Source organism: Streptomyces sp. NPDC001781, assembly GCF_053596035.1.
On the sequence record NZ_JBSFFI010000041.1, the window covers coordinates 1 to 44,158 of the forward strand.

Consider the following 44,158-nt stretch of genomic DNA (forward strand, 5'->3'; position numbering starts at 1 on the left):
TGTTCTGTCGTGTTCTCTTGCGTTCCCGTACATCGTCACGATGTACGGCGCCCGCGGTTCTGCGCTGTCCGGCCGCCCGCTCAGCGGTCCAGCGGCGGCCGGGGCCCGTCGGTGGAGTCGTCGCGGCGCTCGCGGATCACCTCTCCCTGCACCACCTTGCCGTCCGGGCGGTGGATACGGGCCTGCTGGAAGGCGTCCCCGAAAGCGCCCGGCGTGGCCGCCCGCAGCTTGCGGCTCACCACGTGCTCGGTGCGCCGGCGTACCAGGTTCTGCACCGGGGGCAGCAGCAGGAGCAGTCCGGCCACGTCGGAGAGCATGCCGGGCAGCATCAGCAGGAGTCCGGCGAGCATCAGCAGACCGTTGCTGCCGCCGCCCGAGGAGGGCGCGGCACCGCGCCGCAGGGCCTCGTCCAGTTTGCGGAAGGCACGCCGGCCGGCCCGCTTCACCACGACCGCGCCCGCCACGAAGCTCGCCGCCAGGATCAGGAACACGGCGAGGCCGCCGGCCGCGTCCGCGACCAGGATGAGCAGCCAGATCTCCAGCACCAGCCACGCGGCCAGGGCGAGCGGCAGATACCTCCGCGGCGCCGAGCGCTTGGACCGCCCGGTCTGCCCGGCCTGCAAGGGGGTGGATGCGCCTGTCGTCATGCTTCCAGTGTGCCTGGGCCCGGCTCAGTGCCGCGTAAGGGGTGGATCATCCCTTGGCGGCCCGGCCACGTGGGGCGCCGCCCGCCTACCTGCCCTTGCTCTTGATCTTGCCGACGCGGTCGCCCACGCCCCACGCGGTGACCCGCCACAGGGCCTCCACGAGGATGTCCCGGCTCATCTTGGAGTCGCCGAACTCGCGCTCCACGAAGGTGATCGGGACCTCCACCACGTGGTACCCGGCCTTGACCGCCCGGCGGGCAAGGTCGACCTGGAAGCAGTAGCCCTGGGAGGCGACCTCCTCCAGACCGAGCCCCTGGAGCGTCTCCGCGCGAAAGGCGCGGTAGCCGCCGGTGATGTCGCGCAGCGGCAGGTCGAGGGCGATACGGGAGTACAGGCTGCCGCCGCGGGAGATGACCTCACGCGACCGGGGCCAGTTCACCACCCGGCCGCCGGGCACCCAGCGCGAGCCGAGGACCAGGTCGGCGCCCTTGAGGGCGGTCAGCAGACGGGGCAGTTCCTCGGGCTGGTGGGAGCCGTCGGCGTCCATCTCGACCAGGACGCCGTAGTCGTGCTCCAGTCCCCAGCGGAAGCCCGCGAGGTAGGCGGCGCCCAGGCCCTCCTTGCCCTTGCGGTGCAGCACCTGGACGTGGTCGTCCGCGGCGGCCAGCTCGTCGGCCAGCTTGCCGGTGCCGTCCGGGCTGTTGTCGTCCGCCACGAGGACGTGCGCCTCGGGGACGGCCTTGCGTACCCGGCCCACGATGGTCTTGATGTTCTCCGCCTCGTTGTAGGTCGGAATGATCACCAAGGCCGTGCCGAGCGGACCGAACTGCCGTCCTCCGGCCTTGGCCGAGAGGGTCCCGTCGCCGTCGTTCACTGCTGCCCCTTCATGTCGTGCGCAGGCGTCCACCATAGTGGTCACGGCCTGCGATGACGCGGCGGCACGGGGCTCGGGCGGTGTCGGAAGCCGGTGAGCGGGGCAGGAGCCCGCTTTCCGGCGCGTCTCGCGCGGCGGATGGGGCCCGCGCGGCCCTTCGGGCCGGCCTGGGACCCGCTGGCTGCGGATCGACCGAGAGCCGTTGTCTACTGAGCGCGCGGGCCCCGTCCGGGTCACACCTTGCCGACCGGCCGGAGCGCTCCCTCGTCGGCGCGAGCACTGCGCCTGGCTGCCGTCGACGGCGCCCCGGTACGGCACACCGTCCTGACCCAGTGGCGCCGCGACGAGTGTGCGAACACTCCCCGGTCGAACGTCCGTTGGTGGACTCGGCCGAACCTACCGGCCCCCCGCCGTCGGCTGTCAACAGCCCCCTGGCCAGCGGATACGCCGGCACGACCGGGAAATGGCGAGGACGCGCAGGCAGGGCGACCGGGCGGCGCCACCCGTTCGGCTCCCCCGCCGGGCCGGGAGATCACTCGCCTGGCCGTACGAACACCGCCCGCCCTGCGACCACCGTCCGCAGGCAGAGCGGAAGCCCGGCGCCGGGGCTGAGGTCGGGCAGGCCTGGGGTGCCGGAGCGGGGGTCGGTGGACCAGCGGGCCACCCGGTCGTCGGGGGCCTGCACGACGAGGTCGCCGGTGTGCCAGACCGCGTAGTCGGCGGGCGCGCCCGGCACCAGGACGCCCGCGTCGTCCCGGCCGATGGCGCGCCAGCCGCCGCGGGTGTGTGCGGTGAACGCGGCCCGCACCGAGACCCGGTGCTCCGCCGTGCGGTGGAAGGCCGCGGCGCGGACGGTGCCCCAGGGGTCGAGCGGGGTGACCGGGCTGTCGGAGCCGAAGGCGAGCGGCACCCCGGCGCGCAGCAGGGCGGCGTACGGGTTGAGGCTGCGGGCCCGCTCGGCGCCCAGACGACGTGCGTACATGCCGTCCTCGCCGCCCCAGACGGCGTCGAAGGCGGGCTGGACGGAGGCGGTCAGGCCCAGCTCGGCGAAGGCGGCGACGGTGTCGGGGGTGAGCATCTCGGCGTGCTCGACCCGGTGCCGGGCGGCCCGCACGCGCGCGAGGCCGACCTTCTCCGCGGCGGTGCGCAACCCCTCGACCACCGCGGTGACGGCGGCGTCGCCGATGGCGTGGAAACCCGCCTGGAGCCCGGCCTCGGTGCACGCGACGACGTGCTCGGCGACCGCGTCGGCGTCCAGGTAGGCGGTGCCGGTGTGCGGGGCGTCGGCGTACGGCTGGTGCAGGCAGGCGGTGTGGGAGCCCAGGGCGCCGTCCACGAAGAGGTCCCCGGCCGCGCCCAACGCGCCCAGTTCGCGGGCCTTGTCGACGTCCCGCTCGGCCCAGTAGCCGACGACGCGGGGGCCGGGCAGCTCACCGGCGAGCCGCAGCAGGCCGGTGAAGTCGTCCTCGGAGGAGATCTGCGGGCCACCGCACTCGTGCACCGAGCCGATGCCGAGGGATGCCGCGTGCGCGAGCGCGGTGCGCTGGGCCTCGGCGCGCTGGGCCGGGGCGAGCGCGCCGAGAGCGGCCTCGCGGACGCTGTGGTGGTCGTCGGCGGTGAGCGGGGCGTCGGCGCGGCTGACCGCGGCCGGGACGAGATCCAGCAGGGCGGTGCTGACGACGGCGGAGTGGACGTCGGCGCGGGAGAGATAGAGCGGGCGGCCTCCGGTGGCCGCGTCCAGCTCCGCACGCGTCGGCGGACGGCCGCCGGGCCAGCGGGCCGCGTCCCAGCCGTGGCCCAGCAGGACCCGGTCGGCGGGGCGGGCGGCGGCGAACTCCCGGACCAGGGCGAGGGCCGACTCCAGCGTGGGCGCGCCGGAGAGGTCGAGGCCGGTCAGGGCGAGCCCGGTGGCGGTGGTGTGCACATGGGCGTCAGTGAAGGCGGGGGTGACCAGGGCGCCGTCGAGGTCGATCACCTCGTCCACCCCGTCGGCGAAGGCGTCGGCGGCGCCCTCCGAGCCCACCCAGGCGACCTGGCCGCGCTCCACCACCATCGCGGTGGCGAAGGGGTCGGCCGGGCTGTGGACCTCGCCCCGGCGCAGGAGGACGGTCTGGGGGTCGGCGGGCTGCTCACTCATGCCCACCAGTCTCCCCCGTACCCCCGGCGCACCCGGACCGGGGCGCGCGGAAAGGTGCTCAGGAGATCTTCGGCGGGCGCGCCTCGTACGGGGTGGAGAGCACGACGGTGGTGCGGGTGGAGACGCCGGCCAGGGAGCGCAGCCGGGCGAGGAGTTCCTCCAGCTCGTGCGGGGTGGCCACCCGCACCTTGAGGATGTAGTTCTCGTCCCCGGCGACGCTGTGGCACGCCTCGATCTCGGGGACTCCCGCGAGCCGCTCGGCGATGTCGTCGGGAGCGCTGGGGTCGAACGGCTTGACGGAGATGAACGCGGTCATCGGCAGCCCGACGGCCTCGGGGTCGACGACCGCGGCGTAGCCGCGGATGACACCCCGCTGTTCGAGCCGGCGCACGCGCTGGTGCACGGCCGACGTGGACAGGCCCGTGGCCTTGCCCAGGTCCGTGTAGCTCATCCGCCCGTCCTCGACGAGCAACTGCACGATCTGACGGTCCAGCTCCTCCATGCGCCAGAACCTACCGTGCGGTCTCGCGCGCGTGCGCGCGGGGGAACTTCCGCGGGTTCCGATGGCGCGGCACGCGGCATCTGGGCGGATATCCACCGTTAGCCTGTGACGAACGCCACACCATGTGAGCGCGCTGCGTGAGGTTCTCACGGTTACCGCGGAGAACCTGCGGGAAGTGCTTGCTGTGGTCGAGGCCGCAGCGCCTTCTCGACCCAGCCTTAGGGGGAGAATCCCATGCAGAGTGTCAAGCGCCCCGTTCGTTCCGCCGCCAAGCGGCAGCAACTCGTCGTCGAGCCCGAGCCGGAGGGTGTCGAACCGTACTCCGGTGACGCCTACGGTCTCGATGCCGACTACGACACCTTCGAGATGTACCGGGTGATCTGCCCGGACTGCGCGCAGGCCATCGCGCTGCTGGCGGACGAGGAGTCCCTGCCGGAGCACGCGCTGTGCGCCTCGCCGTGGAACCCCTTCGGCCTGACGGCCTGTGCCGGTACGGGCCGCGCGGCGGCGGACGCCCGCCCCGCCGACGAGTCCTTCGAGCCGCAGGAGCAGGACACCGCGCTGCTGCTGACGCTCCCCCAGGGCCTGGACTGGCGCACGCAGCCGTTCTCCCACGTGGGCGGTCCGGGCTCGCGCCCGATGCGGATGCCGGTCATGCGCGGCACGGCCGCCGCCTGACCGTGCGGACGACGCTGAACTGACGCTCGATTCCGCCCCCCGGTGACCTGCCCGGCCGCGCTCGCGTTGGCCGGGCATGACTCCCACCCAGACGGCCACCGGGCGTCAGCGCCGCGTCTACGTGCCCCGGTCGGCGGACGCGACCGCCTCGCCGCACCCGGACCCGCCCATCTACACCGAGCTGATGCGGGTCTGGGCGGACCGGGGCCGCACACTGCCGGGGCGCCACGACCCGGAGTGGGCCGAGCTGGCGGCCCCGACGGTGCGCAGGGGGCAGTTCAGCGACTCTCCGGCCCCGCCAGATGACGAGCGATGACCATCCGCTGGATCTGGTTGGTGCCCTCGACGATCTGCAGCACCTTGGCCTCGCGCATGTAGCGCTCGGCCGGGAAGTCGGCGGTGTAGCCGTACCCGCCGAGGACCTGAACGGCGTCGACGGTGACCCGCATCGCGGTGTCGGTGCAGTGCAGCTTGGCCATCGCGGCCTGCTTGGCGAACGGCCTGCCCGCGTCCTTCAGCCGGGCCGCGGCCAGGTACAGCGCCCGGCCCGCCTCGATCTGGGTGGCCATGTCGGCCAGCAGGAAGCGCAGTCCCTGGAAGTCCGCGATGGGGTGCCCGAACTGCCGGCGCTCGGTCGCGTACGCCACGGCCTGGTCCAGGGCGGCCTGGGCGACGCCGATGGCGCAGGCCGCTATGCCGAGCCGGCCCGAGTCGAGCGCCGAGAGGGCGATGCCGAAGCCCTGGCCCTCGTCACCGATGCGCCGCTCGTCCGCAACCCGTACGCCGTCCAGGTGAACCTGGGCGGTGGGGCTGCCCTTGAGGCCCATCTTCTTCTCCGGCACGGCCGCGCTCAGACCCTCGGCGTCGCCGGGCACCAGGAACGCGGTGATGCCGCGCGGGCCGTCGTCGCCGGTGCGGGCCATCACGGTGTAGAAATCGGCGATGCCGCCGTGGGTGATCCACGCCTTGGTGCCGCTCAGCACCCAGCCGTCACCGTCCCGGACGGCCCTGGTGCGCAGGGAGGCCGCGTCGGAGCCCGAGGACGGCTCGGAGAGGCAGTAGGCGCCGAGCAGGCCGCCGCCGAGCATGGCGGGCAGGTGCTCGACCTGCTGCTGCTTGGTGCCGTGGGTGGCGAGCGCGTACGAGGCGAGGGTGTGGACGCTGACGCCGAGGCCGACGGTGAGCCGGGCCGCGGCGAGTTCCTCCAGCACCTGGAGGTAGACCTCGTAGGGCTGCTCGCCGCCGCCGTGCTCGGGGTCGTAGGGCAGGCCCAGCAGGCCGGCTTCCGACAGGAGGGTGAAGACCTCGCGGGGGAAGCGTCCGGCGTCCTCCTCCTCGGCCGCCTTCGGCGCGATCTCGCGCTGTGAGATGTCCCGGACCAGGGCGAGCAGATCCCTCGCCTCGTCCGTGGGCAGTTGACGCTCCACCGGCTGCGTTTCGCGGTCGGACATGGCGTCGGACTCCTCCCTGTGCGGGCACATCGGCGGATGTGCGCCTTGGGTGGGGCGGCTCCGCGCGATCGCTCCGGTTGCGCCGAGGGCCCGCTTCCGGGTCTCGGAAGCGGCTGACCAGCGGCTTGTGCCGTGAGTATGCCCGATCGGGGACCTCCCGTCACCAGTTAACGACCGCTTACTTGAAGAATCCAGCCGGGGCCGTTACGCGGGGTCGTCCCGGCCGTCCCGGCCGTCCCGGCGGGCCGGGGGCGGAGCCGGGCAGGAGGGGTCCGGCTCCCCCGATGGTGCGCGGGGGCGCCTTCAGCGGCTTGACCAGCAGCTCGCCCGGGGCGGCGGCGGGTCGGCGGCGGGCGGCCGAGCCGGTCGGCCGTGGCGCCTTCGACACCGCGCACCGTCGACGGTGCGCTGGAGGCGGTCCGCTGCGGGGGGGGGGCTGTGGACGCGGCGGTGGATCAGTCCCTTGGCGAGGGCCGAGGGAGAGGAGTTCCGCCGCGGTGGGCCGCGGGGCGGCCGGTGCCGTGCGCTCCGAAGGAGACGGCCGCCCGCTGCTGACACGGACTCAGGCCCTGCCCTGTTGCCGACGCCCGGCGGGACCCGCGCGGTACGGCAGAGGGGGGCCGCCGGGCCGGAGCCCGGCCGCCCCCCTACGGGATCAGCGCACGCCCACCGCCGCGAGCGCGCGGAGCTGGCGCGGGGTCGGGCGGGCCGGGAAGTACAGATAGCAGACGCCGCCCGTACCGCTCCTGACCTTGCCGTTCGCGTCGTAGCGCTTGGTGCGCAGCCAGATGTTCTCCCATTCCCGCCTGGCGTAGACCCGGCGCACCTCGGGGTCGCCGGGCGAGGCGGGGTCGTTGGCGATGACGTCTCCGGAAGCGGTGAAGCCGATGACCGTCATCAGGTGACCGGAGGTGCCGTAACCGGCGCCGGTCAGCTCGGTCTTGAGGAAGGACTGGGAGGTGATGGCCGGGATGCCCGCCGCGATCAGGGTCTCCAGGTCGGTGAGCGAGGTCAGCCGGGTCACCACGCCCTGGATGCCGGGGAAGGTGGCCGCGTAGGCGGCGTTGAACGGCCAGTTGCCGCAGCCGGTGTACTGGTGGTCGTAGGTGTACCGGGCGGCGTGGTCGACCTGCGGGTCGGCGTAGGAGGGGTCGACCCAGGCGAGCTGCTCGGGGGTGAGCCTGCCGCCCCAGTACTCGATGATCATCTGCGAGGAGGTCGGGCTGCACCACGCCTCGCCGCCGTTGTCGTACTCGGGGTACTGGCCCTTGTGGATCTCCTGGGAGTAGCGCGGTACGGCCAGTTCGCGGGCGAGCCCGGGGGTGGAGGCCGGGACGGTGAAGCGGTCGGGGACGTCGGAGCCCATCGCGCCGACCCGCCACACGGTCGGGGTCCGGCGGGTGCCCGGCGTCCGGTACAGGGTGAGGCGCAGCCGGTAGGCGACCGCGCGCAGGCCGGTGCTCGCGTCGTCGATGGCGAAGGTGTCGGTCCACACCGAGCTCTTGCCGTCGCTCTGGTCGTCCACCGAGGTCCGTTTGATGTCCTCGTCGCCCGCGGCCCAGCGGCCCATCACGTACCAGGGGGCGGTCGTGCCGTCGGAGTAGGCGGCCTGGAGTTCGATCTGGAGCCAGGTACCGGCCGGGGTGTCGGCGTTCCAGGACGCGATCAGCTCGCTGGCGGGCACCCGCAGCCGGTGCAGCGGGGAGGTCCAGGTCGCGTACTCCCAGGCGGCGGTGGTCCCGGTGTGCGGGTCGGTGTAGTCGGTGCGGCCCTCCGGCACGGCGATGGCGATGCCGGGGCGCCGGCCGGGCACGGTCCGGACGCCGCGTCCCGTGCCGCCGCGCCAGTCGGGGTGCGTGGTCCAGGCGCGGTTGTCGACGGGACGGGCGGGCGCGCGGCCCGAGTCGTCGGCGGCCGCGGGTGCGGTGGCGGCGGCCGCGGGCGCCGTCCCGGCAGCTACCGCGACGGCGACGGCTGCGGCGAGAACGGTGCGGCGGGACGGCTGCTGGGCTCTGCTCATGGGCGCGACTACCCCCAGGTCCGGGTCGGGACGGTTCAGGTGGACTGCTGTGCGCCGACTCGGGTGCACGGTCGTGCGCCAACTATGGAGCAGCCGACATGCCCCCGCCAGCACTTCGGCGCATGCCGCGCCCATGATTATTGGTCTCGGCCAATGGCGGGAACCGGCTCTCCGGCATGACACGGCCCCGGTGCGGGCGGAGTGCCGTGCACCGGGGCCCTGTCATGGCAGGCTCATGCCACCGTGGCGGATCAGACCAGGTCCATCGCCGCGACCTCGTCGGGACGGCCGTAGCTGACCGGGCCCTGGAAGCGGCGGCGAGCGGTGGCGAACCACCAGAGTGTGGCGACGAGCAGCACGGCCGCGAGCGCGATCGGCGCGTAGTTGAAGGAGTCCACCGTGATCGGGGACGCCTGCGGGAGCATGAACAGCAGGCTGCTGAGCAGGATCCAGACCACCGCGACCCAGCCGATCGGCCGGCCCCAGCGGCCCAGGTGCCAGGGGCCGGGCTGGAAGTCGTCGCCGAGCCGCAGCCGCAGGAAGATCGGCACCGCGTAGGCGAGGAACAGTCCGACCACGTTGACGCTGACGATCGCCGTGAACGCCGTGTGGGACCACCAGCCGGGCACCACCAGGGCGAGCGAGCAGCCCACGGCGAGCCAGACCGCCTTGACGGGCGTCCGGGTGCGCTGCGAGACGGAGTGCCACCAGCGGGAGCCGGGCATCGCGCCGTCGCGCGAGAAGGCGAAGATCTGCCGGGTGTTGCTGGTGAGGTTGGCCAGGCCGCAGAAGAGCATGGCGCCGATGACGATCAGCAGCATGACCTTGGCCGTGCCGATGCCGAGCCCGTCGATGAGGATCTGGACGGGAGGCGCGTCCGAGCCGGCCACCTCGGTGTAGTCGCTCATGCTGTAGACCAGCGCGAGCATCAGGATCAGGCCGGTGATCGCCGAATAGCCGATGGCGCGGGTGATGCCCTTGGGGGCGTTGACGGTCGCCTGGACGGTTTCCTCCGACATGTGGAAGCTGCCGTCGAAGCCGGTGAAGGTCCAGCTCGTGACCAGCAGGCCCAGCATGCCGCCGTAAAGCCCGTTGGTGAAGCCGGTGTTGTTCTCGAAATGCGTGACGAAGGACGCCGACTGGTGGTGATCGGGAATCACGATGAGTGCGCCCACGATCACCACGAGTCCGATCAGCAGCCACCACACGGAAATGCGGTTCAGCACCGCGACGAGCTGGACGGTGTAGGTGTTGGCGAGACCCTGGAGCACGATGATCAGCGCGGTGATCAGCACCGTCTGGTGGGCGGTGGGCTCGTACGAGGACCACTGCAGGGCGATGAACGCCTGGATGAAGGTGGCGGCCGCGTACCCCGTCGCGGCGGTGCCGCCGATCTGCCCGACGAAGTTCAGCCAGCCGGTGAACCAGGACCAGGCACCCTTGTGCCGTTTGGCGAGTTTACCGGCGGAGAAGTACAGCGCGCCGCTGGTCGGATAGGCGGAGGCGACCTCCGCCATGGCGGCGCCGATGAAGAGAACCATCACGGATACGCCGATCCAGCCGAACACGAGAATACGGGGGCCGCCCGCACCCAGGCCGAATCCGAAGGACGAGAAAATACCCGAGAGGACATTGATGATGGTGAAGGAGATCGCGAAATTGTCGAACGCTTTGAAACGGCGCGTGAGTTTGCGCGGATAACCCATCGCGTGCAGGGTCGCGTCGTCGTCGAGCACGACCGGTTCCACGGCCGCCGGAGCCTCGGCCCCTGGCGGCGATATCCGTTCCGACACTGATCTGCCTTTCTGTTGGGGGGTGGACGCGTGAGGTGCGGTCTCAGGCGGGTCCGGGCACGGGCAGTCCGCAGGCGCGCCGGGCGCGGGAGAGCTGTTCGGCGGGGTCACCGAAGGCGCTCCACGGCATGCGCGAGGCGTAGGGGCCCATCGCCGCGAAGACCGCCCGTGCCTCGAACTCGCTCTGGCCCATGACCAGCGCGTGCGCGAGGTAGGCCAGGTCGAGCACCGGGGTGAAGCGGGAACGGGCCACCGTGGGGAGCCAGTTGTGGTAGGCGGCCAGCGCGGTGGAGCGCCACTGCGGCTGCTCCCAGACCCGGTCGGCGAGCAGCTGCGTCGGGTTGTAGCTCTCCACCAGCGCGACCAGCGGCAGCAGCCGGAGGGCTGAGTGGGCGGGGGCGCGCTGGCTGAGGAAGGCGGCCACGTCCCAGGCGGCGTTGACCGTGCCGCCGTGCCGGGTGAAGAAGAACGAGAGGAAGCGGTGGTGGGCCTCGCGGTGCCAGGGATCCAGGGACAGGATGTGGGCGAACAGCCGCCAGGGACCGGGCGGCGCGGTGAGCAGGCCCTGCGGCGCGGGTTCGCGCAAGTGGTGCAGCCGGGCCATGGTCAGCTTGGCGACCCAGGGAGTGGGATCGTCCGGGGCGAGGGCGGAGGCGCGTTCACAGGCGGCCAGCGCTATCCGCTCCAGCGCCTCGGCGCGTCCGTCGCGCGTGTCGGCGGCCCGCATCGCCCGCTGCACGGCCACTCGCGCCCACATCAGCGCGGCCTCGGGCGACGGTTCCTCGGCGAGCCAGCGCTCCACCAGGTCGGTGCCGGCCGCCTCCGAGGCCAGCACCAGCGAACGGTGGGCGCGCAGGGCGAAGTCGGACCGGGTCTCGGCGAGGGCCTCACAGGCGTAACGGTGGCGCCCCGCCCGTACGTCGACGCACACGCTCGCCAGGACGCGGTCGTCGGCCGCCGGGTGCCAGACGTACTGCCCCTCGAATAACTCCGCGGCCATGCTCCCCTGTCCGTCCCGATACGACGCGTCGCAGTTGTGCAGGACGCACCTTACTCACCACGCGACACACCTGGAACGCCGAATTTCACATATCGGTCGGCGGATTCCGGGGGGAAATCTGCACCGATTGACCGCAGGTCGGCGAACGCCTCGGGAAGCAGCGTTTTCCGGCCCGCCCGGCACGTCTCCCGCCCCCCGCTAAGGGCTGTCTTCCAAGGGCTGTCCCGTAATCCCCGGCGGGCGCGCTACGACGGCCACGGCACCTCGCCGCGTTGCCGGATCGTCCGCATACGCCCAGTGTGCTGACGGCCCTCCGCCTTGCGACGCACCGCATCCGACGCCGCGCCCTGATCCACCGGGGATTACGGGGACAGCCCCTAGACTGCTTCCGGCAGTACTCCCCCCGCACCGCACCGCACCTCAGGAATCGCCATTCACGACCTCGCCCGCCGGCTGAGCGCCCTCCCCCCGTCCCTGGGGCCGGTCCGGCTGATCGGTGTCGACGGGCACGCGGGCTCCGGGAAGTCCACTTTCGCCGGACACCTGGCCGCCGCGCTCGGCGGGGCGCCGGTGCTGCACCTGGACGACATCGCCACGCACGACGAGCTGTTCTCCTGGACCGCCCGCCTGACCGCCCAGGTGATCGAGCCGCTGGGCCGGGGACGAAGTGCGCGGTACGCCCCCTACGACTGGACCCGGCGCGCCTTCGGCCCACCCCGCGTCCTGCCGCCCGCTCCCGTCGTCCTCGTCGAGGGCGTCGGCGCCGGGCGCCGGGCGCTGCGCCCGCACCTGGCGGCCCTGCTGTGGATGGAGCTGGACGCGCGGGAGTCCTGGGCGCGCGGCCGCCGCCGGGACGGCGAGGCCCAGCGGGAGTTCTGGGACGGCTGGACCCAGGCGGAGCGGGCACACTTCGCCGGCGACCCCTCACGCCCCCACGCGGACCTGGTGGTGCGCGCGACACCTAGGGGGTACGAGGTGGCGGCAGGGCCCGCGAGCCCCCTCCGGGCGGAATCACCCGCCCCGCACCCTCACTCGGAGTGACGAGCGGGCCGCTGTGTGCTGAACTTGTGAAGACGGTCGGCCCGGAAGTTCGTTCAGGGCTCCAACCAGGCTTGACCTGCCGCCCTTACAGGTCTTACGTTCTCCACACACGGCCCCTGGCGGGCCGTCCCGAGGACACGAAGCCCCCGATTGTTCCCCCGTGATCGGGGGCTTCGTTCTGCCTCCAGCCGGATTCCGGGGCGCCGAATGCGCCGATTTGATCACGCTCGGTGACCGCGCCCCGTGCGCCCCGCATGCTCCCACCTCGCCAAACGCCCCCTGCGGCACCCTTCGGCAGCCGGTGCCCCCGCGGGTACGATGCCCTCGGTGCGGCCTTCGAGCAGCAGCCTCGCGCACCGGCAACTCCGGTCCGCGGTGCAGTGGTTCGACCGCGGCGACCGCCGAGCGCCTGCCCGGCGGGCAACCAACGGGGGGCACGGTTCGTGGGGGACGTGATGGACTTCGGCACGCAGGGTCCCGAGGCCCCGGCCGATCTCGCCTGGGTGCGGGGCGTGGACGCCTACACGATGGGCGCCTACCCGCAGGCCGAGGAGGAGTTCCGCGCCGCGTCGCGGATGGACCCGGGGATGGCCGACGCCTGGCTCGGGCTGCACGCGCTCAGGGTCGACACGACCACGGCGCTGCTTCGGATGTTCAAGCACCGCGACCGCTTCGGCGAGCAGCGCGCCCGGCACCGACGCTCCCTCAACTCCTGGTACTGGCTCGGCTGGTGGGTGCAGCCGGTGCTGGAGAGCCCCCGCGATCTGCTGCTTGCGCACGCCTCGCACTGGCTGGACGGCCGCCATGTGCCGGAGCTGGACCGGGCGCTTGCCGGGCTGCCGCCCGTGGACACCGATCCGCAGGTGCGGTTCCTGCACGCCTGCCGCGCCTATCTGGTCAAGGACTGGGACCAGTTGGTCCGGCACACCGACCCGCTGCTGGACGATCCGCTGCTCGGCATAGAGGCGGGCCTGTTCGGCGGCATGGCCCGCGTCCGGCTGGAGACGTACGGGCAGGCCGAGCCGCTGCTCGCGGCCGCGCTGATGCGCTGCCGCAGCGAGCAGCCGCAGCGCAAGGAGCTGCGCTACTGGCTGGCGCGCGCCCACGAGGGCACCGGCCGCAGCGCCGCCGCTCTCCCGCTGTACCGGGCGGTGCACCGGGTCGACCCGGCGTTCATGGACACCTCCGCCCGGCTCGCCGCCATCGCCGAGGGCGACGGGTACGACGACCCCGCCGACTTCGCGGCGGTCACCCTGTCCGGCGCCGGCCAGGACACCATGGACGGCCCCGACACCCTCGACCCGCTGTTCGGCGCGGAGGGCCGGGACCTCAGGTTCGCCGAGCCCGACCCGGTGGCCGGCCCGCTGCCCTCGGCCGGGGACCGCGCGGTCCGTCTCAGGAGCGGGCTCTCCCCCTCCAACCTGCCGGCCGGGCCGACCGATCCGGGCCTGCTGGAGGAGGCGCTGGCCGAGCTGGAGCGCATGGTGGGTCTGGAACCCGTCAAGCGCCAGGTGAAGGCGCTCTCGGCGCAGCTGAACATGGCCCGGCTGCGCGCCGGGCAGGGGCTCCCGGTCCAGCCGCCGAAACGGCACTTCGTCTTCTCCGGCCCCTCCGGCACCGGCAAGACCACGGTGGCCCGCATCCTCGGCCGGGTCTTCTACGCACTCGGCCTGCTCGGCGGCGACCACCTGGTGGAGGCCCAGCGGGCCGACCTGGTCGGCGAGTACCTCGGCCAGACCGCGGTGAAGGCCAACGAACTGATCGACTCGGCCATCGGCGGGGTCCTCTTCGTGGACGAGGCGTACGCGCTGTCCAACTCCGGCTACGGCAAGGGCGACGCCTACGGCGACGAGGCGCTCCAGGTGCTGCTGAAGCGGGCCGAGGACAACCGGGACCATCTGGTGGTGATCCTCGCCGGGTATCCCGAGGGCATGGACCGGCTGCTGGCGGCCAACCCGGGTCTGTCGTCCCGCTTCACCACCCGCGTGGACTTCCCCTCCTACCGCCCGCTGGAACTGACCGAGATCGGGCGGGTGCTCGCGGCCGAGAACGGGGACGCGTGGGACGAGGAGGCGGTGGAGGAGCTGCGCTCCATCGCCGGGCACGTGGTCGACCAGGGCTGGATCGACGAACTGGGCAACGGCCGCTTCCTGCGCACGCTGTACGAGAAGAGCTGCGCGTACCGGGATCTGCGGCTGTCCACCTGTCCGGGCCTCCTCTCCCGCGAGGACCTGGCCACCCTGCGCCTGCCGGATCTGATGCAGGCGTACGGCGAGGTGCTGTCGGGGCGGGCGCCGCAGGACCCGTCGGCGATGTGACGGGCCCCGCGGCCCGGCCGGTCTGAGCCGGCCCGGCGGCCTCTCGTCCGAACCACGCCGGGCTCGCGCGGTCCGGCACGGCACCTCGCCGCGTTGTCGCATCGCCCGAGTACATCCAGTACGCGGGCGATGCTCCGCCTTGCGACGCACCGCACCGGACGCCGCGAGCTTTCCGGCAGACCTTTCCGGTCACAGCACTAGGTGGCCAGGGCCTGCTCCGGGTCCTCGCTCTTGCGCGGCCGGGCCGGGGTCGGGCGCAACGGCGCCGGTTCCGTCCTCGGCGCGGCCTGCGGGGTCTCCGGGTGGGCCGGGTCGTGGACCTCGCCCACCAGCAGCTCCAGCGCGTCCTCCAGCGCGACCAGGCCCAGCACCCGGCCGGAGGCGTCCGCCACCTGGGCCAGGTGCGTGGCGGCCCGGCGCATGACGGTCAGCGCGTCGTCCAGCGGGAGCTCGGCCCGCATCGTGGCCATCGGACGCCACACGTGCTGCGGCACGGCGCGGTCGGAGTCCTCGAGGTCGAGGACGTCCTTCACGTGCACGTACCCCATGAAGGCGCCCGCGCCGGCGGCCACCGGGAAGCGGGAGTAGCCGGTGCGCGCGGTCAGCTCGACGATCTCCCCCGGGGTCACCGAGGGCGGCACGGTCACGAGGGTCTCCCGTCTGAGGAGGACATCGGTGACCGGGCGGGAGCCCAGTTCCAGCGCGTCCTCCAGCCTCTCCTGCGCCTCCGGGTCGAGCAGCCCGGCCTGGCTCGAGTCCTCCAGCAGGCGGTTGAGCTGTTCGCTGGTGACGACGGCCTCGACCTCGTCCTTGGGCTCGACGCGGAACAGCCGCAGGATGCCCTGCGCGCAGGCGCCGAGCGCCACCGTGACGGGCTTGCAGATCCGGGCGAAGTACACCAGGCCGGGGCCGAGCCACAGCGCGGCCTTCTCGGGTGCGGCCATGGCCAGGTTCTTCGGCACCATCTCCCCGATGACCAGGTGGAAGAAGACCACCGCGGCCAGCGCGATCACGTAGCCCAGCGGGTGGATCATGCCCTCGGGCAGATGGACGGCCTCGAACAGCGGCTCCAGCAGATGGGCAACGGTCGGCTCGGCCACCGCGCCCAGGGTCAGCGAGCAGACGGTGATGCCGAACTGGGCGGCCGCCATCATCTGCGGCAGCCGTTCCAGACCGTGCAGCACCTGGCGGGCGCGCGCGGTGCCGAGCGGCTCGATCTGGCTGCGCCGGACGGAGACGAGCGCGAACTCGGCGCCGACGAAGAATCCGTTGGCGAGCACGAGCAGCGCGGCGAAGAGAAGTTGGACGACGCTCATCGGGCGGCCTCCGTCTGCTGGGCGGCGGGCGCCGTCCGGACCAGGCGGACCCGCTCGGCGCGGTAGTGGCGGACCTGGCGCACGGACAGCCGCCAGCCGGGCAGCTCGGCCCGGTCACCTGGGGCAGGGATACGGCCGAGCAGGTCGGCCACGAGCCCGGCGACGGTCTCGTACGGGCCCTCGGGGGCGTCCAGGCCGATGCGGGTGAGGACGTCGACGCGGCAGCCGCCGTCCACGTCCCACGCGGGACGGCCGTCCTCGGGCGGAGCGGGGGCGACTTCCGGCACCACCTGGCGGTCGTGCTCGTCGCGGACCTCGCCGACCAGTTCCTCGACGATGTCCTCCAGCGTGACCACGCCCGCGGTGCCGCCGTACTCGTCGACGACGACCGCGATGGGCTGCTCGCTGCGCAGCCGGGTCAGCAGGGGGCGCACCGGCAGGGTCTCGGGCACCAGCAGGGCCTTGCCCGCGATCCGGGCGACCGGGGTGCGCAGGCGCTCGGCCGCCGGGACCGCGAGGGCGTCCTTGAGGTGGACCATGCCGACGACCTCGTCGATCCGCTCCCGGTAGACGGGGAAGCGGGACAGGCCGGTGGCACGGGTGAGGTTGACGACGTCCTCGGCGGTGGCCGAGTCCTGGAGCGCGCTGACCTTCACCCGCGGGGTCATGACGTGCTGGGCGGTCAGGTCGCCGAGGGACAGGGTGCGGACGAACAGATCGGCCGTGTCCTGTTCCATGGCGCCGGCCCGTGCTGAGTGCCGGGCCAGGGAGACCAGTTCGCCGGGGGTGCGGGCGGAGGCGAGTTCGTCGGCGGGTTCGACGCCGAGGGCGCGCACCAGCCGGTTGGCGACCGTGTTGAGCGCGGAGATCACCGGCCGGAACAGCCGCGAGAACAGGTGCTGGGGGCCCGCGACGAACCGCGCGACCTGGAGCGGCTTGGAGACCGCCCAGTTCTTGGGGACCAGCTCACCGACGACCATCTGGATCGCGGAGGCCAGCAGCATGCCGACCACGACCGCGACGCCGGAGGCCGCGCCCTCGGGAACGCCGAGCGCGCCGAGGGGGCCTCCGAGCAGGTCCGCGAGGGCCGGTTCGGCGAGCATGCCGACGACGAGCGAGGTGATGGTGATGCCGAGCTGGGTGCCGGAGAGCTGGAAGGAGAGTTCCTTCAGCGACTCCACGACCGTACGGGCGCGCTTGTCGCCCTCGGCCGCGGCCTGCTCGGCGTCCTGGCGCTCGACGGTGACGAGGCCGAACTCCGCGGCCACGAAGAACCCGTTGGCCAGGATCAGCAGGAAGGCCGCTCCGAGGAGCAGCAGGGAGATGCTCATGATGCCGCCGCCTCCGCGTGCCCGCGGGCCGGATGGTCCGCGGTATGTCGGCAGGGGGCGGCGCAGGTACTACAGGACGATCCGTCCATCGCCGGAGAGGGTCACTCCTCGGATAGCAGGGAAAACCTCCGCGCGCCGGGCGTGGCACGACGGAGGCGGAGGCGCGTGGAAAGGCCTCCGCCAACAGATTAGTCAAGACCGGGGCAGGTGCGGCAAGGGTGACCGCCCCCGAGTGGCCCCCGGTCCGGTACCCCGAGGGGCCCCGGAGGCCGCGCTCGGCCCGCCGGGACCTCAGCTTCGGGGGAACTCGGGATCAAGCGGCGCCTGCTGCTCCACCAGAGTGCGCAGGCTCCGCGCGTCGGCGATGGCGCGCTGCTTGGCGACGCCCGGCTGGATGCCGAGCGCGGCCAGGCTGGTGCCGTCGCTGAGGTCGAGGAACACCCACGGGTCGCCCGGACGCAGGTTGACACGGACGATCTCGGCCCAGGCCAGCTTGCGGCTGCCCGCGATGTTGACGACCGTGACACCGGACTCGTCGGCGACGACCTTCACCCGCGCCAGCCGGGCCAGCACCCAGGCCATCAGGGCGCCGGTGACGATGAAGCTGAGGCGCTCCCCCGGTCCCATGTCCAGCAGGAGGGCGACGGCGGCGACGACCACGAAGATCGCCAATCCGGCGGTGAGCAGGATCACCCGCGTGCGTTCGGGCCGGAAGGTGACGGGGAGGGCGGGCGGGGCGGGGGGCGGGGAGAGCTCGGACATCTGACTCGCGGTTCCTCAGAGACGGCAGGCGTGGATGGCCGTGGTCAGGATGGCACGGGCCCCGATGGCGTAGAGGTCGTCCATGATCCGCTGGGCGTCCTTGGTGGGGACCATCGCGCGCACGGCGACCCAGCCCTCGTTGTGCAGGGGCGAGACGGTCGGGGACTCCAGGCCCGGCGTGAGCGCCACGGCATTCTCGAGCTGCTCCACACGGCAGTCGTAGTCCATCATCACGTAGGTCCGCGCGACCAGGACGCCCTGGAGGCGGCGGAGGAACTGCTGGACCTTGGGCTCGTCGGTGCCGGCGCCGGTGCGGCGGATGACGACAGCCTCGGACTTCATGATGGGCTCGCCGAAGACCTCGAGGCCGGCGTTGCGCAGCGAGGTGCCGGTCTCCACCACGTCCGCGATGATCTCGGCCACACCCAGCTCGATGGCGGTCTCCACGGCGCCGTCGAGGTGGACCACGGGGGCGTCGATGGCGTTGTCCGCGAGGTGGCGGGCGACGATGCCCTCGTAGGAGGTGGCGACCGTGCGGCCCTTGAGGTCGGCCGTGCCGGCGAAGGTGCCGGGGCGGGCGGCGAAGTGGAAGGTGGAGCGGGCGAAGCCGAGCGGGAGGATCTCCTCGGCTCCGGCGCCGGAGTCGATCAGCAGGTCCCGGCCGGTGATGCCGATGTCGAGCTGGCCGGAGGAGACGTAGATCGCGATGTCCCGGGGGCGGAGGTAGAAGAACTCGACCTCGTTCACCGGGTCCACGGTGCGCAGTTCCTTGGACTCCCGCCGCTGCCGGTAGCCGGCCTCATGCAGCATGTCCCCCGCAGGTCCGGACAGGGAACCCTTGTTGGGGACGGCGATGCGCAGCATGAGGTCGGCTTCCTTCGTGTGACGGGGCGGTGCGGTGGGTTCGGCGTACGGGGGGACGGATCACAGGTGGGCGTAGACGTCGTCCAGCGAGATGCCGCGGGCGACCATCATCACCTGCACGTGGTACAGCAACTGCGAGATCTCCTCGGCGGCGGCTTCCTTGCCCTCGTACTCGGCGGCCATCCAGACCTCGGCGGCCTCCTCGACGACCTTCTTGCCGATGGCATGGACGCCCTTGCCCACCAGTTCGGCGGTGCGGGAGGTGGCGGGGTCGCCGTTGGCTGCCTTGTGCTGGAGCTCGGTGAAGAGCTCCTCGAACGTCTTATTGGACATGGTGGTCCTCAGCCTACGCGGTCCGGACGGGGTCTCAGTGCCAGGGTTCGGACACCGAACGGAGTGTGGCGGCCGTGGCCACGGCCGCGGTGACCGCCTCGTGGCCCTTGTCCTCGCTGGAGCCCTCGAGACCGGCGCGGTCCAGGGCCTGCTCCTCGGTGTCGCAGGTGAGGACGCCGAAGCCGACGGGGACGCCGGTCTGCACCGACACCTGGGTGAGGCCCTGGGTGACGCCCTGGCACACGTAGTCGAAGTGGGGGGTGCCGCCCCGGATGACGACACCGAGGGCGACGACGGCGTGGTAGCCGCGGTCGGCCAGGACCCTGGCGGCGACGGGGAGTTCGAAGCTTCCGGGGACCCTGATCAGGGTCGGCTCGTCGATCCCCAGGTCGTGCAGGGCGCGCAGGGCGCCGTTCACCAGGCCGTCCATCACCTTGTCGTGCCACTGCGCCGCGATGACGGCGACCCTGAGGTCGCTGACGTTGCGTACGGACAGTTCCGGTGCACCCTTGCCGCTCACGTTGCTCCTTAGCGCTGTTCGTTCGGTTCGTTCACTGGTTGCCGCAGGTGGACACCGCGGGGGTGTCCAGCCAGGGCAGGTCATGGCCCATCCGGTCGCGTTTGGTGCGCAGGTACCGGACGTTGTGCTCGTCGGCGTGGACCGGCATCGGCTCGCGGCCGGTGACCTTGATGCCGTGCCGGGTGAGCGCGTCGGTCTTGTCCGGGTTGTTGGTCATCAGCCGGACGTCGCGCACGCCGAGGTCGGCGAGGATCTGGGCGCCGGCCGCGTAGTCGCGGGCGTCGGCGGGCAGCCCGAGTTCCAGGTTGGCGTCCAGGGTGTCCCGGCCGCGCTCCTGGAGTTCGTAGGCGCGCAGCTTGGACAGCAGGCCGATGCCGCGGCCCTCGTGGCCGCGCAGGTAGACGACGACTCCCCGGCCCTCGGCGTGGACGCGGGCGAGGGCGGCGTCGAGCTGGGGGCCGCAGTCGCAGCGCAGGGAGGCGAAGACGTCGCCGGTGAGGCATTCGGAGTGGACGCGGGCGAGCACGCCGGTGCCGTCGCCGATGTCGCCGTGCACGAGGGCGACGTGCTCGACGCCGTCGGGGGCCCGGTAGCCGTAGGCGGTGAAGGTGCCGTGCCGGGTGGGCAGGCTGGTCTCGGCCTCGCGGCGGACGCCGGGCGCGAGGCCGAGGGGCGCTGTCGCGGTCTGCTCGGCCCCGGCCGCGCGGGCGCGGAGGTGAGCGACGAGGTCGGCGATGGAGATGATCGTCAGGCCGTGCTCGCGGGCGAACGGGATCAGCTCGGGCAGCCGCAGCATGCGGCCGTCCTCGCCGGCGATCTCCACGATGGCTCCGGCGGGGCGCAGTCCGGCGAGCCGGGCGAGGTCGACGGCGGCCTCGGTGTGGCCGTCGCGGACCAGGACGCCGCCCTCGCGGGCGCGCAGGGGGAAGATGTGGCCGGGGCGCACCAGGTCGGCGGGCTGGGCCGTACCGCCGGCCAGCAGCCTGAGGGTGGTGGCGCGGTCGGTGGCGGAGATGCCGGTGGTCACGCCGTGCGCGGGCGAGGCGTCCACGGAGACGGTGAAGGCGGTCTTCATCGACTCGGTGTTGTCCTCGACCATCTGCGGCAGCTTCAGCCGGTCGAGTTCGGCGCCCTCCATGGGCGCGCAGATCAGTCCCCGGCACTCGCTCATCATGAAGGCGACGATCTCGGGGGTGATCTTCTCGGCGGCGATGACGAGGTCGCCCTCGTTCTCCCGGTCCTCGTCGTCCACGACCACCACGGGCCGGCCCGCGGCGATGTCGGCGACGGCCTGCTCGACGGGATCGAGGCGGAGGTCTTCGATGCTGTCACGGGGGTGCAGCGGGGGTGCTGAGGTCATGCGGGCGTTCCTTCCAGGACGGGCCGCGCGGTCCCGCGGGAGCGCAGCCACCAGTCGCGCATGCCCCACAGGACGAGCGCACCGTAGATCACGTAGACGAAGCCGGAGAAGGCGTAGCCGCCCGCGAAGTTGAGCGGGACGCCGACGACGTCGACGAGCAGCCAGGCGATCCAGAACTCGACCATGCCCTTGGCCTGGGCGTACATCGCGACGAGGGTGCCGACGAAGATGTAGGCGTCCGGCCAGGGGTCCCAGGACAGGGACGGGTACGCGGTGAAGACCAGCGCGACGGCGACGGTGCCGGCGGCGGCCGCGGCGGCCATGGCGGCGCGTTCGCGCCAGGTGGCGAAGCGGGGGGCGATGTGGCCGTCCGCGGCCCTGCCGCGGCTGCGGCTCCACTGCCAGAAGCCGTAGAGGGCGACGGCCATGACGACGACCTGCTTGCCCGCGCTGCCGGCGAGGTGGCCGTAGAAGGCGGCGAAGAGGACCAGGCCGGAGACGAACTGGACCGGCCAGGTCACGAGGGAGCGGCGCCAGCCGAGCGCGAGGGCGGCCAGGCCGAAGAGGTTGCCGATCATGTCCGACCAGAGGATGTGCTGGCCGAACAGGGTGAACGCCTCGGTGTTGAGCGAGTTCACGCGCCTGCCTCCTGTCCGGCGGCGAGCAGCCGCTCGACGTACTTGGCGATGACGTCGACCTCGAGGTTGACCGGGTCGCCGGGCTGCTTGTGGCCGAGCGTGGTCAGGGCGAGCGTGGTCGGGATGAGGCTGACGGTGAAGAAGTCGGGGCCCGCCTCGACCACGGTGAGGCTGATGCCGTCGACCGTGATGGAGCCCTTCTCCACCACGTAGCGCGACAGGGCAAGCGGCAGCGAGATCTTCACGATCTCCCAGTGCTCGGACGGGGTACGGGCGAGAACCTCGCCGGAGCCGTCGACATGGCCCTGCACGATGTGGCCGCCGAGGCGGGCGCCGACGGCGGTGGGCCGTTCGAGATTGACGCGGGAGCCGACGGCGAGGGCGCCCAGGCTGGAGCGCTTGAGGGTCTCGGCCATCACGTCGGCGGTGAACTCGTCACCCTCGTGGTCGACCACGGTGAGACAGACGCCGTTGACGGCGATGGAGTCGCCGTGCCGCGCGCCTTCGGTGACGACGGGGCCTCGGAGCCGGAAACGGGAGGCGTCGCCGAGGTTCTCGACGGCGGTGACCTCGCCCAGCTCTTCCACGATTCCGGTGAACACGTCCCCGGTCCTCCTGCCTCTTCGGGCACGGACTCCGGGGGCCGGTCGATGACGACGGCATGGACGAGGGGAATGCACCGGATCACGACGCCGAGAGGGACCCGTCCCGAGGGACGAGACCTGGATACGACGGCGCGCATGGTGATGCCCGCCCGCCGCGCACTGCCTCCCATCCGGACTTTAACCGTCGGTCCAGGAATTTCACCTGGTCAACCGGCCGCTGGAGGCGACCGGGTCGCGGACTGTAACCGCCGGTTCGGACTTTCACCGACCCCGGAGTGCGCTGCTTCTGGTACACCGCAAGTCTGCCACGCCCACCCGCCGGTCATACAAGGGGTCGGTGTGGGCTGTCTCACAGGGCGGCCGTCCGGGTGGTGCCCGACACAACACTCCTACCCCTGATGGGAGTTGCGATTGGTCCGGACCTATTGACGAGGTGGTCTAGTCCTTTTATGGTGCGACCGGACCCGGCGGCGGTGACGACGGCCCTTGCCCTCCGCCGGGTCACCCCAGCGGCATGTCACATCCGCCGGGCCGGAGCCGTCCTGGTTCGTGGGGGCGTGCCGGACGGGCCGCCCCACACCTTCGGGAAGGCGAGCGGCATGACCACGATCCTGGTGACGGGCGGCACCGGCACACTCGGCCGGCCGGTGACGGAGAGGCTCCGGGCGGACGGCCGCGAGGTGCGGGTGCTCAGCCGGCACAGCGAGCCGTACGCGGCCGATCTCCGCCGGGGCGGCCCCGCGCTGGACGCGGCGCTGACCGGCGTGGACATCGTGGTGCACTGCGCCAGCTCCCCCGACGGCGGCGACGAGAGGGCGGCGGCCCAACTGATCGCGGCCGCGCGGCGGGCCGGGGTGGCGCACCTGGTGTACATCTCCATCGTCGGCGTGGACCGGGTGCCGCTGCCCTACTACCGCGCCAAGCTCGCGGTGGAGCGGCGGATCGAGGAGTCCGGGCTCGGCTGGACCGTGCTGCGCGCGACCCAGTTCCACGACCTGATCGCCGCCTTCCTGGGCAGACTCACCGCACCCCCGGTGGCCCTCCTCCCCGCCGCCCTGTCCGACCAGCCGGTGGAGGTCTCCGAAGTCGCCGACCGCCTGGCCGGGCTGGCCCTGTCCGCCCCCGCGGGCCGCGTCCCCGACATGGGCGGTCCCGAGATCCGCTCCGTCCCCTCCCTGGCCCGCGCCCACCTGGACGCCACGGGCAGACACCGCCGCCTGCTGGAGGTCCCGCTGTTCGGCCGGACGTACGGCGCCTTCCGCGCGGGCGGCCACCTGGCTCCGGAACAGGCGGTGGGCAAGGGGACGTTCGAGGAGTACCTGGCGCGCCGGTTCGGCTGAGCGGAGGCCGGGACCGCCGCGTACCGGGAGCGGGAGGGGTCGGGCGTGCCGGCGGGCCGAGGACCGCCGCGTCGTCCCGCATCACGACGCGGCCGGGGATCCCCCTGCTCACAGAGCACGACGGACGACGCGCGGGGCGTCGGGGGCCGGGCGGGACGCCGCGGGCACGCTCTACGGCGCGAACAGCTCGTCCTGGGCCCGGTCGCGGGCCGTCAGCAGGGCGCCGCGCAGGACCGCCGCGCCGCCGAGGGTGCCGGGGCGGACCTCGGCGGGCAGGGGGGACAGCCGCTTCAGGCGGGCGTCGACGCGCCGGGCGAGAGCCTCACCGCCCGCCTGGCCGACCTCGCCGCCGAGGACCACGCAGCCGGGATCGAGGATGGCGGTCACGGCGGCGGTGCCGATGGCGACGCGGTCGGCGAGGGTGTCGAGGAAGCGGATGGCGGGCGCGTCCTGGGCGGTCACCGCACGGGCGACCAGCCGTGCGGCTCCCGGTCCGTCCAGCGGGCCTTCGGCCAGAAGGCCCTGCTCGCGGGCGAGGGCCCCGATCGCGGCGGCGCCCGCCAGGGCGTGGAAGCCGCCGTCGCAGTCGGTCGCCGAAGGCAGCGAACCGGTGCCGGGGACGGGCAGGAAGCCGATCTCCCCGGTACCGCCGGAGGCGCCCCGGCGGAGGCGGCCGTCGAGGACGACTGCGGCGCCGACCCCGTGTCCCAGCCACAGCAGCACGAACGTGTCCCGGTCGCGCGCGGCACCCTCGCGCTGCTCGGCGACGGCCGCGAGGTTGGTCTCGTTCTCGACGGTGACCCGCGCCCCGGGCAGCCGCCGCTGGAGGGCCGCGACCAGACTGCGGTGCCAGCCGGGCAGTCCGCTGGAGTCGCGCAGGTCACCGGTGGCGGGGTCGACCAGGCCGGGCGCGCCGATCCCGACGGTGTGCAACCCCGTCCAGGCGCCCGGCCCCGCCTTCCGCGCCGCCTCCTCGACGGCCGCGACCGCCTGCTCGACGGCGGGGCCGGTACCGCCCCCGGCGTCGATGGGCGCCGCCACCTCCGCCAGCACCCGCCCGACCAGGTCGGAGACGAGCACCAGGACTCCCCCGGTGCGGACGTCCAGGGCGGCGAGGTGGGCACGGTCGGCGGCGATGCCGTAGAGCCGGGCGTTGGGGCCCCGGCGCTGCTCCCCCGACTCCCCGACCACCCTGATCAGACCGGAGACGGTGAGGCGCTCGACGAGGTCGCTCACGGTCGGCCGGGACAGTCCGGTGAGCTGCTTGAGCTGTCCCGCCGTCAGCGGGCCCTCCTGCTGCAGCAGCCGCAGGGCGAGCCGGTCGTTGATGGCCCGTGCGGTGCTCGGTGATGCGGGCATGACGGGCATCCTCCCAGACGCGGACCTCCGAACGCGCTCTGCCTATCAGGCAGGGTCCCTGATAGTTTGCGCGGGTGCCGGAGGGCGGCACAGCGGGCGATCCCCCCGGGAGGGACGTGAAGATGGGTGACGTGAGCCGGCCGGCCGGGGAGGTCAGGCGCGCCCGGTACGCCGTGGCCGCCGTGTTCGCCGTGCACGGAGCGGTGACGGGTTCCTTCGCCACCCGCGTGCCCTGGATCCAGGAGCACGCCGGGCTGAGCGCGGGCCGGCTCGGGTTCGCGCTCGCCTTCACGGCGCTCGGTGCGTCCGTGGCGATGCCGCTGGCGGGCCGGATCGGCCACCGCTTCGGCAGCCGTACGGCCCTGCGCGGGCTGCTCGCGCTGTGGACGCTCTCCCTGGTGCTGCCCTCGCTGGCGCCGAACCTGCTCACGCTGTGCCTGGGGATGTTCGCCTACGGCGCCGCCTCCGGCATGGCGGACGTGGTGATGAACGCGCTCGGGGTGGAGATCGAGCGGCTGCTCGGCAAGTCGATCATGTCGGGGCTGCACGGCATGTGGAGCACGGGCGCGCTGGTCGGCTCTGCGGCGGGCACGCTGGCCGCGCATCTCGGCTCGGACGCCCGGCTGCACCATCTGCTGGCCGCCGCGGTGCTCACGCTGCTGGGCCAGATGGCCTGCGTCTGGGTGCTGGACGTGCAGCCCGCCGAGGACGAGGAGCCGCCGCCGAGGTTCGCGCTGCCGCCCCGCTCGGCCCTGCTGATCGGCGCGATCGGCTTCTGCGCGGTGTTCGCGGAAGGGGCGAGCCTGGACTGGTCGGCGGTGTTCCTGCGGGACCGGCTGGACGGCTCGCCGGGCCTGGCCGCGGCGACCACCACCGGGTTCATGCTGACCATGGCCGTCGCCCGGATCGCCGGGGACGCGGTGGTGAACCGCTTCGGCGCGGTGCGCACGGTCCGGGCGGGCGGCCTGCTCGCCGGGGTGGGCGGGCTGCTCGTGGTCCTCGCGGACCGGCCCCCTCTGGCGATGACCGGCTTCGCGCTGATGGGCCTCGGCATCGCGGTGGTCGTCCCGCTCTGCTTCGCGGCGGCCGGGCACTCGGGGCCCAACCCGAGCCAGGCCATCGCGGGCGTGGCCACCATCACCTACACCTCGGGGCTGATCGCGCCGAGTCTGATCGGCGGGGTGGCGCAGGCGACCAGTCTGACCGTGTCGTTCGTCGTGGTGACCGTGCTGGCCTGTGCGCTGGCCGGGTTCGCGGGGGTGCTGCGCACCGCCGAGCGCGGTGGCGGCGAGGTCAGCCGGCAGGCCGCAGCAGTTCCCGGCCCGCCTGCCTGAACCCCTCGCTCCAGGGCGCGGGCCGCAGTGTGCCCGCGTCCAGCCGGACCAGGACCCGGGTGCCGCGCGCGTAGGTGGTGGCGCCGTCGGCAGAGCAGAGCCGGAAGCCGTAGGTGAGGCCGGTGGTGCCGAGCCGCTCCAGCCAGAGGTGGACGGCGTAGGTGCCGGGGCGGGTGACGGGCGCCTCATAGCCGATGACCAGTTCACGGACCGCGTTGCACGCGTCGCCGGCCGCCGCCCAGTCGCCGTCGAAGCGGACCCCGCGGGCGTTCCAGAGCTCGGTCCAGGCCCGCTCGACCAGCAGCGGGTAGCGGGCGTTGTGCAGCAGCCCGAGCGCGTCCAGGTCGTCGAAGTGCACGGCGACGGGGACGAGTTGGCCGTACGGGACGGTGGGGACGGGCGGGGCTTCGGCGGTCACGGGCACGGCTCCTGGGCACGGCGGGCGGGGCGGCGCGCACCCCCTGACCCGACCATACTAAGCGACCGCTCAGGACTGCCCGGGGGTAACTTGGCTGGTCAGGACGGACCCCCAGACACCCGTTCCCGGCGCGCGTGGGGCACCGCGGGCGCGAAGCGCACCTCGGCACCCCTGACAATGGTGCGGACCGTCTTCAGTACAGAGAAAGCGAAACCCCACCATGGACCTCGGCGTGCGCTGGAAGCTGCACGGTGACGGGAAGAGTCCCGCGCCCGGAGCGGTGGTACGCCCCGACGAACGGCTGACCTGGCCGCGCACGGTGGGTCTGGGTGCCCAGCACGTCGTGGCGATGTTCGGCGCGTCCTTCGTCGCCCCCGTGCTCATGGGCCTGGACCCCAACCTGGCGATCATGATGTCGGGTGTGGCGACGGTGATCTTCCTCCTCGCCACCCGCGGCCGGGTGCCCAGCTACCTCGGCTGCTCGCTGTCCTTCGTGGGCGTCGCCGCGGTGATCCGCGCGGACGGCGGCAGCAGCGCGACCGTGACCGGCGCGATCCTCGTCGTCGGCGTGGTGCTGTTCCTGGTGGGTCTCGCGGTGCAACGGTTCGGCGCGCGGATCATCCACGCGGCGATGCCGCCGATCGTCACGGGCGCCGTGGTCATGCTGATCGGCTTCAACCTGGCCCCGGTGACCGCGACGACGTACTGGCCGCAGGACCAGTGGACGGCGCTGCTGGTGATGCTGTTCACCGGGCTGGCCGTGGTGTGCCTGCGCGGTTTCTGGTCGCGCATCGCCATCTTCCTGGGCCTGGTCTTCGGCTACCTGATCTCCTGGATCTTCGATCTGACCCTCGGCAAGATCCACTCCGTTGACGCGAGCGGCAAGGTCACCGACCACTGGCGTCTGGACCTCTCCGGCGTCTCCAAGGCGGACTGGATCGGGCTGCCCTCCTTCCACGGGCCGACGTTCCAGTGGTCGGCGATCCTGGTCGCGCTGCCCGTGGTGATCGCGCTGGTCGCGGAGAACGCGGGCCACGTCAAGGCGGTCGGCGAGATGACCGGCGAGTCGCTGGACGACAAGCTGGGTACCGCGATCTCGGCGGACGGTCTCGCCTCGGTGCTCTCCACCGCGGTGGGCGGCCCGCCGAACACCACCTACTCCGAGAACATCGGCGTGATGGCCGCGACCCGCGTGTACTCCACGGCCGCCTACTGGGCCGCCGCCTGCTTCGCCCTGCTCTTCGGCGTCTGCCCCAAGTTCGGCGCGGTGGTGGCCGCGATCCCCGGCGGTGTCCTCGGCGGCATCACCGTCATCCTGTACGGCATGATCGGCCTGCTCGGCGCGCAGATCTGGCTGCACGGCAAGGTGGACCTGCGCAATCCGCTGAACCTGGTCCCGGCGGCGGCGGGCATCATCATCGGCGTCGGCAACGTCACCATGAAGTTCACCGACACCTTCTCGCTGAGCGGCATCGCGCTGGGCACCCTCGTCGTCATCACCGGCTACCACGCGCTGCGCGCCTTCGCCCCGGCGCACCTGAAGACGCAGGAACCGCTGCTGGACGAAGGCACCTCGGCGTACGACGAGCCCGAGGAGAACCAGGCCCGCCCCGAGCGGCCGTAGGAGTGCCCTCCGGCCCGGCGTTCGCTCGTTCCGGCGAAGCACCGGGCCGGTCGGCCCACCGGCCGGTGCGCGGCTGCCACCCTTCCTCCATGGTGCTGCCGCGATACTCCACCACCCCCGTCGACGCCGTCCTGGCGCGGATACGCGCGCTCGACGCGGCGCTGCCCGAGCAGGACGGCGTCGCCGTGTTCAACCGGGTCTACCTCACCGTCACCGAGGAGGTGGACCGGCGGCTGGACGCCGGGGAGTTCCCGGACGCGTGCGCGGCGGCGGCGCTGGACGTCCGGTTCGCGGAGCGCTACCTCGACGCCGTGGACGCCGCCGAGGACGACCGCCGTCCGCCGGCCTGCTGGCGCCCGCTGTTCCAGTTCCGCCGTCATCCCGGTGTGCGGCCGCTGCAGTTCGCGTTGGCCGGCATCAACGCGCACATCGGGCACGACCTGGCTCTCGCCGTGGTCGACACCTGCCAGGCGCTGGGCTGCGCGCCGGCCGAGCTGGAGGACGAGTTCGACCGGGTGGGCGAGTTGCTGGCGGAGCTGGAGGAACGCGTCCGCGAGGACCTGATGCCGGGTCCCGACCTGCTCCAGATCGCCGACCCGATCACACACCTGCTGGGCGCGTGGAGCCTGGAACGGGCCCGCGACGCCACCTGGTCGGCGGCGCGGGTGCTGTGGGCGCTGCGGCGCTGCGGCGACATGGCCGAGGAGTTCACCGCCCGGCTGGACGCCGCGGTCGGCTTCGCGGGGCGGATGCTGCTGACACCGCTCGGTGAGTTCGGGCACTGAGCCGTCCGGAAGCCACCCCGTCGGGTGAGGTACGGAACAGCCGGGTGGGGGCCGTGCGTTGAGGGGACATCCCGACGCGAAGGAGACCGGTATGACGACCAGGCTGGGCCTCGGCCTTCCCCAGATGCGCCAGTACGACCTCGGCAGGGACGTGCCCGACGTGGCGCGCGCCGCCGAGGAGACCGGTTACGACAGCCTGTGGGTCTTCGAGCGGGCCCTGGTCCCGGAGCCCGCCACCCAGGGGCTCTACGGCATACCGGGTGCGCCGTGGCCGGAGTACTACCGGGGTGTGGCCGACCCGCTGGTCACCCTCACGCTGGCCGCCACCGCCACCTCGCGGGCCGAGCTGGGCTCCAGCGTGCTGGTGGCTCCGCTGCACCTGCCGTTCCAGCTCGCCAAGTCGCTGGCCACGCTGGACGCGGTGAGCGGCGGGCGCGTCGTCGCGGGCTTCGGCACGGGCTGGTCCCTGGACGAGTACGCGGCCTCGGGCGTGCTGCCCTTCGATGAGCGCGGCACCGCGCTGGACGAGGTGATCGCGGTGTGCCGGGCCGTGTGGGGTCCCGATCCGGTCGTCCATCGCGGCAGGACCGCCGAGATCGCCTCCGCGGTCGTCGGCCCGAAGCCGGTGCGGCCGATCCCCGTCCTGCTGGCCGCGACCAACCGGCGGGCGATGCGGCGGCTGGTGGAGCGGGCCGACGGCTGGCTGCCGGGCGCCTACGGTCCGGAGCAGCTCGCCGCCCAGTGGCGTGCTCTGAGCGACCTGGCCGGGGAGACCGGCCGCACGGAGCCCCTCCGTACGGTCATCAGGGTCAACGCGCGCGTGGCCGCCAAGCCGGACACCGCCGCCGACCGCCCGCTGTTCCAGGGGGACACCGACCAGATCACGGCCGACATCGCGGCGCACACCGGCATCGTCCCGGACGCGGAGATACTCCTGGACGTCCAGAGCGAGGCACGGGACGCGGCCGAGCTGAAGGACACCGCCGCCGAGCTGTACGAGAAGGCGCGGGCGGCCGGGGTCTGAACCCGTCCGCCCGCGCCCGCCCGGCCCCGCGGCTCAGTCCTCGGACAGCTCGACGGGTGCGATCTCGTCGTACACGTCGCCGGGGCCCGGGTTGGTCGGGTCGGTCTCGCCGCCGAAGTGCCGCATCACGCCCCAGACCGCGTTCAGCGCGGTCTGGACCGCGCCCTCGGCCCAGCCGGCCGTCCAGGAGATGTCGTCACCGGCGAGGAAGACGCCCCGCTTGTCCTCGGGCAGCCGGTCCTGCATGAAGTGCGTGAACAGGCGCCGCTGGTAGCGGTAGTGGCCGGGGAGGTTGGCCTTGAACGCGCCCATGAAGTAGGGCTCGTTCTCCCAGGAGACGGTCACCGGGTTGCCGATGATGTGCTTCCGGATGTCGACCTTCGGGTAGATCTCGCCGAGCGACTTCAGCATGACCTCCATCCGCTCGTTCGCGGACAGCGGCAGCCACTTCAGGCTGTCGTCGCACCAGGTGTACGAGAGGCAGATGACGGCCGGCTTGTCCGGGCCCTCGTCCAGCAGGTAGGTGCCGCGCGTCATCCGGTCGGTGAGCGTCATCGACATGACGTCCCGGCCCGTCTCCTCGTCCTTGTCCAGCCAGAACGGCCGGTCCACCGGCACGAAGAGCTTGGAGGACTCCATGTAGTGGGTGCGCTCGATCGCGGTCCAGTGGTCGATCGGGAAGAGCGAGTCGTCGCAGGCGATCTTGGAGAGCAGCATCCAGGACTGGGCGGTGAAGACGGCCGCCCGGTAGGTGCGGATGTCGCCGCCCGCGTCGGTGACCGTGATCCGGTTGCCGGAGGTGCGGTTCAGCCGGGTCACGGCCGGGCGGGGCTCGCCGTTCACGTGCAGGGAGGCCAGCGAGGTGCCGTAGGGCCAGTGGACGATCTTCTCCGGCTCGCGCTCCCACATCCGCAGCGGCAGCTGCTGGGAGCCGCCGACGATGCCCCGGTGGTGGTCGTCGGCCTCGGTGTAGACGACGCGCAGGATCTCCAGGATGGAGTTGGGGAAGTCGGTGTCCCAGCCGCCGGTGCCGAAGCCGACCTGACCGAAGATCTCGCGGTGCCGGAAGGACCTGAACGCCTCGGAGTCGCAGAGGAAGCCGTAGAAGGTCTGGTTGTCCAGCTTCTCGACCAGCTGGGCCCAGATCTCCCGGATGCGGGGCACGTCACGCTCGCGCATGGCGCGGTTCATGTCGGAGAAGTCCGCGCCCTCCTCCAGGCACCTGCCCCACGCGGCGGCGACGTCCCGGTAGACCTGGGGCAGGTCGTCGACGGTCTCCGCGTAGTGCGACTCGCCCTTGAGGTCCACGACGGTCGAGGGGGTGCCCTCGGCCAGCGGGTTGGGGAAGGGCCGGGTGTGCAGGCCGACGAGGTCGATGTAGTGCTGGAGGGCCGTGGAGGACGGCGGGAAGCGCATCGCGCCCATCTCGGCGGTCAGCGACTCGTCGCAGCCCTCGAACCCGACGGTCCGCAGCCGGCCGCCGAGCTGGTCGGCCTCGTAGACGACGGGCTTGAGGCCCATCTTCATCAGCTCGTAGGCGGCGACGATGCCGGACAGGCCGCCGCCGATGACGGCGACCTCGGTGCCGTGCTGGGTCGCCGGTATCTGGCCGAGCCCCGCCGGGTGGGCGAGGAAGTCGTCGTAGGCGTAGGGGAAGTCCGGGCCGAACATGGTGATCGGCGGCTGCTGCTCGTCGGCGTGCTCGACGGCGTTGGGCACCGTGGACGTCATGGGGTACGGACTCCTTGCGCGGAAGTACTGCGACGAACTGTGGGGAAGGTTCAGACGGTGAGCGAGCCGTACAGACCGGGGCGGCGGTCCTTCAGGTACGGGTTGGCCTCGCGGGAGGCGGCCAGGAAGGCGGGGTCGGCGTCGGCGAACACCAGCTCGGCCGAGGCGCGCCCGGCGCGGACGCGGGCCACCCCGTCCGGCCCGGCCAGCGTGGTGAGTCCGACGAACTCGAACTCCCCTTCCTGGCCGACCCGGTTGACGTAGGCCACGTACATCTGGTTCTCGAAGGCCCGTACCGGGATCATCGACTCCGGCACGAACTGGTACGGGTGCATCTGCGCGGTCGGCACGATCAGCAGGTCGGTGCCGGCCAGCGCGTGGGCGCGGACGTTCTCCGGGAACTCGACGTCGTAGCAGATCAGCAGGCCCACGGTGAGGCCGTTGAGCTCGGTCTGGACGACCTGCCGCTCGCCCGGCGTGAAGTGGTCGCGCTCGAAGCAGCCGAAGAGGTGGGTCTTGCGGTAGTTCGCGAGCCGGACGCCCTCGGCCGAGATGATCTGGGCGGAGTTGTGGACCGTGTCGCCCTCGCGCTCGGGGTAGCCGTAGGCGACGGCCAGGCCGTGCCGGGTGGCGATGTCGGCGACGGCGTCGGCCGAGTCCCCGTCGGCGGGCTCGGCGAGGCGCGGGATCTCGCCGCCGATCGCGTACCCCGTCAGGAACATCTCCGGTGCGGCCAGCAGCCCGGCGCCCGCCTCGGCGGCCCGGCCCGCGGCCTCGTCGAGGACCTTGAGGTTCTCGGCGACGGAACCGGGGCGGCCGGAGCTCTGGAGCAGGGCGGTGCGCATGGGTGTTCCTCACCGGGGAAAAGGGGGATTCGGGGGGCATCGGGAAGCCAGTAAGACGGTACGGTCGGCGCGCTCACCCGGACAAGAAGCACGCGTTGCGCGCCGGTGCGCGGTTCGTTGCGTCGGCGGCTCCCCCGGCGGCGATTCGTTGCGCCGGCCGCGGATGCGCGCGTGGCGAACGGCTGCAGCGCGCGGTCCGCGCACGGTCTCCCGCGGCGGCTCGGGGTCGGCCGCGCCCGAGGCGGACCCCGAGCCGCCGCGGGGCGCGTCGACGCGGCCCCTGTCCGGCCAGCTCACCGGGGAGCACGGGGGCCACGGTGAGCGGCGCGTTCCGGCACCCGGTTCGGACCGCCGTCGCGGAACTCCTCGTGCAGGGCACGGGGGTCGGCGGCCAGGGCGTCCTCGCGGGAGCCGAACGGAACCGGGAGCGCCATGGTCCCCGCGGGTGGCCCGGCCGTCCCGCGGCGGGTCAGCCCGGCGCGCCCGAGGAGAAGCGGCGCAGCAGGGGGGAGAGCACCAGCACCGACTTGGTCCGCTCCACGAACGGCTCCCCGGCGATCCGCTCCAGGACCCGCTCGAAGTGCCGCATGTCGGAGGCGAAGACCTGGGCGATGGCGTCCGCGTCCCCGGTGACGGTGGACGCGGCCACCACCTCCTGGTAGCGCTCCAGACCGCGCAGGATGGTCTCCGGCGAGGTGTTGCTGCGGCAGTAGATCTCGATGTACCCCTCGGTCTCCCAGCCGAGGGCCACCGGGTCCACCCGGACGGTGAACCCGGTGATTGCTCCGGTGGCCCGGAGCCGGTCCACGCGCCGCTTCACGGCGGGCGCGGACAGGCCGACCAGTTGCCCGATGTCCGCGTAGGAGCGGCGGGCGTCCTCGGCGAGGGCGTGCACGATGCGTTCGTCGAGATCGTTCAGCACAGGGGGTGGTTCACTTCGTCGGTCCGGTCACTTCTCCTATGAAGTAGAACACGAACCGCGCCCACCCCCGAACCTGGGAAGCTCCCAGGTCAAAGGGTGCGAAGGGGTCAGCTCCAGCTCGCGTGGAGGGGCATGCCCTCGGCGTATCCGGCCGCGCTCTGGATGCCCACGACGGCCTTCCGGGCGAACTCCTCCAGCGAACCGGCACCGGCGTAGGTGCAGGAGGAGCGGACACCCGCGATGATCGAGTCGACCAGGTCCTCCACGCCCGGCCGGGCCGGGTCGAGGAACATGCGGGAGGTGGAGATGCCCTCCTCGAAGAGCCCCTTGCGGGCACGGTCGTACGCCGACTCCTCGGAGGTGCGGTTGCGCACCGCGCGGGCGGACGCCATGCCGAACGACTCCTTGTACAGGCGGCCGTCGGCGTCCTGCTGGAGGTCGCCGGGCGACTCGTAGGTTCCGGCGAACCAGGAGCCGACCATGACGTTGGAGGCACCGGCCGCGAGGGCCATGGCGACGTCGCGCGGGTGGCGGACACCGCCGTCGGCCCACACGTGCTTGCCGTGCTTCTTCGCCTCGGCGGCGCACTCCAGCACGGCGGAGAACTGCGGGCGGCCCACGCCGGTCATCATCCGGGTGGTGCACATGGCGCCCGGTCCGACGCCGACCTTGATGATGTCGGCGCCCGCCTCGATCAGGTCGCGGACGCCCTCGGCGGACACGATGTTGCCCGCGACGATCGGCACCCGCGGGTCGAGCGCGCGCACGGTGCGGACCGCGCTGATCATCGACTCCTGGTGGCCGTGCGCGGTGTCGATGACGAGGGTGTCCACGCCCGCGTCGAGAAGCTGCTTGGCCTTGCCCGCCACGTCGCCGTTGATGCCCACGGCCGCCGCGACGCGCAGCTTGCCGTCGGCGTCCACGGCCGGGGTGTACAGGGTGGCGCGCAGGGCGCCCTTGCGGGTGAGGATGCCGGCGAGGCGGCCCTCGGCGTCGACGGCCGGGGCGTAGCGGCGGTTGGCCCCGTCGAGGATGTTGAACGCCTCGCGCGGGTCGATGCCGGCGTCGAGCAGCAGCAGGTCACGGGACATGACCACTTCGAGCTGGGTGAACCGGTCGACCCCGCTGAGGTCCTGGTCGGTGACGACACCGACGGGACGGTGGTCCGCGTCCACGACGACACCGGCGTTGTGCGACCGCTTGGGCAGCAGGGCCAGCGCGTCGGCCACCGTCTGGTGCGGGGACAGCACGATCGGGGTGTCCAGCACGAGATGGCGGCTCTTGACCCAGGAGACGACCTCGGTGACGACGTCGATGGGGATGTCCTGCGGGATGACCACCAGGCCGCCGCGCCGGGCCATCGTCTCCGCCATCCGGCGTCCCGCGATGGCGGTCATGTTGGCGACGACCAGCGGAATGGTGGTACCGGTGCCGTCGGGAGAGCCGAGGTCCACCGCCTGCCGGGAGCCGACCGCCGATCGGCTCGGCACCATGAAGACGTCGTCGTACGTCAGGTCGTAGGCGGGCTGGATGTCATTCAGGAAACGCACGTGCCGCACATCCCAGTCGATCAGAGGTGACCCCCTGACGGGTGCGCCAGGGGGAAAGAGCACGTACTTCATTCTCCCATGCCAGGGCCCTGGTCACGCCCTCACGGAACCTCCAGGGACCCGCGGTCACAGCTCGGAGGTTCCTCCAAGAGCCAGCACGACGTCGAGGCCCGAGGCGCGGTCCACGGCCTCGGAGAACACGTCCCGCGCGATGCGCCACTCCTGCCCGTTCAGCTCGGCGAACGGCTCCCAGTTCCGCACGACGACCAGCAGCCCCCGCTCGACGGCGGCCGGGGGCCAGACGGTGGTGTCGGAGAGGGAGTCCAGCAGGGCGTCCCAGTTGCGGCCGAACCAGTCGGGCAGGTTCAGCGCGGCCGCGGTCCGGTCCATCAGCCCGGCCTTGTCGCGGACTCCCTCGAGGTCGAGGGTGACCGCGACCCGGTCGACCAGGTCTTCGCTCATCTCAGCACCGCCCGGAACGAGTTGTAATGATCATCGGTGTAGTAGAACTCCCCGCCGTCCCCGGTGACCATGCGGCGGGCGCCCCTGCCGCTCGATGACGGGGTCGGCACGGTGTACTCGTGGTAGTAACCGCGCCGGTGTGCGGGCAGGTGCCCTTCGAAGTTCCCGAAGACGATCCCGTCCCGCGCGTACGGATAGGGGCCGCCCTTGTCGATGAGGGCGAGGGTGCGCCGGGCCTCGGCGGGCAGCCGGGACTCGGGGACGGTGGCCATGCCCCGGGCCCAGGCCGGCGCCGGGGCCGCGGGACCGGACCGGTGGGAGCCGGCCGGGGTCCCGGTGGCGGTGTCCGTACCGGCGCAGCCGGCCAGCAGCAGGCCGAGGACGGCGAGCACGCAGGCGAGCAGACGCGCCCGGCCGCTGCTTGTGTTCAGGATCTGGGGGACGAACCGCGGCAGCATGCCGAGGATGCTGCCACGGCGCGCCCGCCGTGGCAGCATTGCGCCCCGGTTCCGGCTCAGACCCCGTCGGGGTCGGCGCGGCTGAGCGCGGGCTTCGGCGCGGCGCCGGCGGTGAGCAGGTAGTCCGCGGCCGAGGTGTCCGTCACCAGGCTGGTGACCAGTCCGGAGCGCAGCACCGCGTCGATCGCCGGGGCCTTGCGCTGCCCGCCCGCGATGGCCACCACCTCGGGGATACGGCGCAGCTGGTCGGTCTTGACCGTGATGCACCGCTCCCCCAGGTCCCGTCCGATCCGGCGCCCGTCGGCGTCGAAGAGGTGCGCGGACATCTCGGCGGCGACCCCGAGCGAGGCGTAGTGCGCGCGCTCCTCGTCGCTGAGCATGTCGTGCACCGTGGAGATGCCCGGTTCCCAGGAGCCGATGGAGACGCAGGCGACCGTGACCTTGTCGAAGTACTCGAAGGCGCGGGCGATACCGGTCTGGTTGCGCAGGGCGGCGGCGGTGGCCTCGTCCGGCAGCAGCATCGGCGCGTAGATGGGGTGGGCGTCCCCGCCGGACACCTGGGCGGCCCGGCGGACGGCCTCGACCGACCCGCGCTCCGCGGTCCCGGCGTCGTACACACCCGTCAACTGCACCACCGTGCACGGCGGCAGCCGGTCCAGGGCGGCCGCCATGTGGATGGTGGAGCGCCCCCAGGCGAGGCCGAGGACGTCGCCCTCGTCGACGAGTTCACCGAGCAGGTCGGCGGCGACCTCGCCCAGGTTCTCCGGGTCGGGGGTCTCCTCGGCTTCGGCCGGGGACTCGACCACCACGGCGTGCCTGAGGCCGTACCGGGCGCGGAGCGCGTCCGAGCGCTCGGCGTCCAGCTCGGCCGGGACGCGGATCTCGATGCGGACGAGATCCCGTTCGAGGGCGGTCTCCAGGACCCGGGCCACCTTGAAGCGGCTGACGCCGAACTCCTCGGCGATCTGGATCTTGGACTTGCCCTCCAGGTAGAAGCGGCGGGCCATGGCCGCCGCCTGCACCAGCTCAGCGGGTCCCATCCGCATGGCTGACCGGCCCGCCGACATACCCGACACGGCGCTCTCCTCACTGCTGTTCACACTCTGGATTCGCCGTTCATCCTCGCAGATCCGGCGCCGTGAATCCGCCCTGATGGGCGGCCTTCTCTCAACCGTTCACCTACGTGTGGCTCAGTGGCCGCACGCCCAGGACGAATCGGTGATCGCCCGGTCCGCCCGCGCGCGCAGCGCACGGACCGCCTCGGCGGGGTCCTGGGCCCCGTACACGGCCGATCCGGCGACGAACACGTCCGCCCCCGCCTCGGCGCAGCGCTCGATCGTCTCGGCCGAGACACCGCCGTCGACCTGCAGCCACATCTGCAGGCCGTGCTTGGCGATCAGGTCGCGGGTACGGCGGATCTTGGGCAGCGTGATGTCGAGGAACGCCTGGCCGCCGAAGCCCGGCTCGACGGTCATGACCAGCAGCATGTCCAGCTCGGGGAGCATGTCCTCGTACGACTCGATCGGCGTCGCGGGCTTGAGGGCCATGGCGGCGCGGGCGCCCTTGGCGCGGATCTCGCGGGCGAGCCGGACGGGGGCGCGCGCAGCCTCGACGTGGAAGGTCACCGAGGAGGCGCCCGCCTCGACGTACTGCGGGGCCCAGCGGTCGGGGTCCTCGATCATCAGGTGGCAGTCCAGCGGGATGTCCGTGGCGCGGGCCAGGGACTCCACGACGGGGGTGCCGAGCGTGAGGTTCGGGACGAAGTGGTTGTCCATGACGTCGACGTGGAGCCAGTCGGCGCCTTCGACCGCCTTCGCCTCGTCGGCGAGGCGGGCGAAGTCTGCGGACAGGATGCTGGGGTTGATCTGCGCGGCCATGGACCAAGCCTGCCATGCCCCTTCGGGGGGTGCGGGGTCAGGTCCCGGGTGGTGGGGGCTGTCGGTCGGGTGCCGGTCCGCCGTGGCTTGTCGCGCGGTGCCCCCGCGCCCTGGGTCGGCTGCCGCCGGCGTGTTCCAGCGCGCGCCGGAGAATCACCGGGTCACGCTGTGCGGCGGATCAGGGCCAGGTACATGGCGTCCGTGCCGTGCCTGTGGGGCCAGAGCTGGATGTCGGGGCCTTCACCGAGGTCGGGGACGCCCGGGAGGAGGGGGCGGGCGTCGATGAGTTCGGCGTCGGGGTGCTGCTTGAGGAGGTCGGCCACCACCGCGCGGGTTTCCGCCAGGTGCGGGGAGCAGGTGGCGTAGCCGACGACTCCGCCCACGCGGACGGAGTCCAGGGCCGTGCGGAGGAGGGCTCGCTGGACCGGTGCGAAGTTCTCGAGGTCCTCGGGGCGGCGGCGCCAGCGGGCCTCGGGACGGCGGCGCAGGGCGCCGAGGCCGGTGCAGGGGACGTCCATCAGCACGCGGTCGAAGGTGCCGGAGCGCCACGGCGGACGGGTGCCGTCGGCGGTGATCACCTGGTACGGGCCCGGGTTGCCGGCCAGCGCCTTGGCCACCAGGCCCGCGCGGTGCGGCTGCTTCTCGGAGGCGACCAGGGTGGCACCCCGCCCGGCGGCCAGGGCGGCCAGCAGGGCGGCCTTGCCGCCGGGGCCCGCGCAACCGTCGAGCCACTTCTCGTCGGGGCCGTCGAGGGGGGCGTTGGCGAGGGCGAGGGCGACGAGCTGACTGCCCTCGTCCTGCACACCGGCCCGCCCCTCGCGCACGGCCTCCACCGCGCCGGGCTCGCCGCCCTCGGTGAGGCGCACCGCGTACGGCGACCAGTCGCCGGCCACTGCGGCGTCCTCGGTCAGCAGTTCCTCGGTGGTGGACCGGCCGGGGCGCGCGACGAGGGTGACCTCGGGACGCTCGTTGTCCGCCGCGAGGAGTTCCTCGATGCCGGCGCGTCCGCCGCCGAGGGAGTCCCACAGCGCCGAGACGACCCAGCGGGGGTGGGAGTGGACGACGGCGAGGTGGTCCTCGGGGTCCTCGTCGTAGGGCGGCGCGACCCGCTCCAGCCAGCCGTCCAGGTCGTGCTGGGCGATCTTGCGCAGCACGGCGTTGACGAACTTGGCCCGCCCGTCGCCGAGCACCACCCGCGCCAGTTCGACCGAGGCCGACACGGCGGCGTGGGTGGGGATGCGCGTGCCGAGCAACTGGTGCGCGCCGAGGCTCAGTACGTCGAGCACCGGCGGGTCCACCTCGCGCAGCGGGCGGTCCACGCAGCTGGCGATGATCGCGTCGTAGGTGCCCTGGCGGCGCAGCGTGCCGTAGACCAGCTCGGTGGCGAGGGCCGCGTCCCGCGCGTCGAAGTCGCCGTTCTCCCGCGCCTTGCGCAGCAGCGGGGGCAGCACGAGGTTGGCGTAGGCGTCCCGTTCGTCCACCGCGCGCAGCGCGTCGAAGGCGAGGACGCGGACGGGGTCCTTCTGGGGGCGCCGGTAGGGCTTGGCGGGCCGGTGCGGCCGACGGGACTGCTCGCTCACGGGAAAGGTGCTCCGGGGGTGTTCAGGGGGTGCGGTCACCAGCGTACGTCGGCGGACCGTCACCCCCCACTCGCGGGGTGTCAGCCGCCGAGCGACTCGCCCTCGGCGATCCGCGCCCCGCGCGCCCAGTCGGCGGCCCGCATCGGCTTCTTGCCCTGCGCCTGCACCCAGACCAGCTCGACGGCGTGGGAGCCGGTACCCGCGTGCACGCTGTTCTTGCCGACGGCGAGCGCCCCGGGCGCCAGGTCGGTCCGCTCGGGCGCAGGTGTGACCTGCACGAGCTTGAGGCGCTCGCCCCGGAAGACGGTCCACGCGCCGGGGGCGGGCGTGCAGCCGCGCACCAACCGGTCGACGCGCAGCGCGGGCGCCGCCCAGTCGACCTCGGCGTCCTCGACCGTGATCTTCGGCGCGAGCGTGATCCCCTCGGCGGGCTGCGGTACGGCCTTCAGGGCGCCGTCCGCGATGCCGTCCATAGTGGCTACCAGCAGCCCGGAGCCGGCGAAGGCGAGCCGGGTGAGCAGGTCGCCGCTGGTGTCGGTGGGGCGGATCTCCTCGGTGACGGTGCCGTAGACCGGACCGGAGTCCAGGCCCTCCTCGATGAGGAAGGTGGAGGCGCCGGTGATCTCGTCGCCCGACATGACCGAGTGCTGCACGGGGGCGGCTCCGCGCCAGGCGGGCAGCAGCGAGAAGTGCAGGTTGACCCAGCCGTGGGCGGGGATGTCGAGGGCGACGCGGGGCAGCAGGGCGCCGTACGCGACGACCGGGCAGCAGTCCGGGCCGATCTCACGCAGCCGCTCCAGGAACGCCGGATCGCGCGGACCGGCCGGCTTCAGCACCTCGATCCCGGCCTCCTCCGCCCGCTCGGCCACGGGCGACGCGACCAGCCTGCGCCCCCGCCCGGCGGGCGCGTCGGGCCGCGTGACGACGGCGGCCACCTCGTGCCGCCCGGAGGCGATCAGGGCGTCCAGAGCGGGAACGGCGACCTCGGGGGTACCGGCGAAGACGAGCTTCATGGTCAGGAACGAGCCTCTCGAACGACAGCGGACGGCAGCGGAACAGTCTATGGCTGCCGCAGGACACGGCGGCCGCCGACGGCGATCCGCCCGCACATGTCCTGCGGCCCTCCGGCCCGCGGCGGACAGGCGGTGGGCGGGCGGGACACCCCGGCGTACACGCACACCCCGCGCGCCCCCACCCCGTGACCAGCGGAGCGTCCACGCGTTGGTCAAGAGAGAGTTGACCACTTCGGGCCGCTTCGGCCGCCCACTTCCTTTCAACGCCGGTTCGAGAGGCTTGTTCATGGCCGACCACGCAACCCACGACGCCCAGGCCCGTGCCAGCCTGCACTTGCTGGTGCGGGACATCGAGCGGGTCCGCAGGCAGGTGGACGCGCTGCGCACCCTCACCGCCCAGCTCGGCAACGTCTACCGTCCCCGCCGCTCCGGCCCGTCCACCGGCTTCGTCGTCTACGGACGCGCCCCGGCCCCGACGGTCCGCCTCGCCCAGGAACTCCGGGACAGCGTCGAGACCCTGGTGACGGCGGCCGTGGACTTCGACCGTTCGCTCGGGTTCTCGTGGGACGCGGTGGGCTCCGCGCTCGGCGTCACCAAGCAGGCCGTGCACCGCCGTTACGGCGCCCGGCGGGCCGCCGCCCAGGCCGCGGCCGACGCGGAGCGGGCCGGGGAGCCGTCGGGCACCCGCACCCTCGACGCCGGTGTGCCGACCGTCCCCGCGGCCCGCTCCATGCCGACCCAGCCGACGTCGGGCAGCCCCACCCTGCGGGACGATCCGAGGCCCCCGGCCTTCCCCGGACCCCGCAGCGGCTGACCGGGGAAGGGGCGCGCCCTGCCGGCAAGCGGCCGGGAGGGCGTTGGTGTGCGCGGCTCGCGCCGTCAGCCGATGTCCGGCGGGTCGATCCGCACCCGTACCGGCTCTCCGCCGCCTCGTGCCATCCGTGCCGCCTGTGCCGTCTTCAGGGCGGCGGCCAGGGCGGAGCCGCTGCCCGGCGGGACGCGGATCAGCGCCCGTTCCCACTGCTCCCCCGGCAAAGGCGCGCCGGGGCGGCGCGGGCGGCCGGGCAGGGTCGGGGGCAGCGGCACCGGGCCGAGCACCTCGGCGTCCGGGGGCGACTGGACGGCCGCGAGGAACTCGGCGACGGCCTCCGGTGTCCCGGACACCGCGGCCATCCGGGACACCGGCGGAAACCCCAGCTCGGCCCGCTCGGCCAGCTCGCGGACCGCGAACCCGACGGGGTCCCACCGCACGAGCGCCTGCACGGGCCGCAGGGTCGGCTCCGCCACGACCACCACGGTCCCGCCGTCGCCCTGCGGCCGGACCAGCGCGGCCGCGCCGATCCATCTGCGCAGCGCGTCCTCGCCGGAGCGCAGGTCCGGCCGGCCCAGCATGGCCCAGCCGTCGAGCAGCAGCGCGGCCGCGTAACCGCTCTCGGCGACCGGCTCGGCGCCCGGTGTGCTGACGACCAGCGCGGGCGCGTCCGGCACGGTGTCGAGCACGTGCTCCCGTCCGGAGGTGCGTACCGGCACGGCGGGGAAGGCGCGTCCCAGTTCCTCGGCGGTACGGCGCGCGCCGACGACCTGGGCGCGCAGCCGGAAGCCGCCGCACTCGGGGCAGTGCCAGGAGTGCTCCTCGCGCCCGCACCACTCGCAGCGCAGCGCCCCCGCGTCCTGCGCCTGGAGCGGCCCGGCGCAGTGCGCGCACCGTGCGGGCGCCCGGCACTGGGCGCAGGCCAGGCGGGGTACGTAGCCGCGCCGGGGCACCTGGACCAGCACCGGGCCGGTCCTGAGCCCCTCCCGGACGGCCTGCCAGGCGAGGCTGGGCAGCCGGGCGGCGCGGGCGGCCTCGTCGCGCGCGAGGTCGGTGTCCCCGACGGTCCGTACCAGCGGCGCGGTGCGGCGGACCTGGTCGCGTGCGGCGGTCAGGGGCCGTGCCCAGCCGCTCTCGACGAGCTGCGCCGCCTCCACCGTGCAGCTCCGGTTCCCGGCCAGGAAGGCGCACTTGTCGAGCGAGGCGCGCAGCAGCAGGACGTCGCGGGCGTGCGGCTGGGGCGCGTGCGGCTCGCTGTGGCTGTCGTCGCCGTCGTCCCAGACGGTGACGAGTCCGAGATCCCGCACGGGCGCGAACATGGCGGCACGGGTGCCCACCACCGCCCGTACGGAGCCGCGCCGGACCGCGAGCCACTGCGCGTACCGCTTCTCGGGTCCGGCGTCGGCGGTGAGCAGCGCGTGGCGGCCCTCGCCGAGCAGCCCGGTCAGCGCCGCGTCGACCCGCGCGGCGGTCCGCCCGTCGGGGGCGACGACCAGCGCGCCGCGTCCCGAGGCGAGGGTGGCGGCGACGGCGCGGGCGATCTCCTCGCTCCACTCGGGTCCGGGCAGCGCGTTCCACACCGCGCGGGGCGAACCGCCGGAGGCAAGGGCGTCGAGGAAGGCGGGACCGTGCTCGTAGCGGGCCCAGGTGCCCGCGTCCGGGGCGGGGGGCGCGGGGAGGGGCTCCGGTGAGGCGCGCTTCTCCGCGCGGGCGCTGCGCGGCGGAACGGCCAGTTGCAGCACGTCCGCGAGGCTGCCCGCGTAGCGGTCGGCCACGGCGCGGGCCAGCCCGAGGAGTTCCTCGCCGAGCACCGGCTCCGGGGAGACGACCTGGGCGAGCGCGGCCAGCGGCCCCGAGTAGTCGGACTCGGCCCGCCGCTCGATCAGGTAGCCGTCGATCAGACCCCCGCCCTCGCGCCGCCCGTCGCGCACCCGGTGCCGCCCGGCGCCGAACCGCACCCGGACCCGCACGCCGGGCTGGGCGTCGGCGTCCAGCTCCTCGGGCACGGCGTAGTCGAAGTAGCGGTCGAGATGCAGGACGCCCTTGTCGACGAGCACCCGGGCGACCGGCCGGTCCTTGGCGAGCGCGGCACCCCGCCAGGTGCGCGGCTTGGCGCGCGGTACGTCTGCGCCGCGCACGCTCTCCCGGATGAGCGCGAGCTGCTCTGGCGGCGCCTCCTCGGCCCCGCCGTCCCCCGGCCCGTTGTCGCTGCTCACGCCTGCATTCTTACCAAAGTCCACGGACAGCACCGCTTTCCGGTGTGCCGACAAGCACACCGGGGCCCGGCGTCCCCGAAGGGAGGCCGGGCCCCGGTGCACGTGGTGCGGATCAGATGCCGGCGGCCTCGCGCAGGGCGTCGACGCGGTCGGTGCGCTCCCAGGTGAAGTCGGGCAGCTCGCGGCCGAAGTGGCCGTAGGCAGCCGTCTGGGCGTAGATCGGGCGCAGCAGGTCGAGGTCGCGGATGATCGCGGCGGGGCGGAGGTCGAAGACCTCGTCGATGGCCTTCTCGATCTTCTCGGGCTCGATCTTGGCGGTGCCGAAGGTCTCGACGAAGAGACCGACCGGCTCGGCCTTGCCGATCGCGTAGGCGACCTGGACCTCGCAGCGCGAGGCGAGGCCCGCGGCCACGACGTTCTTGGCGACCCAGCGCATCGCGTACGCGGCCGAGCGGTCCACCTTGGACGGGTCCTTGCCCGAGAAGGCGCCGCCACCATGACGGGCCATACCGCCGTACGTGTCGATGATGATCTTGCGGCCGGTGAGGCCGGCGTCGCCCATCGGACCGCCGATCTCGAAGCGGCCGGTCGGGTTGACCAGCAGGCGGTAACCCTCAGT

The 44,158-nt window shown here is 73.2% G+C and carries 42 protein-coding genes and 1 riboswitch; of the genes, 10 read left to right on the plus strand and 32 right to left on the minus strand.

The annotated features are described in order from the left end of the window. Nucleotides 1-80: 80 nt before the first annotated feature. The 4 genes from fxsA to ACWCV3_RS26765 form a co-directional block, all read right to left on the minus strand. Nucleotides 81-647, minus strand: coding sequence for an FxsA family membrane protein (gene fxsA / locus ACWCV3_RS26750; RefSeq protein ID WP_451229177.1), 567 nt, complete (start codon nt 645-647; stop codon nt 81-83). 85 nt (nt 648-732) lie between these two features. Further along, the gene (locus ACWCV3_RS26755; RefSeq protein ID WP_451229180.1) at nt 733-1,521 is read right to left on the minus strand and encodes a polyprenol monophosphomannose synthase; all 789 of its coding nucleotides are present in this window, start codon (nt 1,519-1,521) and stop codon (nt 733-735) included. 532 nt (nt 1,522-2,053) lie between these two features. Then, complete coding sequence (locus ACWCV3_RS26760; protein WP_451229183.1) at nt 2,054-3,658, minus strand: amidohydrolase; 1,605 nt, start codon at nt 3,656-3,658, stop codon at nt 2,054-2,056. Between the two features lie 58 nt (nt 3,659-3,716). Further along, nucleotides 3,717-4,160 carry an Lrp/AsnC family transcriptional regulator gene (locus ACWCV3_RS26765; RefSeq protein ID WP_451229186.1) on the minus strand — a complete coding sequence of 148 codons (444 nt, stop codon included), beginning with the start codon at nt 4,158-4,160 and terminating at the stop codon, nt 3,717-3,719. A gap of 234 nt (nt 4,161-4,394) precedes the next feature. Between ACWCV3_RS26765 and ACWCV3_RS26770 the strand changes: the two genes are divergently transcribed. Together ACWCV3_RS26770 and ACWCV3_RS26775 are read left to right on the plus strand one after the other, a co-directional pair. Then, complete coding sequence (locus tag ACWCV3_RS26770) at nt 4,395-4,838, plus strand: hypothetical protein (protein ID WP_451229189.1); 444 nt, start codon at nt 4,395-4,397, stop codon at nt 4,836-4,838. A gap of 76 nt (nt 4,839-4,914) precedes the next feature. Then, entirely contained in the window at nt 4,915-5,154 is a 240-nt protein-coding gene (locus tag ACWCV3_RS26775; protein ID WP_451229192.1) for a hypothetical protein, read from the plus strand. Here ACWCV3_RS26775 and ACWCV3_RS26780 read toward each other — a convergent pair. The 4 genes from ACWCV3_RS26780 to ACWCV3_RS26795 form a co-directional block, all read right to left on the minus strand. Continuing rightward, entirely contained in the window at nt 5,117-6,289 is a 1,173-nt protein-coding gene (locus ACWCV3_RS26780) for an acyl-CoA dehydrogenase (RefSeq protein ID WP_451229195.1), read from the minus strand. The two genes, ACWCV3_RS26775 and ACWCV3_RS26780, sit on opposite strands and share 38 nt — an antisense overlap. A gap of 655 nt (nt 6,290-6,944) precedes the next feature. Further along, nucleotides 6,945-8,309, minus strand: a complete 1,365-nt coding sequence (locus ACWCV3_RS26785) for a peptidase C39 family protein (RefSeq protein ID WP_451229198.1) — start codon at nt 8,307-8,309, stop codon at nt 6,945-6,947. A 251-nt stretch (nt 8,310-8,560) separates the two neighbouring features. Further along, nucleotides 8,561-10,102 carry an amino acid permease gene (locus tag ACWCV3_RS26790; RefSeq protein WP_451229201.1) on the minus strand — a complete coding sequence of 514 codons (1,542 nt, stop codon included), beginning with the start codon at nt 10,100-10,102 and terminating at the stop codon, nt 8,561-8,563. Nucleotides 10,103-10,145: 43 nt separating this feature from the next. After that, on the minus strand, nt 10,146-11,102 hold the full coding sequence (locus tag ACWCV3_RS26795; protein WP_451229204.1) for a hypothetical protein: 957 nt from the start codon (nt 11,100-11,102) through the stop codon (nt 10,146-10,148). Between the two features lie 570 nt (nt 11,103-11,672). Here ACWCV3_RS26795 and ACWCV3_RS26800 point away from each other — a divergent pair. Together ACWCV3_RS26800 and ACWCV3_RS26805 are read left to right on the plus strand one after the other, a co-directional pair. Next, entirely contained in the window at nt 11,673-12,143 is a 471-nt protein-coding gene (locus ACWCV3_RS26800) for a uridine kinase family protein (protein ID WP_451229207.1), read from the plus strand. Between the two features lie 455 nt (nt 12,144-12,598). Continuing rightward, complete coding sequence (locus ACWCV3_RS26805; protein ID WP_451229294.1) at nt 12,599-14,461, plus strand: AAA family ATPase; 1,863 nt, start codon at nt 12,599-12,601, stop codon at nt 14,459-14,461. Nucleotides 14,462-14,658: 197 nt separating this feature from the next. Here ACWCV3_RS26805 and ACWCV3_RS26810 read toward each other — a convergent pair whose 3' ends face one another. The 9 genes from ACWCV3_RS26810 to ACWCV3_RS26850 all read right to left on the minus strand — a co-directional run bounded on the left by ACWCV3_RS26810 (nt 14,659) and on the right by ACWCV3_RS26850 (nt 22,187). After that, nucleotides 14,659-15,777: a hemolysin family protein gene (locus ACWCV3_RS26810; RefSeq protein WP_451229210.1), complete on the minus strand. Its 1,119-nt coding sequence runs from the start codon at nt 15,775-15,777 to the stop codon at nt 14,659-14,661. Next, nucleotides 15,774-17,108 (minus strand): hemolysin family protein, encoded by a 1,335-nt coding sequence (locus tag ACWCV3_RS26815; RefSeq protein ID WP_451229213.1) that lies wholly within the window; start codon nt 17,106-17,108, stop codon nt 15,774-15,776. Before ACWCV3_RS26815 ends, ACWCV3_RS26810 begins: the two co-directional genes overlap by 4 nt. Before the next feature lie 291 nt (nt 17,109-17,399). Further along, a complete protein-coding gene (locus ACWCV3_RS26820; RefSeq protein WP_451229216.1) occupies nt 17,400-17,870 on the minus strand; it encodes a PH domain-containing protein in 471 nt (156 codons plus the stop codon). Between the two features lie 15 nt (nt 17,871-17,885). Continuing rightward, nucleotides 17,886-18,734: an ATP phosphoribosyltransferase gene (gene hisG / locus ACWCV3_RS26825; RefSeq protein ID WP_451229219.1), complete on the minus strand. Its 849-nt coding sequence runs from the start codon at nt 18,732-18,734 to the stop codon at nt 17,886-17,888. A 60-nt stretch (nt 18,735-18,794) separates the two neighbouring features. Next, nucleotides 18,795-19,067 (minus strand): phosphoribosyl-ATP diphosphatase, encoded by a 273-nt coding sequence (locus ACWCV3_RS26830; protein WP_020117406.1) that lies wholly within the window; start codon nt 19,065-19,067, stop codon nt 18,795-18,797. Nucleotides 19,068-19,101: 34 nt separating this feature from the next. Beyond that, nucleotides 19,102-19,587: a 6,7-dimethyl-8-ribityllumazine synthase gene (gene ribH / locus ACWCV3_RS26835; RefSeq protein ID WP_451229223.1), complete on the minus strand. Its 486-nt coding sequence runs from the start codon at nt 19,585-19,587 to the stop codon at nt 19,102-19,104. 31 nt (nt 19,588-19,618) lie between these two features. Then, a complete protein-coding gene (locus tag ACWCV3_RS26840; RefSeq protein ID WP_451229226.1) occupies nt 19,619-20,947 on the minus strand; it encodes a bifunctional 3,4-dihydroxy-2-butanone-4-phosphate synthase/GTP cyclohydrolase II in 1,329 nt (442 codons plus the stop codon). Further along, a complete protein-coding gene (locus ACWCV3_RS26845; protein ID WP_451229229.1) occupies nt 20,944-21,585 on the minus strand; it encodes a nicotinamide mononucleotide transporter family protein in 642 nt (213 codons plus the stop codon). The genes ACWCV3_RS26840 and ACWCV3_RS26845 overlap by 4 nt, the downstream gene beginning before the upstream one ends. Further along, nucleotides 21,582-22,187 carry a riboflavin synthase gene (locus ACWCV3_RS26850; protein WP_451229232.1) on the minus strand — a complete coding sequence of 202 codons (606 nt, stop codon included), beginning with the start codon at nt 22,185-22,187 and terminating at the stop codon, nt 21,582-21,584. The genes ACWCV3_RS26845 and ACWCV3_RS26850 overlap by 4 nt, the downstream gene beginning before the upstream one ends. Before the next feature lie 155 nt (nt 22,188-22,342). Beyond that, nucleotides 22,343-22,473, minus strand: a riboswitch (FMN riboswitch). A 316-nt stretch (nt 22,474-22,789) separates the two neighbouring features. Here ACWCV3_RS26850 and ACWCV3_RS26855 point away from each other — a divergent pair. Continuing rightward, a complete protein-coding gene (locus tag ACWCV3_RS26855) occupies nt 22,790-23,530 on the plus strand; it encodes an SDR family oxidoreductase (RefSeq protein ID WP_451229235.1) in 741 nt (246 codons plus the stop codon). Between the two features lie 171 nt (nt 23,531-23,701). Here ACWCV3_RS26855 and ACWCV3_RS26860 read toward each other — a convergent pair whose 3' ends face one another. After that, nucleotides 23,702-24,889: an ROK family transcriptional regulator gene (locus ACWCV3_RS26860; protein WP_451229238.1), complete on the minus strand. Its 1,188-nt coding sequence runs from the start codon at nt 24,887-24,889 to the stop codon at nt 23,702-23,704. 122 nt (nt 24,890-25,011) lie between these two features. Here ACWCV3_RS26860 and ACWCV3_RS26865 point away from each other — a divergent pair, with 122 nt between their 5' ends. Then, nucleotides 25,012-26,223, plus strand: a complete 1,212-nt coding sequence (locus tag ACWCV3_RS26865; protein ID WP_451229241.1) for an MFS transporter — start codon at nt 25,012-25,014, stop codon at nt 26,221-26,223. Here ACWCV3_RS26865 and ACWCV3_RS26870 read toward each other — a convergent pair. Then, the gene (locus ACWCV3_RS26870; RefSeq protein ID WP_451229244.1) at nt 26,183-26,641 is read right to left on the minus strand and encodes an acyl-CoA thioesterase; all 459 of its coding nucleotides are present in this window, start codon (nt 26,639-26,641) and stop codon (nt 26,183-26,185) included. The genes ACWCV3_RS26865 and ACWCV3_RS26870 overlap by 41 nt on opposite strands. A gap of 220 nt (nt 26,642-26,861) precedes the next feature. Between ACWCV3_RS26870 and ACWCV3_RS26875 the strand changes: the two genes are divergently transcribed. The 3 genes from ACWCV3_RS26875 to ACWCV3_RS26885 all read left to right on the plus strand — a co-directional run bounded on the left by ACWCV3_RS26875 (nt 26,862) and on the right by ACWCV3_RS26885 (nt 30,074). Continuing rightward, nucleotides 26,862-28,265 (plus strand): uracil-xanthine permease family protein, encoded by a 1,404-nt coding sequence (locus ACWCV3_RS26875; protein WP_451229247.1) that lies wholly within the window; start codon nt 26,862-26,864, stop codon nt 28,263-28,265. Between the two features lie 89 nt (nt 28,266-28,354). Next, the gene (locus ACWCV3_RS26880) at nt 28,355-29,050 is read left to right on the plus strand and encodes a DUF5995 family protein (protein ID WP_451229250.1); all 696 of its coding nucleotides are present in this window, start codon (nt 28,355-28,357) and stop codon (nt 29,048-29,050) included. A 91-nt stretch (nt 29,051-29,141) separates the two neighbouring features. Further along, nucleotides 29,142-30,074 (plus strand): LLM class F420-dependent oxidoreductase, encoded by a 933-nt coding sequence (locus ACWCV3_RS26885; protein WP_451229253.1) that lies wholly within the window; start codon nt 29,142-29,144, stop codon nt 30,072-30,074. A gap of 33 nt (nt 30,075-30,107) precedes the next feature. Here the strand turns inward: ACWCV3_RS26885 and ACWCV3_RS26890 are convergent, their stop codons facing one another. The 11 genes from ACWCV3_RS26890 to fmt all read right to left on the minus strand — a co-directional run bounded on the left by ACWCV3_RS26890 (nt 30,108) and on the right by fmt (nt 40,512). Continuing rightward, nucleotides 30,108-31,805 (minus strand): flavin monoamine oxidase family protein, encoded by a 1,698-nt coding sequence (locus ACWCV3_RS26890; protein ID WP_451229256.1) that lies wholly within the window; start codon nt 31,803-31,805, stop codon nt 30,108-30,110. Between the two features lie 50 nt (nt 31,806-31,855). Then, nucleotides 31,856-32,650 (minus strand): carbon-nitrogen hydrolase family protein, encoded by a 795-nt coding sequence (locus tag ACWCV3_RS26895; protein ID WP_451229259.1) that lies wholly within the window; start codon nt 32,648-32,650, stop codon nt 31,856-31,858. Nucleotides 32,651-32,943: 293 nt separating this feature from the next. Continuing rightward, complete coding sequence (locus ACWCV3_RS26900; RefSeq protein ID WP_451229261.1) at nt 32,944-33,084, minus strand: hypothetical protein; 141 nt, start codon at nt 33,082-33,084, stop codon at nt 32,944-32,946. A gap of 35 nt (nt 33,085-33,119) precedes the next feature. Further along, the gene (locus tag ACWCV3_RS26905) at nt 33,120-33,572 is read right to left on the minus strand and encodes an Lrp/AsnC family transcriptional regulator (protein WP_451229263.1); all 453 of its coding nucleotides are present in this window, start codon (nt 33,570-33,572) and stop codon (nt 33,120-33,122) included. 107 nt (nt 33,573-33,679) lie between these two features. Continuing rightward, nucleotides 33,680-35,122 carry a GuaB1 family IMP dehydrogenase-related protein gene (locus tag ACWCV3_RS26910; RefSeq protein ID WP_451229266.1) on the minus strand — a complete coding sequence of 481 codons (1,443 nt, stop codon included), beginning with the start codon at nt 35,120-35,122 and terminating at the stop codon, nt 33,680-33,682. A gap of 126 nt (nt 35,123-35,248) precedes the next feature. After that, nucleotides 35,249-35,584: a barstar family protein gene (locus ACWCV3_RS26915; RefSeq protein ID WP_451229269.1), complete on the minus strand. Its 336-nt coding sequence runs from the start codon at nt 35,582-35,584 to the stop codon at nt 35,249-35,251. Further along, nucleotides 35,581-36,042, minus strand: coding sequence for a ribonuclease domain-containing protein (locus tag ACWCV3_RS26920; protein WP_451229272.1), 462 nt, complete (start codon nt 36,040-36,042; stop codon nt 35,581-35,583). The genes ACWCV3_RS26915 and ACWCV3_RS26920 overlap by 4 nt, the downstream gene beginning before the upstream one ends. Nucleotides 36,043-36,098: 56 nt before the next feature. Next, nucleotides 36,099-37,142: a sugar-binding transcriptional regulator gene (locus tag ACWCV3_RS26925; protein ID WP_451229275.1), complete on the minus strand. Its 1,044-nt coding sequence runs from the start codon at nt 37,140-37,142 to the stop codon at nt 36,099-36,101. Nucleotides 37,143-37,232: 90 nt separating this feature from the next. After that, complete coding sequence (rpe, locus tag ACWCV3_RS26930; RefSeq protein ID WP_451229277.1) at nt 37,233-37,919, minus strand: ribulose-phosphate 3-epimerase; 687 nt, start codon at nt 37,917-37,919, stop codon at nt 37,233-37,235. Between the two features lie 161 nt (nt 37,920-38,080). Then, a complete protein-coding gene (locus ACWCV3_RS26935; RefSeq protein ID WP_451229279.1) occupies nt 38,081-39,499 on the minus strand; it encodes an RsmB/NOP family class I SAM-dependent RNA methyltransferase in 1,419 nt (472 codons plus the stop codon). An 80-nt stretch (nt 39,500-39,579) separates the two neighbouring features. Then, nucleotides 39,580-40,512 (minus strand): methionyl-tRNA formyltransferase, encoded by a 933-nt coding sequence (fmt, locus tag ACWCV3_RS26940; protein ID WP_451229282.1) that lies wholly within the window; start codon nt 40,510-40,512, stop codon nt 39,580-39,582. A 286-nt stretch (nt 40,513-40,798) separates the two neighbouring features. On the opposite strand from fmt, the gene ACWCV3_RS26945 reads away from it, so the two are divergent. Further along, on the plus strand, nt 40,799-41,326 hold the full coding sequence (locus ACWCV3_RS26945; protein ID WP_451229285.1) for a hypothetical protein: 528 nt from the start codon (nt 40,799-40,801) through the stop codon (nt 41,324-41,326). A 65-nt stretch (nt 41,327-41,391) separates the two neighbouring features. On the opposite strand, the gene ACWCV3_RS26950 is transcribed toward ACWCV3_RS26945, so the two are convergent. Together ACWCV3_RS26950 and ACWCV3_RS26955 are read right to left on the minus strand one after the other, a co-directional pair. Continuing rightward, nucleotides 41,392-43,539 (minus strand): primosomal protein N', encoded by a 2,148-nt coding sequence (locus tag ACWCV3_RS26950; RefSeq protein ID WP_451229288.1) that lies wholly within the window; start codon nt 43,537-43,539, stop codon nt 41,392-41,394. 112 nt (nt 43,540-43,651) lie between these two features. Then, the coding region (locus ACWCV3_RS26955; protein ID WP_451229291.1) for a methionine adenosyltransferase domain-containing protein at nt 43,652-44,158 on the minus strand (507 nt) is incomplete at its 5' end.

What these genes read in the sequence shown, in the direction of transcription:
- fxsA (WP_451229177.1), bottom strand. Translation starts at nt 647, where the DNA reads ATGACGACAGGCGCATCCACCCCCTTGCAGGCCGGGCAGACCGGGCGG.
- ACWCV3_RS26760 (WP_451229183.1), bottom strand. Translation starts at nt 3,658, where the DNA reads ATGAGTGAGCAGCCCGCCGACCCCCAGACCGTCCTCCTGCGCCGGGGC.
- ACWCV3_RS26765 (WP_451229186.1), bottom strand. Translation starts at nt 4,160, where the DNA reads ATGGAGGAGCTGGACCGTCAGATCGTGCAGTTGCTCGTCGAGGACGGG.
- ACWCV3_RS26770 (WP_451229189.1), top strand. Translation starts at nt 4,395, where the DNA reads ATGCAGAGTGTCAAGCGCCCCGTTCGTTCCGCCGCCAAGCGGCAGCAA.
- ACWCV3_RS26775 (WP_451229192.1), top strand. Translation starts at nt 4,915, where the DNA reads ATGACTCCCACCCAGACGGCCACCGGGCGTCAGCGCCGCGTCTACGTG.
- ACWCV3_RS26780 (WP_451229195.1), bottom strand. Translation starts at nt 6,289, where the DNA reads ATGTCCGACCGCGAAACGCAGCCGGTGGAGCGTCAACTGCCCACGGAC.
- ACWCV3_RS26785 (WP_451229198.1), bottom strand. Translation starts at nt 8,309, where the DNA reads ATGAGCAGAGCCCAGCAGCCGTCCCGCCGCACCGTTCTCGCCGCAGCC.
- ACWCV3_RS26795 (WP_451229204.1), bottom strand. Translation starts at nt 11,102, where the DNA reads ATGGCCGCGGAGTTATTCGAGGGGCAGTACGTCTGGCACCCGGCGGCC.
- ACWCV3_RS26805 (WP_451229294.1), top strand. Translation starts at nt 12,599, where the DNA reads ATGGACTTCGGCACGCAGGGTCCCGAGGCCCCGGCCGATCTCGCCTGG.
- ACWCV3_RS26810 (WP_451229210.1), bottom strand. Translation starts at nt 15,777, where the DNA reads ATGAGCGTCGTCCAACTTCTCTTCGCCGCGCTGCTCGTGCTCGCCAAC.
- ACWCV3_RS26815 (WP_451229213.1), bottom strand. Translation starts at nt 17,108, where the DNA reads ATGAGCATCTCCCTGCTGCTCCTCGGAGCGGCCTTCCTGCTGATCCTG.
- ACWCV3_RS26820 (WP_451229216.1), bottom strand. Translation starts at nt 17,870, where the DNA reads ATGTCCGAGCTCTCCCCGCCCCCCGCCCCGCCCGCCCTCCCCGTCACC.
- hisG (WP_451229219.1), bottom strand. Translation starts at nt 18,734, where the DNA reads ATGCTGCGCATCGCCGTCCCCAACAAGGGTTCCCTGTCCGGACCTGCG.
- ACWCV3_RS26830 (WP_020117406.1), bottom strand. Translation starts at nt 19,067, where the DNA reads ATGTCCAATAAGACGTTCGAGGAGCTCTTCACCGAGCTCCAGCACAAG.
- ACWCV3_RS26840 (WP_451229226.1), bottom strand. Translation starts at nt 20,947, where the DNA reads ATGACCTCAGCACCCCCGCTGCACCCCCGTGACAGCATCGAAGACCTC.
- ACWCV3_RS26855 (WP_451229235.1), top strand. Translation starts at nt 22,790, where the DNA reads ATGACCACGATCCTGGTGACGGGCGGCACCGGCACACTCGGCCGGCCG.
- ACWCV3_RS26860 (WP_451229238.1), bottom strand. Translation starts at nt 24,889, where the DNA reads ATGCCCGCATCACCGAGCACCGCACGGGCCATCAACGACCGGCTCGCC.
- ACWCV3_RS26865 (WP_451229241.1), top strand. Translation starts at nt 25,012, where the DNA reads ATGGGTGACGTGAGCCGGCCGGCCGGGGAGGTCAGGCGCGCCCGGTAC.
- ACWCV3_RS26875 (WP_451229247.1), top strand. Translation starts at nt 26,862, where the DNA reads ATGGACCTCGGCGTGCGCTGGAAGCTGCACGGTGACGGGAAGAGTCCC.
- ACWCV3_RS26880 (WP_451229250.1), top strand. Translation starts at nt 28,355, where the DNA reads ATGGTGCTGCCGCGATACTCCACCACCCCCGTCGACGCCGTCCTGGCG.
- ACWCV3_RS26885 (WP_451229253.1), top strand. Translation starts at nt 29,142, where the DNA reads ATGACGACCAGGCTGGGCCTCGGCCTTCCCCAGATGCGCCAGTACGAC.
- ACWCV3_RS26890 (WP_451229256.1), bottom strand. Translation starts at nt 31,805, where the DNA reads ATGACGTCCACGGTGCCCAACGCCGTCGAGCACGCCGACGAGCAGCAG.
- ACWCV3_RS26895 (WP_451229259.1), bottom strand. Translation starts at nt 32,650, where the DNA reads ATGCGCACCGCCCTGCTCCAGAGCTCCGGCCGCCCCGGTTCCGTCGCC.
- ACWCV3_RS26900 (WP_451229261.1), bottom strand. Translation starts at nt 33,084, where the DNA reads ATGGCGCTCCCGGTTCCGTTCGGCTCCCGCGAGGACGCCCTGGCCGCC.
- ACWCV3_RS26915 (WP_451229269.1), bottom strand. Translation starts at nt 35,584, where the DNA reads ATGAGCGAAGACCTGGTCGACCGGGTCGCGGTCACCCTCGACCTCGAG.
- ACWCV3_RS26920 (WP_451229272.1), bottom strand. Translation starts at nt 36,042, where the DNA reads ATGCTGCCGCGGTTCGTCCCCCAGATCCTGAACACAAGCAGCGGCCGG.
- rpe (WP_451229277.1), bottom strand. Translation starts at nt 37,919, where the DNA reads ATGGCCGCGCAGATCAACCCCAGCATCCTGTCCGCAGACTTCGCCCGC.
- fmt (WP_451229282.1), bottom strand. Translation starts at nt 40,512, where the DNA reads ATGAAGCTCGTCTTCGCCGGTACCCCCGAGGTCGCCGTTCCCGCTCTG.
- ACWCV3_RS26945 (WP_451229285.1), top strand. Translation starts at nt 40,799, where the DNA reads ATGGCCGACCACGCAACCCACGACGCCCAGGCCCGTGCCAGCCTGCAC.